The organism is Arthrobacter sp. LAPM80, assembly GCF_046736435.1.
Classification (GTDB): domain Bacteria; phylum Actinomycetota; class Actinomycetes; order Actinomycetales; family Micrococcaceae; genus Specibacter.
Map to the genome: position 1 here is coordinate 57,672 of NZ_JBCHVD010000011.1, position 50,448 is coordinate 108,119.

Genomic DNA, 50,448 nt, shown 5'->3' on the forward strand with positions numbered 1-50,448 from the left:
AAGGCCAGGGGCCCCAGGTCCTTTTCAATGTGGCGGATCAGCGCCGCCCGGATGGTCTCCCTGTACAGCACGCGCCCCGACACGAAGGTGCGCACCATGGAGCCCTCCTCGTCGGCCTGCAGGAGAAGCCCCACCTCGTTGACATAGCCGAGGGAATCAAGGCGCACGGGAACCGCTTCAACATAGACCATCGGAAGCCGGTTGCGGGCCTCGTACAAGTCCACGTCGGACAGCCAGCCGGGATAAGGATCAGGTGTGCGAACGCTCATATCTAAGTTCTACCCCATCCCCGCCCCGCACGCCGCCTCCGGCACCAGAAAACCGCTACGAATCCAACCAGTCGGCGACAGTGAGCGTTCCCCCGTCGGGCATGGGGACGCGCAGAGTCGCCGCGGCAAGCTCGGAATCGATTCCCACCGCTGCGAGTTTGTCGGCCAGGAACGCCAGCCCGCCGCCATACCTGACACTAAGTTCGACGCCGGTCACCGCACCCGCCGCCGTGCCCACCTGCCCGCCGTTCTTGGTGCGGAACAAAGCGCCCCCATCCGGGCTGTCCATGACATGCAGTGCGCCAATGTCAGCCAGGACCTTGCTGGCGACTTCCGGGTTGGGCGTGCGCCAGAGCACCGCAACGCCGAGCCGTGCGCCTGCGGTGGGGAGGCTGAGGTCGCTCGACTCCGTGGCGAGGAAGTTGAAGCCGCCGGGTGCGGTGACGCGGGCGGCCTGGCACTGCCCGGAATTGACAAGTTCGGCGTGCGTACCCTCGGCCAGGGTGCGCCTGACAAAGACTTCGGCGTCGCGCAGCTCAAATCCCAGTTCCGTGGTGCCGCACTGTTCTCCGGCCGGCACGTCGAGCACGCCCACCTTGCCGTTGCCGGAATCGAACACCTTCAACTCGCCGTCGTCGTGCACGCAGCGCAAGCCCAAAGCAGTCAGCAGGGTCGCGTGGGTGTCGGGGGCGGCAGTGGAAATGATCGGGCGGACGCGCAACATGGATTCTCCTATGGACGGTGTCACTTCAAATTATCAACTGCGGCGGGCCCTCGTGGCGATAGTGTGGAGAAATGGCAGACTGTCCAGAACTCCTCGTACCTGATGCTCCCGCGTGGCGGGCCTGGCTGGAGGAAAATCACGCCAGCAGCCCCGGCGTCCTGCTTGTCCTGCACAAGAAGGGCGGCAATGTCACCGAGCTTGCGTATGCGGCGGCGCTGGATGAGGCCCTGGGCTTTGGCTGGATCGACGGGGTTGTGGGAAAGCGCGACGCCGACACTTACCTGCAGCGGTTCACGCCCCGCACCAGAACAAGCAAGTGGTCAAAGATCAATACCGGGCATTACGAGCGGTTGCTTGCCGAGGGCTTGATGCGGGCCGCAGGCACCGCCGCTGCCGATGCCGCAAAGGCCGACGGGCGGTGGGAAATCGCCTATTCGGGACAGGGCACAGCCGAGGTCCCTGACGACCTGGCCGATGCCATTGCCGCCAGCCCCCGGGCGCAGGCCATGTTTGAGGTGCTCACCGCAGTCAATCGCTACTCGCTGATTTATCGCACAAACTCGGTCAAGACCCCGTCGGTGCGGGCCGCCAAAATTGCAGGATTCGTGCGGATGCTTGAGGCGGGGCAGGCCCCGTACCCGCAGAAGCGCCGGCCCTGAATTCCTGGCGCGTGCGCCCTACCCGGCGGCGGCCGACAGCACGCTCCAGCGCTGCACGGCCGCGGAAAGGAGCACCGGTGCCTGCCCGGCGAGCACCGTGGCCGTCCCGGCGACAAGGTTCGACGCCGTTTCCCTTGTGTGCTCCGGCAGCCTTTCGTCGTGCGCGGCAATGGCGAGGTAGCGGCACAGGATGCCGGTGAACAGGCTGCCGTCCCCGCCAGGTTCAAGGCGCAGGCCCAGGCCGGGCGTGCCGAGGTGGCGGTTGACGGCGTCGACCAGGTCGGCGGCATCGTCAAGGTCCCGCCTGCTGCCGAGTTCAAGGAGCGCGGCCAGGATGGGGCCCTGGTTGTAGGTGTAGATGGTGTTTTCGACGTCGCGCCCCGTGGCCGACGGGTGGATGCCGTCAACGTACAGGCCGGTTTCGGGGTCGAAGAGTTCGGTGCGAAGCCAGTCGACGATGGCCCGCGCCGTGCCGGGATCGCCGGTGCGGGCACAGTGGAGCGCGGCGGGGCCGTTGGCCGGCGTGTTCTTGAAGTCGCGCTTGCGGGACCAGTAAATGCCGCCGCCGAGGACCATGTCGTAGGCGCCGTGCAGCTGCCGCGTCAGTGATGCGATGGCCAGCCCGGCCAGCCATGCGGGCCGTGCCGTGAGCCGTAGGGACAGTCCGTTGAGCCTTGCTGCTGCGAGCGCGAGCCACGCCATGTCGTCGTAAAAGCTGTTTGGGAAGCGGCCAAAATTGCGGGCCATGATGCCGCGCAGCAGCTCTTTGGCGCGGCGCAGTTCGGCGTGGGCGGCCGTCCGCCGGCCCCTGGCCAGGGCCAAAAAGCCCGCATCAACGATGGCGTCGAGGTAGTGCGCCTGCCACCAATAGTGCCACTCGGACCATGGCAGCTGCAGGGGCCTCGGTTCCGGGCCGCCGGCTTCAATCGATCCGATCCATGTTCCCGGCAGGCCAGCCAGCCTGTGCCCGAACCGGGTGTTCACGGCTGCGGCAGCCTGTTCCGCAAGTGCGGGCCAAGTGCCGTCCGGGTTCGGCGCTCCTGCGTTGCCTGGGTGGGCTGTCATGGACCCAGCCTACTGTTTCGGCCCGGTGGACCGGTCCTGCCGTCTGAGGATGATCCGTATGAAAATTCACGCTAAGAGGATCAAGCTGTACGGATCAACGATGCTCTGAATGTAGCCGTTCCCGTAAGGGGAACGGCATGCGGGACGTATTCAGGGTCAGCCGAGTTTTACCTGGGAACTCTTGCCTGTTAGTACTCCATCTAGAGTGAAATTGAGTGAGAGGAGACGAGCATTCTTGGGAGAAGCCGGAACATACACCCTAGAGCCGTCCTTGCTCGGTACCGGTTCCGGCGACCTGCCAGGCAACCGATCGGTATGAAGTCCCCACATCATCAGAGAATTCGGCCATTGTCGAGCTGAGAACCAACTGTTGGGCGTCGCTTTGTCTGGTGATGGACGGTCATGCTGGGTGACAATGGCGCCGTCGCGGTTCAGGGTTCATCGGCGGCTCCAGCATGACGACCACGCTGACTGCCTTGATCACCGCTCAAGAATCTCGCTCGCCCTGTTGGCGCCGTGGATTTGTACGTCCAGTCGATGCCGGGGCGACTTCTCCGCGCCGGGGCGGTGCCGATCCACACGAAGTGGCCCCTTCCCGCTGAAGGGCATGATAGGCAAGAGTCATAGACATGATCGGCACTGCCAACAATGAATAGTTGGCAAGCCCTTTACGGACCGGAGTCGCGGCACGTACTCTGACACTTATCGCGGCCGCGCTGGCCGTGGCGAGGGTATCGCAGCGCTGGGGTGTGCTAGAGGAGTAATTCCTACCCCCGCCATTTCATTGGAATGGCAGGAGAACAAAATGTTCGACCAGAAATTCATCACCAACGCAATGACTCAGAGCGCAGAAAACACCCTCGACCGCCGTCGGCTGTTCAGGGCGGCCAGTGCAGCCGGCATCGGAGGCACGGTCGCGTTGCTGTCCGCCACCTCCGCATCAGCCCATGAAGAGGAGGACAGTGCTGGACCCAGTGATTCTGCGATCTTGAACTTCGCGTTGAACTTGGAATACCTGGAGGCCGAATTTTACCTTCGTGCAGTAACTGGAATGGGTTTGGACGACAGCCTCACTAACGGCAGAGGGAAAAAGGGCGGAGTCACAGGCGGCAGCAAGGTACCGTTTACGCCCGGCAGCTTGGTCCAGAAGTACGCAATCGAGATCGCAGCAGATGAAGAGGCTCATGTCAGGTTCCTTCGCAGCGCTCTGGGAAAAGCCGCCGTCGCCCGGCCGCCGATCGACCTTGATGCAAGCTTCACCGCAGCCGCCCTCGCCGCCGGACTCATCACCAAGGGCCAGACTTTCAGCCCCTTCGAGGATGAAACCAGCTTCCTGCTCGGAGCGTTCATTTTTGAAGACGTCGGCGTCACAGCCTACAAGGGGGCCGCTCCGTTCATCGACAATAAGACTTATCTCGAGGCGGCTGCCGGCATCCTCGCTGTCGAGGCATACCACGCAGGCATCATCAGAACCACCATGTACGCCCGCGATCTGCAAGCTCCCGCCCAAGCCATCTCCGACGCCCGGGATAGCCTGGACGGTCCAACAGACCTCGACCAAGGCATCGGAACCAGCGAGGTAGCCAACCTTGTGCCCACCGACGCCAACGCCTTGGCTTTTAGCCGCACCCCTGCGCAGGTCCTGAACATTGCCTACCTGAACCCAAAATCGGTCAAATCCGGGGGTTTTTTCCCCAAAGGCGTCAACGGAAAACTCAATACAAGCGGTGGCAGCTAGGGACTTCATGCCAAGACGGTATGCCCTGGCCCACCCCAACGGGGCCGGCCAAGGCATACCGCCTACCGGGCATCCGGGTTTAGGACCCTGAGACCCGCACCGAGTTGGCGCAGCCGCCTGCGTTCAAGAGATGCCCCTGCGATATAACCTCGGGACGATGACCCATACAGGCCCCTTAACTTTCCACGCTGTCCTCAGCACTATCAGAGACTCAATTCGAAACTGAGACAGCCCGGGAGTTTCCAGAAACACGAAAACCGCTGATTCGCAAAAACTTCATGTCCGCCCGTCCTCCCAAAGGGGTGAAAAGCCAAATATCCGACGATGTCGCTGCTCTGAGTAGATTGACCCACTTGATCGCAACTGGTGCGTAGAAACCAGTCAAGCCTGTCCGTGGTGGGGGAACCTCCTGCGGGACGCTTCGACTTGCGGGCTCACTTTGCGGTGACCGATCCATTCATTCTGAATGCGCGGCTCCGACTACTGCCGAACCACTACGCTCCTGAGAAATGTGCAGTCGACCTCTGACGGAGCCCACCCATCACGATGCCAGACTAAGCATCGGCGGCGCCGTCCGCGATCCCACGGATCCCGACGGCCAGTTCCACCGCGCAAAGCCCGAATCAGCATCGACACAGCCTAAACGTGACTTTCCGTACCGATCCTCCTCAGGCCCCGTCCTGCCGGCCGGAAATTTTGGTTAGTATGCATTAACGCAAGTACTTTTGGTCCGAACACGGGCCGAACCTCAACGAGGAGGAACCATGGATATTTCCAACAACGGCACAGTCGCGCTCATCACCGGCGGTGCATCCGGTCTGGGCGCAGCAACGGCGAGGCGACTTCATGCGGGCGGAGCCGCCGTCGTGCTTGTTGATTTGCCAGGCTCACACGGCGCGGAACTTGCCGCGGAACTCGGCGATCGGGCCGTGTTTTCCCCTGCCGACGTCACAAACGAGGACCAGGTGCGTGCCGCAATTGCCGTCGCCGCGGAACTCGGGACGCTACGGATTGTTGTCAACTGCGCAGGGGTCGGCACGCCGGGCAAGGTTCTGGGGCGCGAGGGCGTGCTGCCGCTTGAGCAGTTCAGCCGGGTCGTCCAGATCAACCTGATCGGCACGTTCAACGTGGTCCGGCTCTGCGCCGAGGCCATGGCTGCCGCCGAACCGCTCGCGGGGGAGTTTGGCCCGGAGCGCGGTGTCATTGTGAACACCGCATCCGTGGCTGCCTTTGACGGGCAGATCGGCCAGCCCGCCTACGCCGCCTCGAAGGGTGCCGTAGCGGCCATGACCCTGCCGATTGCGCGCGAGCTCGCACGCTCGCTGATCCGCGTCATGACCATCGCGCCGGGCATTTTTGAGACGCCCATGCTGGCCGGGCTGCCGCAGGCCGCACAGGATTCACTGGGGGAGCAGGTCCCGCACCCGTCCCGTCTGGGCAAGCCTGCAGAATACGCAGCACTCGTGGAGCACATTGCCGCCAACGCCATGCTTAACGGCGAGACCATCCGCCTTGACGGCGCCATTCGGATGGCCCCGAGGTGACAACCAGGTCCGGGGCGCTCCCGGCCGCCGACTTTTATGACTTTCAGGCGCTGCTTGGCGGCGCGGAAAAGGCCAAGCTGGCGCAGCTGCGTGAATTCCTGGCGCAGGAGGTCCTGCCCCACGCCACCGATTGGTGGAACGACGCCGACTTCCCGGGGCACATCCTGCCCAAGATCGCTGCCCTGGACCTTGCCGCCCCGGACCGCCGCCAGTTCAGCCACCTCTTCACGGGGATCGTGGTGGCCGAAATGACCCGAGCCGACACATCGCTGGCCACGTTCTTCCTTGTCCACCACGACCTTTTCGTCCAGGCCCTCATCGACTTCGGCTCCGATGAGCAGCGCAAACGCCTGCTCCCGGATGCGCTGGCCCTGCGCACAACGGGCGCCTTTGCTCTGACGGAGCCTGACCACGGCAGTGACGTGGCAGGGGGCATGGCCACCATGGTCCGGCAGGTGAACGGCCCCGACGGCACCCACTGGGTACTCAACGGCGCCAAGCGCTGGATTGGCAACGGCACGTTCTGCGACAGGATGCTGCTCTGGGCCAGGGACGCCGACACCGGCCAGGTGCGTGGCTTCTTTCTGGATGCCTCGCTGCCGGGGGTTGTGCGGACGAAGATTGAGCACAAGATCGCCCTGCGGACGGTCCAGAACGCGCACATCACCCTCGAGGATGTGCGGGTGGAGGAGGGGGACAGGATTGCCTCCGTCAACTCCTTTGAGGACACCAACAAACTGCTGCTGGGCTCACGCGTATCGGTTGCCTGGCAGGCGGTGGGGCAGCAGCTCGCAGCCTTCGACGTTGCCAGGGCATATGCGGTGGAACGGCAACAGTTTGGCCGCCCCCTTGCAGCCTTCCAGATGGTCCAGGACCAGTTGGTGAGGATGCTGGGAAACGCCACGTCGTCGTTTGCCATGATGGTGCGCGTCGCAGGATTGCAGGACCGAGGGGACGCCACCATGGCTCAGGTGGCGCTTGCCAAGGCGCACACCACGGCGGCCATGCGGGAGACGGTTGCCCTGGGACGGTCCATCCTTGGCGGCAACGGCATTGTCAGCGACTACCGCATGGCCAAGATTTTTGCCGACGCCGAGGCCATCTACACATACGAGGGTTCCCACGAGATCAACACCCTCATCGCAGGCCGCGCCATCACGGGCGTTTCGGCGATCGTCTAGGAAAGGCGTTACTGCTTGCGGGGGTTGCTCTCGCCCGCTTCGACTGCCACGGGCAGCTTGTTCGCGGCAACCGGGGCGGGGCACGTGCCAAAGTCCGTGAAAGCGCTGGGGAAGTTGATGGCCCGGTTGAAATCAACCACCACAGTGCCGTCGGGGCGCGGCCTGGCCAGTTCAACCTTGCGCCAGTGCGACGTGGTGACCCCGTTGCTGGCGTCGTGGAAGGTGAGCACAAGCGAACCGAGTGCGCCCTCCTCGGCGGCAAGGCTGTAGCCTGTGCCCTCGAGCTCAAATGACACTTCGCCGACCAGCACGGCGGCGCCGGGAATTTCAGGGTTCGAGGTCTCGATGGCCACAGTGCGCGGCTCGGCATAGCGTTCAAAGGTCCCTGTCACGGCAAGGTCCGGGGCGTAGTCAAAAACCGGTGCGGCGGTGAAGGAGGCCAACGTGGGGGCCTGTGAATCACGGGTGCGGATCATGTAGCGGTTGGCCCGCATGCCCAGCTCGACGACGACCGAACCGGTTGACACCCACAGGCGGGATTCCTCATCGGAAAGCTCCGCGGTGATGGTTCCCACCACCGGCTCGCCGCTTTCCACCAGCGTCAGGTGGTCATCGGCCGTGGCGGTCAGTGACGCCGTCGTGCCATCAGCACTCCACCGGCCAGGGACCCCGGACAGGGGTGAAGGGACCGGCGAAAGCCACTGGAAGGAGGTCAGCGTGAGCCAGCCGTGGGCGTTTGCCAACGATGTGTTGCGGCCCGCGCGGAAGCGTTCCCACCTCTGCGTGAGGCGGTCAAGTTCTTGTGTGTGCGTGCTCATGGGGCTCCTGTCGGACTGTGCGGTTGATCCGCAGTAGTCACAACGGCCTGGCCCGGGCGCATATTCCGGGTTGGGCCCGGCGCCGGGGGTGAGCAAGTGAAAGAATGGAACCATGGCAACAAACGCAACCCTGAACAAGGACATGGCCCGCTTCCCGCTCGGCACGGCCGCACCCGTTGACGACGAGCGCACGGAACTGACCTTCACCCGGCACTACGACGCCGCACCCGAGGTGCTGTGGGCCATGCTGACCCAGCCCGACAAGACCGAAATGTGGTGGGCCAAAATCCGCGGCCAAGCCAAGACCGGTTCCTCCTTCGATCTGAAATGGCTGAACATGAAGGACGAGGGCGACGGCATCGAAAGCGACTGGTGGAACGGGCGCGTCATTGAAGCCGCTGCTCCGAACGTCCTTGAAATCTCCAACGCCATGCACGGGCGGATCCGCATCGAACTGAGCCCCGCCGGCAACGGCACACAGCTGGTGTTCAGCAACGTCATCGCCGTGCCGGCCGAGGTGGTGCTGATGTCCCTCGCTGGATGGCACGTGCACCTGGACCATCTGCAGGAGGCCCTTGACGGAAAAAGTGTCGACTGGCAGCACTGGTGGGAGGACTTTTACCCCTGTTGGGAGCGCGCCCGCGCCCTCTACGCCGCGGGGTGACGCGGCGGCCTGACGGCGTCGGGGTTGCCGCCGTCGCCCGTCATTATTTGAGACGGATTGGCACGGGCCAAGGAACCCCACGTAGTATCCAAACGGCCCTGACTTGGGCCCCACCGTATTCAACGCCGCATACGAGCACCCCAGATTCACAGACCGTAAGGACGCCGACTCATGAGCTCAGACTTGCAACCCAACCCGCAGGGCGCCGCACAGGACCCGGAGCAGGACACCGATCTACGCCGCGATGTACGCCGCGTCAGCACCTTGCTGGGCGAGTCGCTCGTCCGCCAGCACGGCCCGGACCTGCTGGCCAAGGTTGAGCAGGTCCGCCTGCTGACAAAGGAATCCAAGGAAGCCGCCCGCGGCGAGACCGGCACCGGCCCGTGGAGCGCGAACGACGTCGCCGAGCAGGTCCGCGAGGTCCTCTCCTCCCTGCCGCTCGAGCAGGCCACAGACCTGGTGCGCGCCTTTGCGTTCTACTTCCACCTTGCGAACGCCGCCGAGCAGGTGCACCGCGTCCGCAGCCTGCGCTCACGGTCCGAAAAGGACGGCTGGCTGGCCAAGGCCGTCGCCGAAATCGCCGAAAAGGCCGGTACCGAGGCCCTGCAGAAGGTCGCGAACGAACTCGATGTCCGCCCCATCTTCACGGCGCACCCCACCGAGGCATCACGCCGTTCGGTGTTGGACAAGATCCGCAAGCTCTCGGACATCCTCGCCACCCCGACGGAGGAGGGCAGCAGCGCCCACGCCCGCCAGGACCGCAAGCTTGCGGAGATCATCGACCAGATGTGGCAGACGGATGAGCTGCGCAAGGTCCGCCCCACCCCCATCGATGAGGCACGCAACGCCATCTACTACCTGCGCAACATCCTCACCGATGCCATGCCGGAGGTCCTGACAGAGCTCAGTGACCTGCTGGCCGAGCACGGCGTTTCGCTGCCTGCCGACGCTGCCCCGCTGCGCTTCGGCTCCTGGATAGGTGGCGACCGCGACGGAAACCCGAACGTCACCTCCGATGTCACCCGCGAGGTCCTGGTCCTGCAGAACCAGAACGCCGTGAAGATCTCCCTGGTGCTGATCGATGAGCTGCTAAGCGTCCTCTCCAACTCAAGCTCCCTGTACGGCGCCGATGCCGCGCTGACTGACTCCATCGCCGCCGACCTGGCAAACCTGCCCCACATTGATGCGCGCGTACTCGAGCTCAACGCCGATGAGCCTTACCGCCTCAAGCTCACCTGCATCAAGGCCAAGCTCATCAACACCCAGAAGCGCGTCGCCGCTGATGCCTACCACGAGGCCGGGCGCGACTACAGCGCCACCTCCGAACTCATCGCCGACCTTGAGCTGCTGGAAGCTTCCCTGCGCAACAACTCCGCCGCGCTGGTTGCGGACGGCGCCCTTGCCTCGGTGCGTCGGGCGATTTCCTCCTTCGGCCTGCACCTGGCAACCCTGGACATCCGCGAGCACGCCGACTACCACCACGACGCCGTCGGCCAGCTGGTTGACCGCGTTGGCGAGCTGGGCAAGCCCTACGCCGAGCTCGACCGTGCCGAACGCATGGCCGTCCTGAGCGCCGAGCTTGCAAGCCACCGTCCGCTGTCGGGCCACCCGATCAAGCTCGACGGCATCGCCGACGGCACGTACGACGTCTTCCGCGTGGTCCGCCGCGCCCTGCGCAGCTTCGGCCCCGACGTCATCGAGACGTACATCATCTCGATGACCCGCGGCGCCGACGACGTCCTTGCGGCCGCCGTGCTTGCCCGCGAGGCGGGCCTCATCTCGCTCGCGGGTGAGAACCGCTATGCCAAGATCGGCTTCGCGCCGCTGTTGGAAACCGTTGACGAACTGCGCGCCTCCGCCGAAATCGTTGACCAGCTGCTGTCCGACCCCGGCTACCGCGAACTCGTGCGCCTGCGCGGGAACGTGCAGGAAATTATGCTTGGCTACTCGGACTCCAACAAGGAATCCGGCGTGCTCACCTCGCAGTGGGAGATCCATAAGACCCAGCGCAAGCTGCGCGACGTTGCGCTCAAGCACGGCGTGAACGTGCGCATGTTCCACGGCCGCGGCGGTTCAGTGGGACGCGGTGGCGGACCCACCTACGACGCCATCATGGCCCAGCCCAACGGCGTCCTCGAAGGTGCCATCAAGTTCACCGAACAGGGCGAGGTCATCTCCGACAAGTACTCGCTGCCCGAACTTGCCCGCGAAAACCTTGAACTTTCGCTGGCTGCAGTCATGCAGGGCTCCGCGCTGCACCAGGCACCGCGCCACTCCGAGGACGACCTCGACCGCTTCGGCGAGATCATGGAAGTCATGTCGGATGCCGCGTTCGGCACCTACCGAACCCTGATCGACCACGAGGACCTGCCCGCGTACTTCCTGGCGTCCACACCGGTTGCGCAGTTGGGCAGCCTGAACATTGGCTCGCGCCCGTCCAAGCGCCCCGACTCGGGTTCGGGCCTGGGCGGCCTGCGCGCCATCCCGTGGGTGTTTGGCTGGACCCAGTCGCGCCAGATCGTGCCGGGCTGGTTCGGCGTCGGCTCCGGCCTGAAGGCTGCCCGCGAGACCGGCCGTGAGAGTGAACTGAAGGAAATGCTGGCGAACTGGCACTTCTTCTCCTCCACCATCTCCAACGTCGAAATGACGCTGGCGAAGACCGACATGGACATCGCAGCCCACTACGTGCGCACCCTGGTGCCCTCCAAGCTGCAGCACCTGTTCGCCACCATCCGGGCCGAATATGACCTCACTGTCGCCGAAATCCAGCTGCTGACAGGCGAGGCCGAGCTGCTGGACAACCAGCCGCTGCTCAAGCGCTCACTGAACGTCCGTGACCAGTACCTCGACCCGATCTCCTACCTTCAGGTTGAACTGCTGCGCCGTGTCCGCGAAGCCGACATCACCAAGGCGGACGTTGACGAGCGCCTGCAGCGCGCCATGTTGATCACGATCAACGGTGTGGCAGCCGGTTTGCGCAACACGGGCTAAATCCTTCCGCTGAAAAATGCGCCCGTCCCCCGTTTCCGCGCCTCGTATACCGGGCGCGGAAACGGGGGACGGGCGCATTTTTGCGTCAGGGTCGCCGCCGATAGGCTTGAACCATGCCTTCCTTCCGCGCAACCATCCAAATCACGGGCCTGCGAGCCGGCCATGCCCCCGAAGAAGTCATGGACATGGCAGTGGCCGCCGTCGGATCGGTCCATGTCGTGGAGGCGAACCAGCTGGACATCATTGCCGGGACCCCGCGCATCACCGTCCGCTTCATGGTTGAGGCCAGCGAGTACGACGCCGAGAACCAGTTTGCGCGCAACGCTGCCGTCGCGATGGCCCACGGGGTCAACGAGGTGGCCACCACGGGAGCTCTGCGCAGCTACCGGCGTTCCGCCGGGAAGTGGCTCACCCTCTAACACCCCGCCCGGTACGTGATGGGGATCACATGTAATTGACCGTGACGATGGCCACGTTCACTGCGCCTTATCTGTATAGGCGCCAAACGGCACCGAGCTTGAAGAAATATCGACACGAAGACATTCGGGAGTGATTCTTTTGACTACTCAGCCTCAGATCAAGAGCCAGACCGGCGCAAACGTTGCACCGGCACGGGCGCATTCCACCAGCCGCGGCACCACCACAGTGGCGGACGGCGTGGTCGCCAAGGTTGCCGGCATCGCAGCCCAGGACATCCCCGGCGTGTACGCACTCGGCGGCGGAGCGGCCCGGGCGCTGGGGAGCCTCCGCGAGGCGGTCGGCCAGAAGGACCTCACCCAGGGCGTCAGCGTTGAAGTGGGCCAGACCCAGGTCGCCGTTGACATTACAGTGGTGGTTGAATACCCGCACCCGCTGCAAAAGGTTGCAGACAATGTTCGTGACGCCATCTACGCAGCCGTCGAGGACATCGTGGGCATGGAAGTGACCGAGGTCAACGTCTCCATCACCGACATCCACATCGCCTCCGACGACGCGGATGACAAGGCGGCCCAGAACAGGCGCACCGACGGGGACGACCAGAGCGGCCAGCACGAAGCCCGCGTCTCATGAATGCCACCCTTGCGGGGACCGCAGTAGGTGCGGTCCTGGCGCTGACGGCCGTGGCCTTTGGCTTGTGGGCCATGCTGCTCGTGGCGCTGTTTATGGTCATTGGGGCCGTGATTGGCAGGAGCATGGACGGCAGGCTGGACCTGCGGGGCGTCTTTGATGCCTTCCGAGGCAAGCGCACCTCGTCATGACGGCCGGGTACACCCGCATCTCCACGGGCACCATGCACAAACTGGTCGAAGCCGTTGCGGCCGAGGCCTTCAATGTCCCGATGCGGGATGTGCGTGCCGGCGTGCACGACGAGCAGGGTCAAATCAACCTCTCACTCGCCGTTCCACTGCTCCTGTCCTTGAACAAGGCAGGGGAGCGGGTGGGGCACGACGGCGGCACCGTGTTTGGCCGGGCGGCCTCGGCCCGGGCGGTGGTTGCCGGCCGCATCCATTCCCTTGCCGGGGCAGCTGTTGGCAGGGTTGATGTCAGGTTCACAGGAATCCATGACGGGCAACATGTAAAGGCGGGGAGGGTCCAGTGAAAAGCAGGCAGGCCATTGAGCCGGCGTTGATTCGAAGGATCAACCTGCGCGAAACACGTTCCAGCCGTGCAGCCTTGTCCATCACGGCAGCCGCGGTGCTGCTGGTGACAGTGCTCTGGCTGGCTGTGGAATTGGTACTCTCGGCAACCGGACAGGCAGCCCTGCTGATTTCCCCGGCGGAATTGGCCCGCAGCACGGCATCGCTGGCAACGGCCACCGTTCCCGGAGTGCTCATGGGCGCAGGTGCTGTCCTGGTACTCATGGGAATTGCATTGCTTGCGGCATCCCTGTTGCCAGGGAACAAACAACGGCACATCGTAGATGATCCGCGCGCCGCAATCGTCGTTGACAGCGAGGTGTTGGCGGCATCAGCGTCCCGGACGGCCCGCACGGCCGCCGGGCTGGCACCCGAGCAGGTCTCCAGCACCGTTGGGCGCAAGCGCATTGACGTTGTGGTCATTCCCAGCGCGGGCCGGGCAGTGGATGCGGATGGCATCAAGGCCGCAGTGGAGAGCGAAATATCAGGGTACGGGCTGCGCCGGCCTTTGGCTGTGGGCGTCTCCACAAGCACCAGGGCGGCGGTGGGAGCATGAACGGCACACGTCGCGGGCTCAACCGCACGCTGCTGGGGCTCATGGGGCTTGTGCTCATCGGGGCCGGGGCCATGGCAATCCTGGCCGGGACCAGCAGCAGATTCGCGCAGGGTTGGACCTCGGCCGGGACAAGCATGTGGGCCCGCGTCCAGGAAAATCTGGCTGCGGCCCGGATTCCCGGAACCTCGAGCAGCTGGTGGAGTGTTGGCATCCTTGCCTTCCTCATCGTCAGTGCCGTGCTGCTTGTGTGGTGGATGGCTTCTCAGGGCACCGGGCGCAGCAACCAACTGGCACGGCAGGACAGTGAAACGGGAAACACCACCGTGGACACCGCAGTGGCCAGCCAGGCAGTCAAGGCGGCACTGCAGGGAAATAACCAGATCCTGGCAACGTCGGTGCAGTCCTGGAAAACCAGAGGCTACACCGATGGTGCCGGGCTGAAAATCAGTGTCCAGGCGCGGAAAGGCGCCTCGCCCACCGAGGTGGGGGCCGCCGTCGGGCAAGTGGTGGATGACTTGGATGAACTGCTGGGAAGGCAACTGCCCGTGCTGGTCCGCATCAAGGCCGGCACGCGGACCAAATTTGCCCGCACCGAACGCGTGGCATGAGCAGCCAAGACAAGAAGGCCAAACGCCGTGGGTGAGCAGACGCATCGAAGCCTGCCGGGGCGTTGGTGCATGTAGGCTCAGCCCAAGTGCGGGGAACCAAAGGGAATCCAGAAAGGGTGCAAGCCGGTGAAACGACTGCAGGACCTGCCACACAAGATGGCCGACGCCCCCGATGCGGTGTTGGCCGAACGGGCCGGCGACGGGGACGTGGCCGCCTTTGAAGCACTTGCCCGCAGGCATGCCCCACTCATGCGTGCGTACGCCCGACGCCTGGCGCGTTCCCTTGACGAGGCCGACGACGTTGTTCAGGATGCGCTGATCACGGCATGGAAGGATATTGGCACCCTGAATGACGGGGCTGCCGTGAAGGCCTGGCTCATGCGGATCGTGGCGCACAGGGCTGTCGACGCCGGGCGCCGCCGAAAAACACACGAGAACGTGGCGGACCAGCCGGAGCCGGCGGACAGGAAGCCCACCCCGGAGGAAGCCGCTGTTGTTGGGTCGGCGCGTCGTGCCTTGGACAAGGCCCTGGGCCGACTGCCCGAGGAACAGCGAAGATGCTGGGTCCTGAAGGAATTTGGCGGCCAGTCTTATGAGGACATTGCCGAGACGCTGGGCATCAGCGTCACCAGCGTGCGCGGCAGGTTGGCACGGGCACGGACAACGCTTGTGAAGGAAATGGAGGATTGGCGATGAACCCCACGCATGACTGCGGCCGGCGCATCGAGGACCTCAGCGACTATCTGGACACCGGATCCTCCCCCGACGCGGAGCACATTGGCCACTGCCCGCAGTGCCAGGCGCGCCTTGCCGGGCTGCGCAGCCTCAGCGCCGCCGCACGGGACCTTCTGGATGAGGACCTCACGGCGACAACCGCCGACGATTCGGGCTGGCTCGACGGCATCCTGGAAAACCTCCGCCTGGAAACCCGGGCCGGGCGCTCACTTCCCCTTGAGGGCGAAGGGCTCGACGAGCTCACAGAAACCGAAGGGGCCGTCATTTCCCTGGTTCGTTCCGTGGGCGACGGACTGGGCGGGGTGCTCATCGGCCGCTGCCGTCTGGAGGGAGAGGTTGATGTTGCGGGGGCTCCGGTGGAAGTGAGGATCAACGTTTCCGCACGCTATGGATATCCGCTGCCGACGCTGGCCGAGGAATTGCGCGCGGCCGTCTTTGCCGAGCTTTTGGTGCAGACTGAACTCAATGTGACTGCCGTGCATGTGGCATTCACCGACATGCGGCCACCGTTCACGGCCGGCCGGGATTGAGCGGGGGAATGACCGCAATGAGCCTTGAAGAAGACCTCCACCAGCTGGTCCTTGGCATGGACGGCGTGGCAACTGTCTACGCCGCGGACCCCCTGTGGCTGACCATGCTCAAACAGGTGGGTGGACTCCTTGGACAAGGGGACGACGCCGCACCGGTGCCCTTTGTTGTGTGCTCCGAGGACGGGGCCGGGGACGGGGCCGGGGACGGGGCGGAGGACGGGACCCACGACGGGATCGTGACTGTGCGGGTGCGGATCGGCACCGACGGGGCGCAGCCGGCACCGGCCGTGGCCCGGAATGTTGCAGAGGGGATCCGGGCCCACGTTTCCCTGCAGCGCCCGGGAACTTTGGTCAGGGCCGTGGTGGAAGTTTCCGCGATCGGCCTGTGAATTCCGGGAGCCTACTTGTGGTTCGGGAACTCCGATAGTTCACGCTGTGAGAAGTACTTCACGGGCTCTCGCGTCACCGGGTCCTGGAAGGCAATGCTGTGGGCCAGCAACTGCAGCGGTTTCGTGTAGTCATCGGGGGCCTGTTCATGCAGCACGGGGTAGAACGGGTCATTCAGGATTCCAATGCCCGCGGACGCCAGGTGCACACGTAATTGGTGGGTCTTGCCCGTGTGCGGCTGGAGGTGGTACAGGCCAAGCGTCTGCCCATCAGCACTAGCGCGGGTGTCCATCAGCTCGATCCGGGTTTCCGCATTGGGCTCGCCCTCAATTTCTTGGGCCAGCAGGTACGTGCGCGACTTGATCATGCGGCTGCGCACCACCAAGGGGAATTCGAGGTCGTCGCTGACGGGAGCCACCGCGCGGTAGGTCTTTTCAATGCGCCGCTTTTCAAACAGCATTTGGTACTTGCCGCGGGTTTCGGGATTGGCCGAGAACAACAGCACCCCTGCCGTCATGCGGTCCAAACGGTGGATCGGCACCAGGTCAGGCAGGTCAAGGAGCACGCGCAGGCGCACCAGTGATGATTCCTGTACGTACATGCCGCCGGGCGTGGTGGGCAGGAAGTGCGGCTTGTCCACAACAACAAGATGCTCGTCCTGGTGCAGGATGGACAGCTCCACCGGCAGGCGCTTTTCCACCGGCAGTTCGCGGTAGTACCAAATGAACATGTGCTCGTTCAGCGGGGTGGAGGGTGTGACGATTTCCCCCTCCAAGGACCTGACCTCGCCGCGCTCAAAACGCTCCACGATTCCCGCCGGGTCAACATGGTTGAACTTGTCCAGGACGTAGTCCATGGCGGTGGCCCAGGGGCCTGCTGCGGGCATGCGCATGCGGGTGGCATTGACGCCGTCGCGCACGGGAAGGGGAGATTTCATCACCTTTCAAGGGTACCGATGCCGCCGGGGTGTCTTGACCGCGGTGTTGGCGGGCCGCTCAGGGCGCCGGCTGGCAGCGCGGGCAAAAGTAAATGTCACGGGCCGCCCGTTCCGGGTGGGCCGGATCGGCCAGGGTGGCATGGCGGATCAGCGACCCGCACCGCTTGCACGGTTTCCCCGCCCGGCCGTAGACCCACGAGGCTGCATCGCCCCGGGCAGGCCCGCCGGTGGTTGAGCGGGCGGACCTGTTCTTGTTGGCCTCAAGCAGCCGCTTGGCCATCTCGAGGATCCGTGGCAGCCCGGCCACCTCCGCCACAGGTACGGCGGGGTGCACGCCGCCCAGAAAACATAGCTCGTTGCGGTAGACGTTGCCAATCCCTGCAAGGTTGCGCTGGTCCAGCAGCGCCAGGCCCACAGCCCTGCCCGGATCGCCCAGCAGCCGCCGCAGTGCCTGATCCGCATCCCAATCCGCTCCCAGCAGGTCCGGCCCCAGATGTCCGACGGCGTTCCCCACCATTGCTTCAGGCAGGACGTCCAGCGTGGCAAGGGAGAACCCCACTGCCGTTGCCGATGCTGTTGCCAGGACCGCCCTTGCGGTGAAGGCGGGCCTTCTCCAGCGAGCTGTCCGCCCGTTGGCGTCCACCGGGTAAATGTCCCAGTGGCCCTCCATGGAGAGGTGCGAATGGATCACCAGGCCGCCAACAAACATGAGCAGGTGCTTGCCCCGGGACTGCACCGAGCAGACCGTTTGGCCCGATAAATCAAGGGTGGCGTGGGCCGGCACCCTGAAGTCACTGGAGACCAGCTCGTGCCCCTCCAGAACGGCACGCAGGTCCCTGGCCTGCCGCCAGACGGTGTCCCCCTCAGGCACGGATCCGCACCCCGCGCGGGGAACTGTAAGCACCCGCGCCCAGCAGGGCCGCGGCCAGCGGTGTGGAAAGCACCTCAACACCGTTGACCTTTTCAATGGCCATCTTGTCGATGGCGCCACGCTTGACCACCTGCACCAGGGCAGCGGCCGCAAAGGATACATAGGTGGAGTCGTCGCTGAAGCACAACAGCGTGCGGCCGCCTCGCTCAACATACAGGACCAGGACGCCGTCGACCATCACCACAAGCGCGCCCGCCTTGCGCCCGGGCCGGTGCCCGGAATCAAGCGGTGGCCACGCCAACGCGGCACCATAAGGGTTGGCTGGGTCGGTGGCGGCAAGAGCCAGCGCCTTCGGGGCCCGCACGGCCAGGGCCGCGTCCTCGCTGAACGTGCGCAGCCTGTCGACAGTGGCAGGGATGGCGAATTGTGCGGCGCCCAGATGCTCGATGAAGTAGCCGCGGCGGCACTTTCCGGCTTCCTCGAGCCGGGCCAGCACCTTGTACATCAGCCCGAACCCGCCGGGAATGCCCTGGTTCATGACAGAACCGCGCGTCACCACCCCGTACCTGTCCAGAAACAGCTCGGCGAGGGCGTGGCCGCGCAGGGTCGCCTGGGTGCTCGGGGTGGCGGCGTCGTCGGCCTGGACCGCCGGCAGCAGGCTCCACCGGCCGGCGCCCAGGGGCGGTGCTCCGCGCTGCACGCCGGGAGCGCGGCCCGGCAGCCGGCCATAGCGTCCGGCCCCGGCAGGGCGCAGCCGCGACGGGGGAGCCTTTTGCTTGTGCGCCGTGTGCCCGCCCGCCAGCAGCGCCCGCACGGGTGCGAACGTGTCGTTGCTGATCCGCCCTGCCCACAGCAAATCCCACAGGGCGGCTGTCAGTTCGTCGTCGGAGACGGTGGGATCGGGTCCGGCAGCGCTCATTTCCCGCAGTTGGTGAAAGAAGTACGCGCCACCGTTTGCCAGGGCCGCCAAGACCCGGCAGTGGAGTTCGCCGGGCGTGAAGTCGGGCGCGGCGGACAGCGTCAGCTCAGCCGATTCGGCCATGTGCAGGCTCAGCCAGCCGTCGTTGGAGCCAAGGGATCCGGCGCCGGAGACGAGCACCTCGCCCGTGGCCGTCAGCTCGTCAAGCATGGCGGGGGAGTAGTCTCCAACCCTGGCGGCCAGCACCAGGGGCTCCCACGCCGAGGCCGGAATCGGCACGCCCGCCAACTGGTCGACCACCGTCAGCACGCCGTCAAGGCCGCGCAGCGCCGGGGCGTTTGATGCGGCGGTCACGTGCTGCCAGGCAGGCAGGAAACGCCCAAAAGTGCCCGCATCGACAGGCTCCACCTCGGCCCGCAGGGCAGCCAGGGACCGGCTGCGCAACTGCCGCAGCACGGCGACGTCGCACCACTCCGAGGCGCCGTTTTCGGCCCGCTGCGGCAGAAACTCGCCTTCCGTGACGCGCTTGTCCGCCGCAAGCCTCGCCAGCCCCGAATGCACGACGGCGACACCCAGTCCCAGCCTCGATGCGGCCTGCGCCGCGGTGAAGGGTCCATGGGTGCGGGCGTAGCGGCCCAGTAGGTCCCCGAGAGGATCGGCCACGGGCTCGATGAAGGCCAGCGGGACACCCATGGGCAGCGGGGTGCCGAGTGCGTCGCGGAGCCGGGCGGCATCCTCTATGGCCGCGAAGCGTTCCTGGCCGGCCATGTTGACGCGCAGCGCCCGGTTGGCGGTGACAAGTTCTCCAAGGTGGGCGGCCGCCGTGGCCAGGTGTCCGGCGTCGTCCGCTCCTGACGGGGGAAAGTCCGGGACAAGCCTGGCGGCAACTTCCTCCGCCGTGAGCGGGCCGAGCAGGCGCAGCAAATCTGCCACGCCTTCCATGCCTCGGGCACGCCTGTCGTTATCCTTTCCGCTGCCGGCGAGGCGCTGCAGCTGCGCCTCGGTCGTGGCGATGACCGTGGGGTCAAGGAGTTCACGCAACTCGGCGCGTCCCAGCAGCTCATCCAGCAGGGCGGGGTCCAGGGAGAGGGCTGCCGCGCGCCGCTCGGCGAGCGGGGAGTCACCCTCGTACAGGAAGCTGGCCACGTAGCCAAAGAGCAGCGAACGGGCGAACGGGGACGGCTCGTTCGTGGTGGTTTCCACGATCCGCAGCTCGCGCCGCTCGATTGAGGCTGCAATGTCCTTCAGGGCGGGGAGGTCGTACACGTCCTGCAGGCATTCGCGCACGGTTTCCAGCACGATCGGGAACTGCGGGTACTTCCGGGCCACGTCCAACAGCTGGGCCGAGCGCTGGCGCTGCTGCCACAGGGGTGAGCGCTTGCCGGGATTTTGCCGGGGCAGGAGCAAGGCGCGGGCGGCGCATTCGCGGAAGCGGCTGGCAAACAGCGCGGAGCCGCCCACCTCGGCCGTCACGATCCCGTCGAGCTCCTCCGGGTCAAAGAGGAACAGCTCCGCACCCGGCGGTTCGTCGTCCATGAGGGGCACGCGCAACACGATGCCGTCGTCGGAGGCCATGGCGGAGCCATCAAGGCCGTAGCGTTCGTGCAGGCGTGCGGCGACGGCGAGGGCCCATGGTGCGTGGACCGGCATGCCAAAGGGGCTGTGCAGCACCACCCGCCAGTCGCCGAGCTCGTCATGGAAGCGTTCAACCATGAGCGTTTTGTCGTCGGGAACCTGCGTGGTGGCGGCCTTTTGCTCATCAAGGTAGCCGAGCAGGTTGTTCGCCGCCCAACCGTCCAGGCCCGTGGCTTCGCAGCGGGCCAGGGCCTTCTTGCGCGGGGCGGCGCTGACTTCCCTGATGAACGCGCCCAGGGCGCGGCCGAGGTCAACGGGACGGCCCAGGGAGTCTCCTTTCCAAAACGGCAGCTTGCCCGGCTGGCCAAACGCGGGGGAGACAAGGACCCGGTCAAAGGTGATGTCCTCGATCTTCCAGCTCGTGGCGCCGAGGGCGAAGACGTCACCCACCCGGGATTCGTACACCATTTCCTCGTCGAGCTCGCCGACGCGCCGCCCGCCCTTGGCGGCCCTGCCCGCGGAACCGGGGGACCCGGCGTCGTCCGAGCCGACGATGAACACGCCAAACAGGCCACGGTCGGGAATGGTGCCGCCGGAGGTGACTGCCAGCCGCTGGGCGCCGGGACGGCCGGTGATGGTTCCGGCCGTCCGGTCCCAAATGATGCGCGGGCGCAGCTCGGCAAACTCATCCGAGGGGTACCGGCCCGCGAGCAGGTCCAAGGTGGCGTCAAAGGCGGAGCGCGGGAGGGCCAAAAACGGGGCGCTGCGCCGCACTGTCTCAAACCACGCGTCGACGTCCAGTGGCTCAAGCGCGGTGGCCGCGACGGTTTGCTGGGCAAGGATGTCAAGGGGGTTCGCCGGGATGGACAGCGGCTCAATCTCCCCGGCCAGCATGCGCTCAACCGTGACGGCAGAATGCAGCAGGTCCGCGCGGTGCTTGGGGAACAGCAGGCCCTGCGAAATCTCGCCCACCTGGTGCCCGGCGCGCCCCACCCGCTGCAGCCCGCTGGCTACCGACGGAGGCGACTCCACCTGGATTACCAGATCCACGGCGCCCATGTCGATGCCGAGCTCAAGGCTCGACGTCGCCACAACCGCCCGCAGCCGGCCCGACTTGAGGTCGTCCTCAATGAGCGCACGCTGTTCCTTGGACACCGATCCGTGGTGCGCCTTGGCGAGCACGTTCGGGGCCCCGGACACCGAACCGGCCTGCGCCATCATCTCCGCCGGCAGCCTGGGCGGGGCTTGTGCCGGTGCGACCTCGGCCCCCGCCTCCCCGGGGATGGCAAGCCGTTCCACGTAGATCTCGTTCAGCCTGCTGGTGAGCCGCTCGGCCAGGCGCCGGGAGTTGGCGAAAATGATGGTTGACTTCTTGGCCAGCACCGCGTCCACGATCTTTTCCTCCACATGCGGCCAGATGGAGGCGTTGGGCTGGAGTCCGGAGGCGGGGCCAAGATCGTGGGCGGCGGCCAGGGCGGGCAGGTCAGTCATGTCGGCAACGGGGACTGTGACGGCAAGGTTCCAGGTCTTGGTGCTCGCCGGGGCCACGATGGTGACGGGTGCGGTGCCGCCAAGGAAGCGGGCCACGGTGGAATGCGGTTCCACGGTGGCGGAGAGGCCAATTCGCTGGGCAGGGGATGCCAGCAGGGCGTCGAGGCGTTCAAGGGAGAGGGCCAGGTGGGCGCCGCGCTTGGTGCCGGCCACGGCGTGGACCTCATCGATGATGATGGTGTCGACCCCGGCCAGGGTTTCGCGGGCCTTCGAGGTCAGCATCAGGTAAAGCGATTCGGGGGTGGTGATCAGGATGTCGGGCGGGTGGCTGAGCAGCCTTCGACGCTCATTGGCAGGGGTGTCGCCCGAGCGCACACCGACACTGAGCGCCGGCGTGGCCAGGCCAAGACGGGCGGCCGTCTGCGTGATGCCAATCAGCGGTGCGCGAAGGTTGCGTTCGACGTCCACGCCAAGGGCCTTCAACGGAGAGATGTAGAGGACGCGGGTGCCGTTCGCGCCGGTGCCCTCCGCGCCGGCGTCGGCTGCACCGGCCTTGGTTGCACCGGCCTTGGCGATGAGCCCGTCAATGGACCATAGGAAGGCTGCCAGGGTTTTTCCAGACCCTGTCGGCGCCACGACCAGTGAATGTGCGCCGCCGGCAATGGCCTCCCAGGCACCTGCTTGCGCCGGGGTGGGGGAGCCGAACGCGCCGAGAAACCATTCGCGCGTTGGTGCTGCGAATTGTTTCATGACGGCTGCCGGCGATGTTCCTTGCACGGCTCCATCATGCCGCATGCCGGTGACATTTTCGTGCTGGCGGGACCGGGCGCCGTAGCCGATGCGTGAGTGTCGGTGGCACGCGGTAATCTTGGGTTGGGAGCGGCAATGGTTGCCGGGGCCGGTCCGTCACAGTTGTTGTGTCCGGAACGGAGCTCCCGCCACTGGATTGTTTGGAGGGCAGAGACGGTGAAGACGCGGCATATTGGAAACAATTGGGTTCCGCTGCTGGGCTTGTCGTTCCTGTTTTTGGTCTCCGGCGCGATCAGCATGGTGGCCGAGCGCGGAAACGGTGCCGACGCACGATTCCTTGTGCTGGGTTCCCTCGTGGTTGGTGCGGTGAGCGCAGCGTGGCTGTGGCGGAATCCGTCGTGGTGGCTCGCCCCGCGGAACCACTATTTGTATCTTGCCGGCGGCACTGCCCTTGGCATCATTTTGACTGCCCTAATGCCTTTCCTCCACGGCGCGGGACCCTGGCTGGTCATTGGCGCCGCAATCATTGTGTACGGCCGTTTTGAACAGTTGCGCCTGCTCATGACAGTGGGCGGCGCCGTGGCATTCGCCGGATTCCTGGCCATCCTCATCCACGCCGACGTCTGGGGCGGGGCACTGCACCTGCTGACGACGGGCGTGCTGGCCTTCGGCGCGAACAGGCTTTACGTCTTGCGCCACGGCCGGCGCCGCGAATCCCAGGACAGCGACCCCGGTTTCATCGGCTCCTTTGAAGAATTTGACCCGGAAGAGGCCCTGCGGCCGTAGCCCGGCTCAAACGTTACGGCTGGAACGCGCCAATGGTGAGCAGCTTAATGTCGGCATTGCTGCAGGCAGTCAAGGGGTGCGCGATCTCCAGGCTGTCGGTTGCACTTGGCGGGTACACAAGGATTGAATCAGCCGGGACCTGCTGGCAGTCCTGGTAGTTGCCCGCCTGCGTGTAGCGCAGGGTTGCCGACGCGCTGGCTCCGGGTGCAAGGGTGATCGGGCCCATGGACGGTGCAGCCGGATCGCGGTCCGCCGGCGCCCCGATGGGCGTGGTGCTGCCGGCCTTGACCATTGACACTCCCGGGTAGCCGTCGAGGATGCAGGTGGCCGGCGAGCTGTTTTTCAGCACAAGGCTCATGTAAATGTGCCCTGCCGCCCCTCCGCCTGCATCATCCAGGGATCCCGTCAGTGATGCTGCCGGGCACAGAGGCGTTCCCGCGGACGACGGCGACGCCTCCGTCGGGCTCTGCGCCGCACTCGCGCTGGGGCTGGCCTCGGCGGAGGAAGACGGGGACGGACTGGATGTGCCCGAGGTAGTGGACGCGCTGGACGGCTGCGGGGACGCCGGCGAACCACAGGCAGCCAGTGACGCGCCCAAGCCGATCAGGGCCGCCAACGTGAGGATTCTTGCCGGTGTCGGTCGTTTGGCAGGGGTGCGGTGTGCAATAGTCATGCACCCACTTTTGCGTCCATGGGTGTCACAGTCAACTCACCACCCTTGCGCGCTTGGAGGGTCGGTGACCCTCCAAGCGCGCAAGAACCGTTACTCCTTGCGGCCGCTGCGAAGGAACGCCAGGCCGCCAAGAACCAAACCGGCCAGCCCCGCACCCAGGCCAAGCCATGCAGGCCAGGAGGTGCCGCCGTCGTTCTTCACGTCAGAATCGGTTGAATCAACGGCATCGGCCAGGTTCGTGCCATGGCCGCCATGGGCATCACCGGTGACTGCGGCCGTGATGGTGAGCTCGGGGGCGGGGGCCTTCACGGAGTCGTGGTCGGCGCCGGCGGCCGGGATTTCGCTCCAATCGGTCTGGCCCTTTTCGCACTTCTGCAGGGTGGGGAAGTGCAGCGTGGTTCCGGCGGAGTCGGGCAGCTGCAGGGAGAGTGTGAAGGCGTCGCGCTCGTGGGGGTCCAGCGGTGTCTTGGCCGTGTAGGTGATGGACGCGGTACGCTCGCTGATCTTGCTGCCATTGGCCAGCGTTCGCGGGGTGTCAAGCTTGTGCACCGACTTCGTGATGGTCCAGTTCGGGTTGACAGTGGGGGTGGCATCGTTGAGCTCATCTGGAAGGGTGATGGTCAGTGCCGTGGTGGGTGAGCCGTCGCAGCCGTGGCTCACGGCGAACGTGACAAGCGAGTAGGCGCCGGCTGCCGTTTCGGTCGGTGTGGCGTCGACGTGGGCGGATGCGGCGCCCAGGCCGAGCATCATCAGGCCGGCTGTGGTGCCGAGGGCTGCGGTGGTCTTGAGGGTGCGGGAAAAACGCATGGGGAAACCTTTCGAACGCGCAATGGCGCAGATTATGAGTTGCAGGGAAGGCACCCTGCGACTGATTCGAAGGGTGCTAGACGAAAACTGCTGCCCCTGCGGGCGGCCCGCGGCGCGTGTTGGGGCGCAGGTTGCGCCAGGGCAGGCGGGGCAGGGGGCGCGGAATGACGCCCGGGCGGGCCTGTTTCGCCGGCAGTTCAAGCACGACGGCGGCACGCCTGTACAGGGGCCGCAGCCAGTGGGCGAGGGACCAGAGGGCGTTTTCGCCATAGGCGAGCAGGGCTGCGGCGGCCAGCGTTGCCACAACGTGTCCGGCCAGCATCCAGCCAGACATTTCCACGGCATGGCCCGCGGCATCAACGCCCGGGACGGTCTGGGCCATCATGGCCGAGGCGTAGGCGTCAGTGGACATGGCGTGGTGGCCCAGATGAGTGTTTTCCGGGCCTACTGTTCCCGCCACGGTGCCGATGTGGTTGCCGTTTGAGAGAAGTTCAAAGCCCTTGTGCAGGACAAGCTGGCTGCTGGCCAGCAGAGCAACCATGGTGGGCAGGGTCAGCCGGAAATTTGTGGCAATGCTCGAGCACATGATGTGCAGGGCAAGGATGGCCGCCATGATGGGCAGTGCCGGCAGCGTGCCGCCTGCCAAGATGTGCGCCCCGGCGGCGAGGCCGAAAACGGTGGAACCAACCAAGGCGGTTCGGAGCAGTCTGAAAGGAGCGTGCGGCACACTGCTCCCTTCGATCGAACCAACCCTGTCAGCTTACCGAGGAAATGCCGTGTTTTCCCCGACGCGCCGAACTGTGGCCGCCGTATTCTCCGGCAGGTGGGGGCGGCGGCGGTGCCGTCCCCTGTACCGCCGCTGGTGCGGCTTCGGCCATAAGGGCCGGTTCGGGGCCGGGCAGCAGCACTGTGAATGTGGTTTTTCCGGGGACGCTGGCCACACTCACCGTGCCGCCGTGGGCGTGCACGATGCCCTGCACAATGCTCAGTCCCAACCCTGTGCTTCCCGTGGTTCCTGTGCGGGCCTGGTCGGCGCGTGAGAATCTGTCAAAGACGATCTTTTGGAAGGCGGGGTCGATTCCTGGGCCGTTGTCGCTGACCTCGAGCAGGCAGGACCCGTCGGCGGCCTTTGAGAGCGAGGCCAAAACGGTGGTTCCCGCAGGGGTGTGCTTGGCGGCATTGCCCAGCAGGTTGACCAAAACCTGCCGCAGGGCTGTTTCCTCGCCCAAGGCCTCGGCGGGCTCATCGGGCACCGCAAAGCTCCATTGGTGGTCGGGGGTGGCCACCTGGAGGTCGCGCACGGCTTCCATGACCAGCGGGCTCACATTCACGGGAACGATGATCCCCGGGCCCATGGCCGCGGGGTGCGCGGCGCCGCCGACCTTGTCCGTGTTCCCCTTCCCTGTCCCCCACTGTTGGGCCTCATCCAGGCGTGCAAGCGTCAGCAGGTCCTCAACGAGGCGGCTCATCCGCACCGACTGGTCCTGGACACGGCCCAAGGCAGTCTGCCCGTCGTCGCTGAGCGGTTCGGTCATGGAGAGCAGTTCGGCGTAGCCGCGGATTGCCGTCAGGGGAGTGCGCAGTTCGTGGCTGGCATCGGCCACAAAGCGGCGCAGCTTGGTCTCGCTGTGCTGCCTGACTTCAAGGGCGTGGGAGACGTTCTCGAGCATGGCGTTGAAGGCGTTGCCAACATTGCCCACTTCGGTGCCGGGGCGCGCCGCGCTGTCCGGGACACGGACGCCCAGGGCGACCTCTCCGGCGTCGAGCCTTAGCGTGGAAACCTGGGTGGCGGTGTCCGAAAGTTGCGCGAGGGGGCGCAGGCTGCGGCGGATGATGGCGCTGCCGGCCCAGCCAAGCGCCAGGAGCCCCGCCAGTGAAACGAGCACAATGGAGACCACGAGGGTGGACAGCGTCTGCTGGGTGGCGGCGAGGGGGAGGCCGGTGATGAGAATGTCACCGTTCGCGATGGCCTGCGCCTGCAGACGGTACTTGCCGATGGACAGCGTCTTGCTGCTGAGCGTTCCGTTGGTGGCGAGCCCGGCGAGGACGTCGGCGTCGGCGGTTGTCAGCTGCTGGCGCGTGCCCTGGCTGGAGAGGATCCCTGCGTAATGCACCACGCCGTTGCTCAGGACGGCGCTCAACTGGCCTGCGCTTGTGGCCCGGGCGTTGAGGGGGTCCGGCAGCGGGTCGCCGGTGGAGCGGCCGCCGTAAAACGCGATGGTGCGCACGGTTGCCTGTTGGAGGGAGGAGTCAAGCTGCTTGTTCACGGTCATGCTCAGGGCCGTGTAGCTGACCATGCCAACCAACGCGCAAATGACTGTGAGCAGGGCAAGCATGATCACCACGAGGCGGGTGCTCAGGGGCCAGCCGCCGGGGTGCAGAAGTTTCCTGGCGTGGGCGGGCTTGGCTCCTTTGTTGGCGGCGCTGGTGGTTACGGGCATGGCTTGATCACGTAGCCGGAGCCCCTGACGGTGTGGATCATGGGCGGGTTGTCAGCATCGATTTTCTTGCGCAGGTAGGAAATATAGAGCTCCACGATGTTGCTTTCCCCGCCAAAGTCGTAGTTCCAGACGCGGTCAAGGATGCGCGACTTGCTCAGTACGTGGCGGGGGTTTTCCATCAGGAACTTCAGCAGCTCAAACTCGGTGGTGGTCAATGCGATGTCGGCACCGGCACGCTGGACGGACTTGGTGTCCTTGTTCAGGGTCAGGTCACCGACGCTCAGAAGTGCGAACTGCGGGGCGGTGATGCCTGAGCGCTGGACGATCCTGTGGAGTCGCAGCAGGACTTCCTTCATGCTGAAGGGCTTGCTGACGTAGTCGTCGCCGCCTGCCTGCAGGCCTGTGACCTTGTCCAATACGCCGTCCTTTGCCGTCAGGAACAGGGCGGGCACCTCGGGGTAGATGGTACGGATTTTTTGCAGCAGTTCCACCCCGTCCATGCCCGGCATCATGACGTCCAGAACCAGGACATCCGGGACAAATTCACGGGCGATCTTCAGGGCCTCAAAGCCGTCGAGCGCCGTTGCCACTTCCCAGCCTGTGAGCTCAAGGCCGCGGCGCATGAGGTCCGCCAATTCGGGTTCGTCGTCGACCACGAGGGCGCGAATGGGTGCGCCGTCGGCCCGTGTGAGCTTCGGTAGTGCTGATGCAGGAGTTGCGGGTGCCATGACCCCATTCTCTGGCACACAACCGGTTGATTGCTGAAGGCTTCCCGAGTGTTCTCTGTGTCTTGGACTGTGCCAAGTGCGACGAGGTGAATCCGGCAGGTTTGGCCACCCGAATCTTTTGTTGAGGAACATCATGACCAAAAACTTTTCTGGGGGGACCAGCAAGTCTGTGGGGACCAGCAAGGCATCCGGGCGCCCAACACAACCATTCTGGATTACAGCCGGGATCTGGATCCTGCTGCTGATCATTCTCCTGCCCTCCGGCGGGATTGGCGGCGTCGGCGTACAGACGACTGTCGCCAGCCCGTTTCCCAGCCCCAGTCCCACGCAAGCGATAGTTGATCTGGGTGACTGACCTATCGATGGGAAATCCACCATCGACCTGGGCGACAACTATGTTTACACGCCCGACGACGAAGGTGCATTGGTGTGGATGCTGGAGAAGAATTCCAAGGCTCTTGTCGCAGAGCGGGCGCAGACCAAGGCAGATGATGCCACCAACAACTGTGTACACCCCGATAACGGTTCCGGCGAGGTTGGCGCCCTTCTGGTCATGCGCGTCTGCCTCGGAATGGTTTACTTCTGTACTCACGGGTTTCCTTTGTTCGTACGCCCAAGGGGCATGGGCAGGGATCATCGGTGTGGTGCGCCAGTTCGTGTGCGCGCACCAAAAAATGGCCCGCCGACAATGCCGGCCGGGGAATCTCCCGCGCCGTGAAGTTGGAGTTCGCGACGAAGCAGCTGCAATTCCTCACGCAGCGCTTCGACTTGTTCGGCGGTGATGGCCTGGGCCTTGGATTCCTGATCCGACACCTTCTCCACCAGCCAGCTGGCCAGTGTTGCCGTGACAACGCCAAGAAGCGCGATGCCGCTGATCATCAGGCCGACGGCGATTGTGCGTCCGAGGGTTGTTGTCGGCGTCAGGTCGCCGTATCCAACCGTGGTGATGGTGACGATCGCCCACCAAATGGCGTCCCCGAAGGACTTGATGGAAGCGTCAGGCGACGTCCGCTCGGCGTCGAACATGGCCAGGGCGCCAACCAAAACCAGTAGGCAGGACGATACGATCACGTAGATGGCAACGCGGCCGCGAAGTGCATTTCCGGCGACCCGTTGGAGGACACTGAGCAGCGTCACCAGCCGCAGGATTCGCAGGGGCCTGAGCATGGGCAGGGCAACGATCGCCAACATGTGGAGATTGCGCAGGAACCAGCTGCCCCTGTCAGGTGCGAGAACCAGGGAAACGATGTAGTCGATGAGAAACAGGCCCCAGGTCGCCGTGAGAAACCATCCGGCAATCTCGGGTATCGGCCCTGTCATGAGAACGTGATGCCGCATCAGGTCGAATGGAAGGGGCCGTACGGATTCCGGCAGGAGGTCGAGGTCGATCTCACCGCGCTCATGCGCGCGTTGAAAGATTGCGTCCGACCAGCGCTGACGGTCCCCGAGCAGCTGCGTCCTTATTTCGTCCGGCGTCGGCCCGCAGGCCGGCGAAAACGGAGGTAATGACGGTTGTAAAGACCACGCGCCCTTCGTTGACGCCACGCATCAGGGTCAGAAGGTCGCCTCGGAGGCTCCCGGTGTCGAGGATCTCGGCCGGATGAGTTGCGCCGTAGTGCGCGATGGTGGCCAGTACCATCGCATCCTTTCCCGCCCAGCGGCGATAAAGCACGGGAACACTGGTTTCACCACGCTTCGCGACCGACTGCATGGTGAGTTTCGGCAAGTCGGCGTCGACCAGTTCCTGCCATGCGGCATTCAGGATCGCGGCCATCATGGCGGCAACACAAGGACAAGATTGACCCGAAGGTCATCAAGACAGCGATCATCAAGGTCGTCGTCTTTGACACCACCATCGTGAGCGTGGCGCTACATACGCTGGCGCAGGATTGGAACACCACCGTGGCAACCATTCAGTGGGTGAGCACGGGCTACCTGCCGGCGTTAGGTGTCGCCGTCCCGCTGAGCACGTGGGCGCTGGGCCCTTTTGGCGGCAAATGGGTGTGGATGTTCGCGCTGGTCGTTTTTCTGGTCGGCTCGCCCGGTTCGCGCATGGCGTGGAATGTTTCCTGCTTATCCGTAGTTGAGGACCAGCATCAGCTGTTTGCGCAGGTCGGTCACTTGCTGACGCGTCCTTATACGTTTGGTTTTTGAGATGCGGGAGCCTCAGTTTGTCGATGTAGTGCAGGAGCTTCGGTGGTGCGTTGCAGCAGTAGGACGGAAAGTACTGACGCGATAGCTATGAGGAGCGCGAGGGTTCCAAGTCCTGCAGCGATGCTGGCTGTGGTGGCGATGGCCCCGACGATGAGCGGCCCGGCCGCGTCGCCGAGCTCGCGGCCGATTTCTGCTGTTCCCATGGTGCGGCCCATTCGTTCTGGCGGGGTGGTTGAAGCGAGGCGCGCGAAGCCAAGGGGCGTGGTGATCCCGATGCCGCACCCGATGACCAGCGCGGCCAGGTAAAGCATTACGGGCTGCGGGGCGACGGCGAGGGGGATGATCCCTGCCGCGATGAGGGCCAGGCCTAAGCTCATGCCGATCCGGGCACTGATGCGCCCTTGGTCACGCCAGCGGCCTACCAGGGGTTGGGTGAGGGTGGAGGAGAGTGCTAGGACGGCGACCATGGCCATGCTCGCGATCAGGGGAAGGTGGAGTGTGGTGCCTAGAAGTGGCAGAAATCCGACGGCGACACCGAGGGCGCCGGTGGCGCCGGCCAGGGCCACGGTGGGGATCAGGAAGGACCGCCTGGTGCTTTGATGCACCAGGTCCTTGATGGTGTACCTGGGGCGCGGAAGGACCGGGAGGGCGGGCATGGAGATCCCGACCCAGAGGGCGGCTGCAGCCGAAATGATGGCCATGGCCATGAAGAGGGTCGGGAACCCTCCGACCCAGATTAGGCCTGCCCCCAGTAGTGGGCCGAGCATGTAGCCCAGTCCCTTCCAGGACCCGTATTTGCCGAAGTAGCTGCCGGCGGCGCCCGGGCCGGCCAGCCTGGCCACGGCCGCGGAGGAGGCGGGCGAAAACGCTGAGGCGGCCGCTCCTTGGCCAAGGCGGGCCAGACCGAGGATGAGCGGGGTGGTTCCCATGGTGCCGAGGAGGGACGCCAGGGCGAACCCGAGAAGTCCGGCGATGATGACGGGTTTGGTGCCGATCCGGTCGCTGAGGGATCCAAAGACGGGTTTAAGGATGACCTCGGCCACGTCGTAAAGGGCCAGGAGCACCCCGAAGGTGAGCAGTCCGAGCCCGATGCCGCCACTTTCCGCGCCCAGGCCGGCGGCGATGCTGTGGGCCCCGAACGCGGTGGTGAATCCTGCGGCATAGAGCGGTGCCAGTGCCCGGCCGGGCGGTCCGGGTGTGACGGTGGCTACAGCCTTAGTCGGAGTTTCGGGGGTTCGGTGGCTTGGCGGGTTCATGTGGCCGGTTCCTCCGGGGCGGTGCCAGTGTCGTCGGATCCTCCATGGACGGCCTGGTATACCTGTTCGGCGTAGCCGTCCAGGAGCGTCGTGCAGGCACGCATCCGCGCTTCGGCGGCCTTGGCCTCGGGCAGTTCCAGAACGTCACGCTTCTTCAGATCCCGGTACCAGCGTCGCAACCGGTCCAGGCTTTGCTCTTCTTCTTCCAACTCGGCGAACGTGAACTTCCGCTTCTGGATCTCCTTGGCAATCTCCACCTCGAACTTGCCACAGTCCGCCATGAACTCCGCCCATTCATCCACACGTACCGCCGTAAATGCATCTCGAATCATGGCGGCCGAGGCAGCATCGCGGGGGGACGCATCAATGACGACAAGACTCCCGCCGCCGTTGCGACACAGCTCCCCGGTCCGGTCCAGATCGGCCTGGAACCTGGGTCCCGCGGGTAGTGCCCACGCGCCGGTAGAGACGGGAACGGCACCGGCCTTGCGCAATTGACGCCAGACGGCCACTCGGTGGCGGGAAGGTTCGGACGGGATTTGCGGGAGGACGAGCACCCATTCAATATTTAGTGTCACACTTAGGATTGTAACAGTTGTTACATGACGGAGGAATGATGGCTAAGTCAGATGCTGGAAGCACGCTATTGGGCAAGACCTTCAAGGTCAGTCTGATTCTCAAGGGCCTGGACGGGGTGCTCGAACTAATCGGGGGAATCCTCCTCCTGCTGGTCTCACCCGCGCAGGTGGGCTTCTTAGTCGAGGTCCTTACTCAGCATGAGCTTTCCGAAGATCCACATGACCTCATCGCCACGGTGCTGGTGCACCTGGCCGGGACCATGACCGTCTCGGCAACCCTGTTCGGGGCCATCTACCTGTTGCTGCACGGACTCGTGAAGATCGTCCTGGTCTGGGCGGTACTCGAAGACAAACTCTGGGCCTACCCGTGGATGATTGTCTTCCTCGGCGTTTTCATCCTTTACCAAAGCTACGAACTAGTGGTTGCTTTTACCTGGGGTATGGTCCTGCTGACCGCCTTTGACATCTTCATCGTCTGGCTCACTGCGCATGAATACCGGGCCCATCGTTCAAGAACGAAAAACGCGAGCCTGCAAGGGCAAGCGGCCCCTGAGGGTGTGACGCAACAGGAGAAAGGACGATAGTGACTCAGGAAGTAGTAGCCGCACGGTGGGATGAATGGTCGAACATCAAAGCGATGAAGGTCCCTTGCGTGGTTGCCCTCCCTGTGAGCCTGAGCGTCGTTATCGCCGTGGTGATGATCGGTTTCACCCTCCTCACGTTACGCCGCGCTCGGCGTCGTGGCGCACTGCCGGCAAAGGTCTCCCCTCTACGGGCCCGATGGGCCGATCCGCAAGCTCACCGCACACCGAAGGGTCATGGCGGAGACGACGAACGACCACTTGACTAGGCGGCACTCAAGGGCTTTGGCGAGTCCCGTCGGCGATCGGCCCAAAGCCTGACCCGTCAGGGTTAATGCGACACATGCAGACACTTAATGAGATTATGTGCGTATGAATGCAGATAAGAAGTCTTGCACATTGGATGTGGACAGCCAATACGTGGAGCTGGCGGTGGAGATCTTTGCCATGTTGGCCGATGCCACCCGGGTGCGGATCGTCCTGGCCCTGCGCGAGGGCGAGATGGCGGTTGGTGCGCTGGCCGAAGTGGTGGGCAAATCCCCTGCCGCCGTGTCGCAGCACCTGGCCAAGATGCGCCTGGCCCGCATCGTGTCCACCCGCCAGGACGGGACGAAGGTCATGTACCGGTTGGAGAATGAACACGCACGCCAACTGGTGGCCGACGCCATTTACCAGGCCGAGCACGCTCTGGGCGGGATGCCCGCACACCACCGCGCAGATCAGAGGACGGCATGAACCTCACTGGACAGGCGGGTCACCGCCACCACGATGACAGCGGTCACGACCACCCATAAAGCCACGGGCATGACGATGGACACGACCATGACCACGACCATGACCATGATGGACATTCCCACAAGCACCACGCCGGTATCTAGGGGTGGCTGTTCGAGTTGTTCGTTCCCCACACCCACGACGCCGTCGACTCCATTGATGACGCCCTGGAATCGAGCGTCCAGGGTGTCCGGGCCCTGAAGATCAGCCTGTTCATCATGCTGGGCACCACGGTCCTGCAGTTCCTGGTGGTCCTCATTAGCGGCTCGGTGGCCCTGCTGGCTGACACAATCCACAACTTCTCCGATGCCCTGACCGCGGTCCCGTTGTGGATTGCGTTCATCTTGGGCCGCCGCGCTGCCACCCGTCGCTACACCTTTGGGTACGGGCGGGCCGAGGACCTCGCGGGCCTGTTCATTGTCGCCGTCGTAGCCCTCTCGGCCGTTGTTGCGGCCTGGCAGTCAGTGGATCGCCTGTTCCAGCCGCAACCCTTGCACAATCTGTGGTGGGTATTGGCAGCCGGCGTAATCGGCTTCGCAGGCAACGAAGCCGTGGCCGTCTACCGGATCAGGGTGGGTCGGCAAATCGGTTCCGCCGCACTGGTTGCCGACGGCGTCCACGCCCGGATCGACGGATTCACCTCCCTAGCCGTGGTGCTGGGAGCCGGCGGGGTCATGCTGGGCTTCCCACTGGCAGACCCGATCGTGGGCCTGCTCATTTCCGCAGCCATCATCGCCCTGCTGTGGGGAACGGTCAAGAGCATCGGCCGTCGCTTGATGGACGGGATCGAACCCGAGCTGGTGGACCGGGCGGAGGTAGCCCTGGCCGGGACCCCTGGCGTCCTGGCTGTCAACAACCTTCAGTTGCGGTGGGTGGGGCACCGACTCCAAGGAGCCGCCACGGTGGTGGTGGCCGACACCATGTTGTCCAAGGTAGCGGAAACCATCCATGCCGCCGAACACCGGTTAGTTCATGCCCTGCCAAAGCTTGATGCCTTTGGCGTCAAACCGATGGCCACACCGGAGGGGACCTATCTTGCCAATATCCACCAGCCACATGGGCATTAGATCGCACCAAGAGGAAAATACGTCAGCTCACGGGTCAGAGGCGTGCGCCCAGATCCCCGGTTACGGCACGTTCACCGTAACCGGGGGGGCCCTGGTCATGGTCGGGGCGTTCGGTGGAGCCCTGCACTGTTACGTGGGAGGTGGCGGCTGTCGCAAACAGGGACTGTACTTCTCGCGAACGGAACCAAAGAAGCTCCTTCGCTGCGTACTCATCGGTCCGGATATTACCGGACGCAGCGGCCGGGAAACGCTCACCCTGCCTCGACGACCAAGGTATGGGTCTCAGTGATCTCTAAACCGCGGGAGATTTTCTCTACATCAAGCACCCGCCTTGACTCTCATACCCCTAGGGGGTATCTTTGGGAGTGTTGTCAGTGAACTAGCTTGTCGCCACCGTCGAGTCATCCGGCCGCCACTGCCGTTCAACCCCAACGCACACAACCACCCTCTATTTAAAGGAAAGTGACCACCATGTGCGTCCCTGAAGCCCCCACCGATCTGATCCTGACACCAAAAACACAGAGCTCCTGCGGCTGCTGCTCCACTGCCGCAAAGACCGTTCAATCAGCCGATGCCTTCTACACGACCTACGCCGTGGAGGGGCTGACCTGCGGGCATTGCGTCCAAACAGTGGAGACAGCGGTTCGGGCCGTTGCCGGTGTCGACTCTGCCAGCATCACCCTGGTAGCCGGCGGCGCCTCCGCCATGGCCGTCTCCGGCCAAGCCACCGAAGAGGATATCCGAGCCGCCGTCGCAGCAGCGGGTTACACGGTCACCGAAAGCTGAGTATTTCCCGCAAACAAATTAGGGAGAGTCATGGATAGTCACGAAACAGGCCGTCTCCACGGGGCGGCGCCAACCGGCACCGTGCCACGCTCGATGTCCGGCATGGATCACGCGGCCATGGATCACGACGACCACGCCGTCCACACTGCCGGCCAGCATGCCGGACACAGCACCGCCATGTTCAAGAACCGCTTCTGGCTGACCCTGGCGCTCTCGATCCCAGTGGTGTTCTTCAGCCCCATGTTCGGGCATCTGCTCGGCTACTCCCCGCCACAGTTTCCCGGAGCAGCGTGGATTCCGCCACTGCTGGGCACCTTCATTTTCTTCTACGGCGGGCAACCGTTCCTCAAGGGCGGCTGGCAGGAAATCAAGTCCCGGCAACCGGGCATGATGCTACTGATTTCCATGGCCATCACGGTCGCGTTCGTTGCCTCCTGGGTGACGAGCCTGGGACTGGGCGGTTTCGATCTGGATTTTTGGTGGGAATTGGCCCTGCTGGTGGCCATCATGCTGCTGGGGCACTGGATTGAAATGCGGGCTCTGGGCTCGGCCCGCGGCGCCCTGGATGCCCTGGCCGCCCTGCTGCCGGATGAGGCCGAACGGGTCATCGACGGTGGCACGGAGACCATCAGCGTTGCCGAGCTGCAGGCCGGCGATATTGTCCTGGTCCGCTCCGGTGCCCGCATGCCGGCCGACGGCGTCATCACCGACGGGTCTGCCGAGGTGGACGAGTCGATGATCACCGGGGAATCCAGGACCGTCCCGCGCACCGTGGATGATCCTGTGGTGGCTGGCACCGTCGCGACCGACAACTCCCTGCGAATGCAGGTCACCGCCGTCGGTGATGACACCGCCCTGGCCGGGATACAGCGCCTCGTCGCCGAGGCGCAGGCCTCGACCTCCCGCGCCCAGGCGCTGGCCGACCGAGCTGCGGCGTTCCTGTTTTACTTTGCCGCGGGCTCCGGTGTCATCACCTTCATCGTCTGGTCGCTGCTGGGTAGTGTCCCGGATGCCGTGACCCGCACCGTGACGGTGCTGGTGATTGCCTGCCCGCATGCCCTGGGCCTTGCCATCCCCTTGGTCATCGCCATTTCCACGGAGCGGGCCGCCCGTGCCGGGGTGTTGATCAAGAATCGAATGGCCTTGGAGCGGATGCGCACCATCGACGTCGTGCTCTTCGACAAGACCGGCACCCTAACCAAGGGCGAACCAGCCGTCACCAACGTTGTTGCCGCCGACGGCGTGACAACCGATGAGCTATTGTCCCTTGCCGGAGCCGTTGAATCCGACAGCGAACACCCCGTGGCCCGCGCAATCGTCGCAGCCGCCCGGCAGAGGGGCGCACCTACACCCACCGCCAGCAACTTCCAGTCGATGACCGGCCGGGGCGTCCAAGCCATCGTAGGCAACGCAACTGTCGCCGTCGGCGGCCCCGCCCTCCTGGCAGCGCTCGCACTAACGGAGCCGGACACCATTCGCGCGGCCACCTCGGCGTGGATGGGCCGGGGAGCGGCCGTGCTGCATGTCATGCGTGACGGGGCAGTGATTGGTGCACTGGCGTTGGAGGATGAAATTCGCGAGGAATCCCGGCAGGCCGTCGGCGCCCTGCAGAACCGTGGGATCAAGGTGGCCATGATCACCGGCGACGCCCGCCAGGTTGCCGCCGCGGTGGCCGCCGAACTGCACATCGATGAGGTTTTCGCCGAAGTTCTCCCGCGGGACAAGGACCAGAAAGTAGCCGAACTCCAGGCTCGCGGGCTAAAGGTGGCCATGGTGGGTGACGGCGTCAACGACGCCCCCGCCCTAGCACGTGCCGAGGTGGGCATTGCCATCGGCGCCGGCACCGACGTCGCCATGGAATCGGCCGGCGTGGTCCTGGCAGGCAACGACCCCCGTGCCGTGCTGTCCATGGTGGATCTCTCCCATGCCAGCTACCGCAAGATGTGGCAAAACCTCATCTGGGCCACCGGATACAACATTATTTCCGTGCCGCTGGCCGCCGGCGTGTTGGCGTTTGCCGGGATCGTACTCTCACCGGCAGCCGGTGCTGTATTGATGTCCCTGTCCACCATCGTGGTGGCCCTGAACGCCCAACTACTACGCCGGCTCAAACTCAACCCGGCTAACGCCAGTTGATCATGCACCAAGTGTTTAGCCAGTCCGCCCCCGTACAATAATCAACGAACCGATATCAGCCCCGAGACCCAGAGAGGATCCCATGCGCTCGTGCCACGACGTCTCGACGACGGGATCCCTGCTGCGCTGGGGCGGGTTGCTCTCGGTTGTTCTGGCCATTGTCACCGGCCTCTTGGGCATGCATATGATCGGAGGCGCACAGGCGGCGCCGGTGATAGCTGTCAGTATGAGCGTCCCCGCCTTGCCACCAGCTCTCACGGCCCAGTCAGCCGCTGAGTCCGCTCACGCCATGCCGTCCGGGTGTGAGGCCACCATGGCCATGCATGGGGCGTGCGTTCCCTCTATCGGGCCTGCTGTGCTAAGTGTTCCCCCACCCGTGATCAGCACTCAACTGGCCGCACCTGCGGTCTTTGCGCCCGCCCCGGGGCACAAGTCCGGCGACCGGGCCCCCGACCCTCCCTCACTGAACCAGCTCTCGATCAGCAGAACGTAAACCGATGACCAGACTTGCCAATTTTTTTGGCAGGTCCTCATCGTTGTGTCCTTCCATAAGGGCGCCGCTGCACACTCTTGAGACTTGTATTACTGAAGGATTGTTCCCTTGAAGAAATTTCTGACAATTTCCGCCACCGTTGCTGCAGCCTTGATCGCCCTGGCCGGATGCTCAACCGGTGCCAGCGATGGTTCAATGCAGGGCATGAACCACGGCAGTGCGACCACCTCCACCATGCAGGCGGCCGTCGCAGTCGGGGAGCGCAACGCCGCCGACACGATGTCCGCCCAAATGATGCCCCCCACCACGTCCAAGCGGTGGAGATGAGCAACATTATGCTCGCCAAGACCGGTCTGAATCCGAAGGTTACGGCTCTGGCTACACAGATCAAGGCAGCTCAGGGAAATGATGCGAGCAAGCTGTTCCTGACCCAGATGATCGCTCACCAGCAAGGCGCCGTCGCGATGGCCAAGTCCGAGGTCACCGGCGGCAAAAACGCTGATGCTGTGGCGCTGGCCAAGAGCATCACCGCCTCACAGGAAACCGAAATCAATGACCTGCTCGCCGCCCTGTAACCCACGGTAAGCCAGCACGTCCGGCGGTGGCCCGCCATGGTTTGTGGCCGACCACCACCGCCCTTCCTTTCTCATCTTTTGGAGGTCCCTGTGAAACCCTGCACCACCTTTTTACGCTTCCACCGTTCCCTTGCCGCCATACTTCTTCTTGTGCCACTGGCCTTGACGGCGTGCTCCCCTCCAACCCCGCCGTCCAGTCCCACACCGGCAGCAGCCGTGAGCCATATTCATGGCATCAGCGTGGACCCGGTCTCCACCAGGATCCTGCTCGCCACCCATGACGGCCTTTTTGACGCGACCACCAAGACCCCGGTGAAGCTCAGTGAGGCCACCATCGACCTGATGGGATTCACGGCAACGGGTGAGCCGAACGTCTTCTACGCCTCCGGCCACCCGGGCCCCGGGTCTTCCCTGCCCAACCCAGTCGGTCTCATCCGCTCCACGGATGCCGGCAAGACCTGGCAACCAGTCTCCCGCGGTGGACAATCCGACTTCCACGCCCTGACCGTCAGCAGCGGCGCCCTGGTCGCATTCGATGGACAACTGCGTACCAGCACCGACGGGACATCCTGGACGAACTCTGATGCGAACTTTGTGCCGGCCGTCCTGGCCGGCAGCCCCACCTCCACGGTCGTTTTAGCCACCACCCAGGAGGGGCCGCAGCGTTCCACGGATCACGGGAAGACCTGGCAGCCCGTCCCCGGCGGACCGGTTATCCAGTTCGTCACCTTTGCCACGCCGGTGGAGAAAGCTCCCACGGAGGCCGTCGGTGTTGCCCCCGACGGGAGCGTCTACGTCTCCACCGATGCAGGATTGACCTGGAAAGCGACCGGAAGGATTGCCGGCCAGGTCGAGGCGGTGACCGCAAGGGAAGGCAGTCCGGGCAAGCCTTGGATTTGGGCGGCCACCACCGAGGGTGTCCAGGTCTCCACCGACGGCGGGGCAACGTTCTCCCTGGCAGCGTCCTGATGGGGACCGGGGGTGCAGTGAATCTACCAGCTGCAAAACCTCTCCGGCACTTTCCTGACCGTCGTCCAACCACACCTTCTTCAAAGGAATATCCAATGAGCTACACACTGAACAGGCGCTCCTTCATGGGGCTCTCCGTCGCGGCCACCGCAGCGGCAGCCCTGGCCGCCTGCACACCCACCCCGGGTCCGACCGCGACCGGGCAGACAAACCGCATCCTGCCCAGCAATCCGCTCATCGCCGAGTATGAAACCCGGAGGGCATCCACTGGAAAGACCGTTACGAAGACCCTCACCCCCGAGCCCTTCTCCACCACGTTGGCGGGAAAGAAGATCACCACCTGGGGGTATGGCGGCGCCCTTCTCGCCCCCACCCTGCGCGGCACGGCCGGAGACCAGCTCACCGTCACACTGAACAACAAGCTCACCGAGCCCACCAGCATCCACTGGCACGGGCTGGCCCTGCGCAATAACGCCGATGGCGTCCCGGGTCTCACCCAAGACGCCATCGCCGCCGGCAAGGACTACCCCTACAGTTTCAAGCTCCCGCACCCGGGCACGTACTGGTACCACTCGCACGTGGAGATGCAGCGGGAACGTGCCCTCTACGGTGCCCTGATCATTGAGGACCCCCAGGAAATCCTGAAATACGACAAGGACTGGGTGATTGTCCTGGAGGACTGGCTCGATGGTGTCACCGGAACCCCGGATGAGGTCCTGAAGGAAGTCTCCCAGGGCATGGGCTCCATGGGCGGCATGAGCCACGGCGGCGGGGGCGGTGGGATGGTGATGGGGCACATGCTCATGGGTGCCACCAGTGACTTCTTGGGCGGGGACGCAGGCGACATCGCCTACCCGCTCCACCTCTTCAACGGCCGCGACCCCGGGAACCCTGAGACCTTCACAGCGAATCCAGGTGAACGTGTCCGGCTGCGGATCATCAATGCCGCCGGGGACACCGCCTACCGGGTCGGGGTCCCCGGCCAGAAACTAACCCTGACCCACACCGACGGCTTCCCCGTCCAACACACCGACGTCGACGCCGTCGTCCTGGGCATGGGCGAGCGCATCGACGCGATCCTGACCGTCCGCGACGGCTACACCCCCGTGCTCGCACTGGCCGAGGGCAAAGCCCAGATGACCTACGGCCTGGTCACCACACGGACCGGGAAAGCACCGGCATTGTCCAGCCTGCCAAAAAAGTTGGAGGGCAAGGTTGTTGACGGCGGCCAGCTCACCGCAGATCCGGCCGTGAACTTGCCCGCCAAGGCAGTGGACCGCACCCATGAGGTGCGCCTGACAGGTGGCATGTCCAACTACGACTGGGGCATCAACGGCCAACGCTTCAACATGGCCAAACCCTTCCAGAATCCTTTCGACATCAAGGCTGGGGAACGGGTGGAAGTAAAGTTCATCAACGACACCGATATGTGGCACCCCATGCACATCCACGGCCACACTTTTCAAATCGGAACGGTGGGTGCTCGCAAGGATACTGTCATCGTGCGGCCCAAGCAGATCGTCACAATCTACTTCGATGCGGACAATCCGGGCCAGTGGCTCTTCCACTGCCACAACGCTTACCATGCCGAACGCGGCATGATGGGAGTCTTCTCCTACCTCAAATAGTGAGAGGCCACCACATATCCAGCAGCACAGCGCGCATGGATCCCGCTGCATGAAAACGACCCATCAGCGTGTTTTGAGGTCAAAGGGCCCTACACAGACGATCACGAGCAGGTGACACTTCACCCATAGGCAAATGAGTGAGAAGGGAGAATATCGCATGATGTATGAATGGGACTATGGCATGGGTGCCTGGGCATGGGTGTGAATGGACCACGACCACATGGCCCCTACGGTACGCCCTATGACGAGGCCGAACGAATCATTAACGAACGATTTGCCCACGGGGAAATCGACGAAACGGAGTTGGCCGCGCGCCCGGCGGCTCTCAGACGTAAAGAATGACGTCACGGCCCTGAAACCAGCGACTGGTCCGTAAAAAGGCCACGCCAGGCGGCTGCGTCGAAGCCCTCGCACGGCTGGATGAGAAGCAGGAATTCGGTGCCGGGATTCTCCGCTAGCTGCGATGCCCCACGACGGCGCCAGCACGCCCGTCTGGGCCCCCACGGAAGCCCCGACACCTACGCAGGCCTCCGTTGAGCCGGCGGAACAAACATTCACGACGCCGGGCGGTTCCCTGAGCTTTACACACCCGGTCGCCTGGACCGTGACCCCTGTTGCAGATCAGCCCAATACGTACGTCATTACCGACGCCACCGGTGGCGAGCGCGCGACCTTGCGTGACAAGGTCGAAAGTCTGCCGTTCATGAGTGCGTCGATCGGCACGGACACCACCGAAAAAGCCGCCGTCATGGCGTCATTGACGCTCCATCCGGATAAAGTCCAGGCCGTGGGCTGTCTCGGAGCCAAGTACAAGTATCTGAAGCTAAACGGCATCCGCCCGCAAAACATATCCGCTCGGACATGACAAAGGCCCCTGCTTTCCTTCAAACAAAGGGAAGCAGGGGCCTTGCACATTGGCGGTGACGGTGGGATTTGAACCCACGTCAGGCTCTCACCTGAACAACATTTCGAGTGTTGCACCTTCGGCCGCTCGGACACGTCACCAACGCGTCAACCCTACCGGGTCAAACGCCACAACAAAAATCCGCGGTACCCATGGTGCAAGATAAGCATATGGACAACGCAGCACAACGTGCCTGGACCTGGCACAAACAAGGCCTTGACGGGTCACTTGCCGGCAGTAGTGCGGCTGATGTGTTGAGCCGGGCGGGCTGGGCCCGGTCGGTCGGCGGCGCCAATCCCTACCTGACGCTGTTCGCCCGCGCGGGCATCCGCAGGGAGCAGGCCGACGCCGATGTCGCTGCCCTGCGCATCCACGAACTTCCGACGGCGCGCGGCTGCACCTATGTGCTGGGCGAAGCGGACTACGCGTGGGCGTTGACGCTTGGCCAGGGCGCGGCGGAGGTGACGCTGAAGGTCCTGGACAAGCTCGACGTCGACCGGGCGGAAGTTGCGTCGTTGGAGGCGCAAACGTTGCAACTTCTCCAGGACGCCAAGGGCCCGCTTGACCCGAAGCAGCTCAAGGAGCAGCTGGGGGAAGCTGTCCGCAACCTGGGCGAGGAGGGCAAGAAGAAGGGCGCCTCCACAACACTTCCCACGGTGCTGGGCCTATTACAGGCCGACGGGCGCATCCGACGGGTTCCCGTCAACGGCCGGCTCGACCAGCAGCGCTACTCCTACACTGCGTGGGGCCTGCCGCCCGCCACTGAATCGGGGGAGGATGCCCGCTCAAGGCTTATGGCGAACTACCTGGCCTGGACAGGCGGGGCCACGCTCAAGCAGACGCAGTGGTTCACTGCCTTCACCGTGGCGCAAACCAAGGCCGCGCTGGGAGCCGCGGGCGCCGTCGAACATGACGGCCTGTGGATGCTGGCGGCCGACGTTGCCGAAGCGGAGGATTTCAGCTCCCCCCAGGACGAGCAAATCCAGCTGCTCGCAGGAACCGACGCCCTGTTCCTGCTGCGACGCAACGCCGCGGACCACTTTGCCGAAGACGATCGGGATCGCCAGCTGCTCAGTTCCAAGCTTGCCCTGCAGGCCGACCTGCCCGACCACCCCATCGTGGACCGCGGGCGGATCATCGGCCTGTGGCAGTACGATCCCGGCGAGGAACGCATCGCCCATTGGCTTTTCAACAAGGCCAGCGACGCCGTGAAGCAAAGAATCCAGGACGTCGAGGCCTTCATTCGCGAGGACCTGGGCGACTTCCGCTCCTTCAGCCTGGATTCGCCGTCGAGCAGGCAAAAGCGGATCGACGCCCTCAACGCCGCATCGAGGGAATAACCGGCCGGATTACTGCTCCGTTGCGCGCCAGAGGATCGGTTCGCCCATGCTGACTGTCATCTCGCCCCACTCGGGCCCGCCGTCGCCGAGCGTGTACGGCTGCAGGATGCTCAGGGCGATCCCATCTGCGTGTTCCGCGGCGAAATGGACGGCGTCGGTGTGCTGGTTGCTGAGCGAAACGTCCGAAACCACGATAGCGTCATCTTCGTCCGGCTCCGCCATGAGGTAGATCGGCTCGCCATCGGTGCCGATCGCGGCGGCAAAGGGGAAGAATTCGCCGTACTTTTCAAGGCATTGTTCCGCAAAGGGCATGGCGATGTTCAGCAATGCACCCAAGTCTTCCTGGGCCGCCTCGGATGTGGTGTCGCGCCATGATGCCATTTTTTCCCCTGAGATTGGTCGGAGCCCTGTCAACGGGTTCGTCAGAAGACGTTACAGCAGGGAATCTTCGCTGCGGCGGCCGGCTAGCGGCGGTGTCCGCCAAAGAAGTCGGTCAGCAGCACGGCGCACTCGTCCTCGCGCACGCCGGGGAACACCTCAACCCAGTGATTTAGCCGACGCTCGCGCAACACGTCAAAAACCGATCCCGCAGCGCCCGCCTTCTCATCCCACGCCCCAAAAACGACGCGCGGAATCCTCGCCAGCACGATCGCCCCGGCACACATGGTGCAGGGCTCAAGCGTGACCACGAGGGTGCAATCGGCCAGCCGCCACGAACCCAATTTCGCCGCGGCTTCGCGGATCGCGACCACCTCGGCATGGGCCGTCGGATCCCCGTGCGCCTCACGTTCGTTGCGTCCCAAACCCAGGACCTCGCCGTCGGGTCCAAGCACGACGGCGCCGATCGGCACATCGTCGGTCGTCAAGGCGCGCCGGGCTTGCGCAAGGGCAAGGCCCATCCATTGGGCATGCAAAGCCGTGGTGGTTGTCTCCATGGGGGGGAAATCATGTGTGTTGGGCACGGCTCAATGGTAGCTTTTATTCATGCGCGTACTGGTTGCGGATCATCCGCTGATTGCCCACAAGTTGACTGTCCTGCGGGACAAGACCACCCCGTCACCGATTTTTCGGCAGCTGACAGAGGAACTTGTCACCCTCTTGGCGTACGAAGCGACACGTGAAGTCCGTGTTGAGCCCGTCAATATCGAGACACCCGTGACCTCCACCATTGGCACCGGCCTGGTCAAGCCCACCCCCCTGGTCGTGCCGATCCTGCGCGCCGGACTGGGCATGCTCGAAGGCATGACCCGCCTGCTGCCCACCGCAGAGGTTGGCTTTCTTGGCATGGCTCGCAACGAGGAAACCCTCGAGGCCATCACCTATGCCGAGCGTCTCCCCGAGGACCTCACAGGCCGCCAGGTCTACGTCCTTGACCCTATGCTGGCCACCGGGGGAACCCTGATCGAGGCGTTCAACTTCCTCTTTGCCCGCGGCGCTGCGGACATCACCTGCATCTGCCTCCTGGCAGCCCCGGAAGGCCTGGCCAGGCTCGAGGCCGCCCATGGCGGGCGGGACAACGTCCACGTTGTCCTTGCCTCCATTGACGAAGGCCTCGACGAAAACTCCTACATCGTGCCGGGCCTCGGCGACGCCGGCGACCGTCTCTACGGCGTCGTGGACTGATCCCCAATAGCTCCCACCGCTGGCAAGCTCGCGGCGGGTCCCGACGGCTCCCCGGGCCGCCTTGAAACCCACATCCTCCAGCACGGCGTCGGGGGCGCTGACGCGGCGTAGCGGGCCGTGTCCGCGTAGTCCCAGCACCCTTCCCAGACATTGCAGATCACATCAAACAAGCCGTACCCATTGGGTTCCTTACCGGCAACGGGATGCGGTCCCTCAACCGCATCGGCCGCCGTCCATTGCGGTGCGCCACGCATCGTGATGGTGCCGCCGGGGGCCCAGCAGGGTCGGCGATTCGCCACCGGTCATGCCCAGCCGCTTGGAAAGGTTTTAGTACCAGCCCACGGATTCGGAGTGTCCCCAGGCGCCGCAGGGCGAACCGTAGCGGCCCTCGATGTAGCTCAGGCCCCAGCGAATCTGGGTCTTGTAGTTGGTGGCCCAGTCGCTGCCGGTGCTGTCCATCTTGTTGGCAGGCAGTGACTGTGCGATGCCATAGGCGCCGCTGGAGGCATTTTCGGCCGACGTGAGCCAGCTGGATTCGCGCTCCCAGAGCCGGGTCAGGCAGCTCATCTGGTCGGCACCCCAGCCAAAGGAAGCCAGTTGGCTTGAGGCGTAAGCCTGGGCTCCAGCGGGATCGTCAACCGCAACGGGGGCCGGGGCGGGAGCCGCGGACGGTTTCGGGGCAGTCTCGGGCTTGACGTCGTTGGACTGGACCTTGACGGGGGCATTGGTGGGTGACGGGTTCGATGAGACAGAGAGCCCCGGGAAGCTGATGGCTGCATTGGCCGGAGCCGTGACTGCAGAGGCTGCCGAATCGTTGCCGACAGAGGAAACAAGGCTCGTCATGCTCGGATCACCGGAAGCGCCCACCTGCTGGGCCACGGCCCCGGCGCCCACAAGCGCGCCGACGACGGCCACAGCCGCCATGCATTTTGCCGTAGCCGAGACCGTGGAACTGGCTCCGGCAATCCCGGCGGCGTGGCTTCCGGGACGGGCGGATGCGAGTCCAAAAATGGACGGGCGGCGGACTGGTTCTGCGCGGCGGCGGCCGCGCTGGGGTGCATTGGACATGAAGGAGCCTCTCTACGCCTGCGAGGTGAGCTGTCGGGAACGGACTAGAGAATCCGGTCGGCACCACCGCGGGCAGCAATGATCGCTGCTGTCGGTGTGCCGGCTTAACCCCAAGGGCTTCCATTGTGGAAGGGCCCGCAAAGATTGGGTCCCCCGTCTCTGCCATGGATGTGGAGGGAGATGGGCGGCGGCAGAGCTCGGCGATCCGTCCATCGGTGCCAAGAACCGTAGTTGGTTCGGTCGGCACTTTTGCCAGCGTAACTGAAACGACATAGGATGTCACATTTTGGTAACGCTGTTTGTATCAAGGGTGCGCGACCTTCGGTTTACTTAGCATTGCTAACGATCTAGAATGGTGATTCGAAGATACCAAACTTCTGACCTAGGCAGCTGAGCGGCGATGACTGAAACCTCCCCAACCGAATCCTCCCCGCAATGTACGACGGCGGGCCCCGCGCAGGCCGCCACCGTCACCCCTGCGGAGGGTGGCGGTAGGCGAAAGCCCGCGAAGACGATCGGCTCCGGACCGCTTGCGGCGGAACTGCGGGTGGCTGTCATGCGCACCTCCCGGCGGCTGCGTGCCGAAGCGGCGTCAAGGGAGATCAGCCCCGGCCAGTATTCAGTCCTGGCCTCCATCATGGAAGGGCCCCGGACAGTGGGAGGGCTTGCCGCGGCGGAACAGATCCAGGCCCCGTCCATGACGCGGATAGTCAACGCCCTCGCGGCGGCCGGCTTTGTCAGCCGTGAAGAGAATCCGGAAGACAAGCGCCAGGTACTGGTGCGAATTACGGATACAGGGGCAGCAGCCCTGCTGCGGGCTCGCTCCAAGCGAACGGCCTGGCTGGCAAAGCGGGTGGCTTCACTCACCCCGGAGGAACGGGCCACCCTCCATGACGCGGCCCTGATCCTGCAGGCGATGAGCGTCTAAATGAATTCAATGTTCCGTGCCCTGAAAGTATTCAACTACCGGCTCTGGGTGGCCGGGGCATTTGTGTCCAATATTGGCACGTGGATGCAGCGCGTTGCCCAGGATTGGCTGGTGCTGACGGTCCTGACCCACAACTCGGGCACGGCGGCCGGCATTACCACGGGCCTGCAATTCCTGCCGATTATCTTCCTTGGACCGTATGCGGGGGTACTGGGGGACCGGGTCAACAAACGCAAGCTGCTGCTCGTGACCCAGATGGGAATGGGTTTTTGTGCGCTTTTGTTAGGAATTTTGGTCGTCACGGGGACTGTACAACTGTGGCATGTTTATGTATTGGCGTTCCTGTTGGGGGTTGCCAGTGCCTTCGACGCCCCGTCACGGCAGGCGTTTGTCTCCGAAGTCGTCGCGAAGGAGGACGTGCCCAACGCCGTCGCGCTTAATAGTGCCTCCTTCAACCTGGCCCGTCTCGCAGGCCCTGGCATTGCGGGCCTCGTGATTGCACTGGTGGGTACAGGGCCGGCATTCCTGCTCAACGCTGCCAGCTTTGCGGCGGTGATTTTTTCACTGTGGAGAATGCGCGTCAGCGAGCTGGCCCCGGTTGTGCGCGTGCCGCGGGCGAAGGGGCAGATCCGCGAGGGGCTTGTTTATATCCGGCAGCGGCCGGACCTGTTGATGATCATGGTGCTGGTGTTCATGGTGGGTACGTTTGGGATGAATTTTCAGATCACCAACGCCCTGATGGCCACGACCGTGTTCCACCTCGGGCCGGGGGAGTACGGGCTGCTGGGCTCGGTCATGGCGATTGGCACGCTGGCCGCCGCCCTGCTGGCCGCACGGCGCAAGAACATGCGGATGCTGTACATCGTCGGAGGTGCCCTGGCATTCGGCGTGACAGTTGGCATTGCGGCCTTGATGCCCAGCTACTTTTGGTACGCCGTGGCGCTGGTGCCCGTGGGCCTTGCCTCGCTGACGTTTATGAATGCCTGTAACACCACGGTGCAGCTGACCACGGATTCGGCCATGCGGGGGCGGGTGCTTGCCGTGTACATGGTGGTTCTGCAGGGCGGCACACCTATTGGTGCGCCGCTTGTTGGCTGGATGGCCACCGAGTTTGGTGCCCGCTGGTCGCTCTGGTTGGGCGCCATAGTTGCCATCGGCTCCGGGTTGGTCGCCCTGGCGATGATGAACAGGCGCAACAATGTCCGCTTGCGCGACCAGATCAGGGATCTGCACCCGCTCTCAATGTTGCCGGGGATTCGCCGGAGCGGAGGCTAGGGATGTGCCGGGACACGGAGCGCTCCCGGCCTCGATGGAACCGTTCTCACTTCGATGGGACCGCTTTGAACGTCAAGCGCATGACGTAAACGTCTGTTTCCCTAGCGGCATATTCTGACAGAACGCTGAGCGTCGCCGTGAACTTGCGACGGACGGCTTCGGCATGCTTTCTGTGGAAATGAATGAATTTCCCCAATAGGCCATTTGGATAGAATTTATGGCACCAGAACTGTCTCTAGAATTGATTAAGTTTGACGTAAATCGTCATTCACCCATCAAATGAGAGCAATTCAACACTATGTGTTTCATCACAAAATAGTACACAATCTCACATACTGGACATTTAGAGCCTTTGTTACTTGCGGGTTTGCTTTGTTACGTAGCACACTGGCTTACGTGAACACCCACCCAGTGAATCCTGCAGCCGCAGCAACTGTCCGCCTCGGAACGACCGGACGGTTTATGTGTGGTTGTCGAATGCAGGTCTAACGCACACCCCAGGACGCCACGCAATAAACGGTGGCAGATGCCAGCCCTGGCCCATGGGCCCGCCCTCATTGCAGGGCACAGAGAGTCCCCCGGGCAAGGGAACTCATGGAAAGCATTCGCGCCGTGGATCACGGCCATACAGCTAGGTAGTTCAATGTCAGTAGCATCCGGATACGTCCATATCTCTGTTCGTAACGCCGCCAGGGCGGGGGCACGCAATGCCGGCCCCGGCCAGTTGGCCCGACCCTCCCAGCTGGATGGGCCCGGGTACGGCAATGGTTACCGTTCGGAGCCTGTCAGTGCAGCGCTCCGCCTGCGTACGCCCCCCACAACGGACAGCAATCCCATGACTGCGCCCACACCCGTCATCGCCGGCGTGGACAAGCTGCGCGGCGTCACTGCCGACAACGTGGCCCGCGGTTTCGTCCTCTATGTTGGCGTTGACGAGGACACGGCTGCCGCTGCCGGCACGTCGTTGGCAAAGCTGGCCCAGGACATCCGGGCCTACGCCCAAACCCTTGTCCCGCAGGCCCAGAGCTACGCCGCGGTGGCCATTGCGCCGTCGGACGCTGTCGGAACGCCGTTGGATGTGGTTCGTTCAACGTTCGGCGACCCCACTGTTGCCACCCGCCAGCGCCAGGAGACAGTCCGTGCGGCGGTGGCAGACCAGCGCCCCTCGGGCGTACTGATCGACCTGGCCCGCCGCGAAGTCCACCTGGACGGCGACACCCTGAACCTGACGTTCAAGGAGTTCGAACTGCTGAACTACCTTGTGGAAAACGGCACCCGCACAGTGGGTCGAGATGAACTCCTCGAGGGTCTCTGGAGCAACGCCGACGAAGTCCCGAACGAGCGCACCATTGACGTTCATATTCGCCGGCTGCGCTCCAAGCTGGGCCGCTTGGCCAACACGGTCCGCACCGTCCGCGGCGAGGGCTACCGGTTCTACGAGCACCCCGAAGTGGTCGTCTGGGCCGCCCCCGAATACTCAATTTGAGATAAAGTACGACGGCGGATCGCCCCTTGTGTGGGGGATCCGCCGTCGTACTGCTTTAACAGTCACTAAGCTGGAGGAATGAGCGAACACCACATTAAACGCCTGATCCTGATGCGCCATGCCAAGGCTGCCTTCCCGCTGGGCGTTGAGGATCACGACAGGCCGCTGGCCCAGCGTGGGCACAACGAGGCGCCGCTGGCCGGCAAATGGTTTGTGGAAAACGCCGTGGTGCCTGACTTCATCCTGTGTTCCTCGGCGCTGCGCACCCGCCAGACGTGCACCTGGGTGTGCCAGCAATTGGGTGAGAAGGCCCCGACTCCCAAGCTGGAAGACGGGCTTTATGCCGTCGGGGCCACCTCGATGCTTTCGGTCATCAACCACGTACCTGAAACCGTCAATACGCTCATGGTCATCAGCCACATGCCCGGCGTCCAAGGGCTGGCACTGAGGCTGGCTTCACGCGAATCGGACCAGGATGCGTACATGGATCTGGCCTCGGGATTCCCCACGAGTGCGTTTGCAGTGCTGGAACACAGCGGCGACTGGGCGACGCTCGACGGGCAGGATGCGACACTGACCAATTTTGTGGTTCCGCGGTAACAACCGCTCGGGTATGCGTGTGACGCCTGTGGCTTGAATCCTGGTGTCATGCTCATGCTGATTAGGGGTGGTTGGTGTGGAAGTCTGCGATGGCTTGTTCGGTCAGGATGGTGTTGTCTTCGGCGTTGGGGATGGCCCAGGCGGGTTCTTCGGGGAGGTTTTCG

At 64.3% G+C, this 50,448-nt stretch carries 55 protein-coding genes, 1 tRNA gene, 1 pseudogene and 1 riboswitch (1 of these 58 cut by a window edge); of the genes and pseudogenes, 34 read left to right on the forward strand and 23 right to left on the reverse strand.

The annotated features are described in order from the left end of the window. Window positions 1-269 carry the start of an NUDIX hydrolase family protein gene (locus AAGW05_RS12470; protein WP_411804856.1) on the reverse strand. Its footprint begins 271 nt before the window's first position, so the window shows 269 of its 540 coding nt (coding positions 1-269); it begins with the start codon at window positions 267-269; its stop codon lies off the left edge, out of view. A gap of 55 nt (window positions 270-324) precedes the next feature. After that, a complete protein-coding gene (locus tag AAGW05_RS12475) occupies window positions 325-993 on the reverse strand; it encodes a VOC family protein (RefSeq protein WP_411804857.1) in 669 nt (222 codons plus the stop codon). 71 nt (window positions 994-1,064) lie between these two features. On the opposite strand from AAGW05_RS12475, the gene AAGW05_RS12480 reads away from it, so the two are divergent. Then, entirely contained in the window at window positions 1,065-1,652 is a 588-nt protein-coding gene (locus tag AAGW05_RS12480; RefSeq protein WP_411804858.1) for a YdeI/OmpD-associated family protein, read from the forward strand. 18 nt (window positions 1,653-1,670) lie between these two features. On the opposite strand, the gene AAGW05_RS12485 is transcribed toward AAGW05_RS12480, so the two are convergent. Next, window positions 1,671-2,717, reverse strand: coding sequence for a glycoside hydrolase family 76 protein (locus AAGW05_RS12485; RefSeq protein ID WP_411804859.1), 1,047 nt, complete (start codon window positions 2,715-2,717; stop codon window positions 1,671-1,673). A gap of 805 nt (window positions 2,718-3,522) precedes the next feature. Here AAGW05_RS12485 and AAGW05_RS12490 point away from each other — a divergent pair. The 3 genes from AAGW05_RS12490 to AAGW05_RS12500 all read left to right on the forward strand — a co-directional run bounded on the left by AAGW05_RS12490 (window position 3,523) and on the right by AAGW05_RS12500 (window position 7,180). After that, the gene (locus AAGW05_RS12490; protein WP_411804860.1) at window positions 3,523-4,455 is read left to right on the forward strand and encodes a ferritin-like domain-containing protein; all 933 of its coding nucleotides are present in this window, start codon (window positions 3,523-3,525) and stop codon (window positions 4,453-4,455) included. Between the two features lie 764 nt (window positions 4,456-5,219). Then, window positions 5,220-5,999, forward strand: a complete 780-nt coding sequence (locus tag AAGW05_RS12495; RefSeq protein ID WP_411804861.1) for a 3-hydroxyacyl-CoA dehydrogenase — start codon at window positions 5,220-5,222, stop codon at window positions 5,997-5,999. After that, the gene (locus AAGW05_RS12500) at window positions 5,996-7,180 is read left to right on the forward strand and encodes an acyl-CoA dehydrogenase family protein (RefSeq protein WP_411804862.1); all 1,185 of its coding nucleotides are present in this window, start codon (window positions 5,996-5,998) and stop codon (window positions 7,178-7,180) included. Before AAGW05_RS12495 ends, AAGW05_RS12500 begins: the two co-directional genes overlap by 4 nt. 8 nt (window positions 7,181-7,188) lie before the next feature. Here the strand turns inward: AAGW05_RS12500 and AAGW05_RS12505 are convergent, their stop codons facing one another. Next, window positions 7,189-7,998, reverse strand: coding sequence for a DUF1684 domain-containing protein (locus AAGW05_RS12505; RefSeq protein ID WP_411804863.1), 810 nt, complete (start codon window positions 7,996-7,998; stop codon window positions 7,189-7,191). Between the two features lie 112 nt (window positions 7,999-8,110). Between AAGW05_RS12505 and AAGW05_RS12510 the strand changes: the two genes are divergently transcribed. The 11 genes from AAGW05_RS12510 to AAGW05_RS12560 all read left to right on the forward strand — a co-directional run bounded on the left by AAGW05_RS12510 (window position 8,111) and on the right by AAGW05_RS12560 (window position 16,087). Beyond that, window positions 8,111-8,662 (forward strand): SRPBCC domain-containing protein, encoded by a 552-nt coding sequence (locus AAGW05_RS12510; RefSeq protein ID WP_411804864.1) that lies wholly within the window; start codon window positions 8,111-8,113, stop codon window positions 8,660-8,662. Between the two features lie 171 nt (window positions 8,663-8,833). Then, a complete protein-coding gene (ppc, locus tag AAGW05_RS12515) occupies window positions 8,834-11,653 on the forward strand; it encodes a phosphoenolpyruvate carboxylase (protein WP_411804865.1) in 2,820 nt (939 codons plus the stop codon). Window positions 11,654-11,766: 113 nt separating this feature from the next. Further along, on the forward strand, window positions 11,767-12,072 hold the full coding sequence (locus AAGW05_RS12520) for a hypothetical protein (protein WP_411804866.1): 306 nt from the start codon (window positions 11,767-11,769) through the stop codon (window positions 12,070-12,072). A gap of 157 nt (window positions 12,073-12,229) precedes the next feature. Next, window positions 12,230-12,703: an Asp23/Gls24 family envelope stress response protein gene (locus tag AAGW05_RS12525; RefSeq protein ID WP_411804911.1), complete on the forward strand. Its 474-nt coding sequence runs from the start codon at window positions 12,230-12,232 to the stop codon at window positions 12,701-12,703. Next, entirely contained in the window at window positions 12,700-12,891 is a 192-nt protein-coding gene (locus AAGW05_RS12530; RefSeq protein WP_411804867.1) for a DUF2273 domain-containing protein, read from the forward strand. The genes AAGW05_RS12525 and AAGW05_RS12530 overlap by 4 nt, the downstream gene beginning before the upstream one ends. Next, the gene (locus tag AAGW05_RS12535; protein WP_411804868.1) at window positions 12,888-13,232 is read left to right on the forward strand and encodes a hypothetical protein; all 345 of its coding nucleotides are present in this window, start codon (window positions 12,888-12,890) and stop codon (window positions 13,230-13,232) included. Before AAGW05_RS12530 ends, AAGW05_RS12535 begins: the two co-directional genes overlap by 4 nt. Further along, the gene (locus tag AAGW05_RS12540; RefSeq protein WP_411804869.1) at window positions 13,229-13,825 is read left to right on the forward strand and encodes a hypothetical protein; all 597 of its coding nucleotides are present in this window, start codon (window positions 13,229-13,231) and stop codon (window positions 13,823-13,825) included. Before AAGW05_RS12535 ends, AAGW05_RS12540 begins: the two co-directional genes overlap by 4 nt. Beyond that, entirely contained in the window at window positions 13,822-14,433 is a 612-nt protein-coding gene (locus tag AAGW05_RS12545) for a hypothetical protein (RefSeq protein ID WP_411804870.1), read from the forward strand. Before AAGW05_RS12540 ends, AAGW05_RS12545 begins: the two co-directional genes overlap by 4 nt. Before the next feature lie 156 nt (window positions 14,434-14,589). Then, on the forward strand, window positions 14,590-15,129 hold the full coding sequence (locus tag AAGW05_RS12550) for an RNA polymerase sigma factor (RefSeq protein WP_411804912.1): 540 nt from the start codon (window positions 14,590-14,592) through the stop codon (window positions 15,127-15,129). Further along, window positions 15,126-15,698, forward strand: a complete 573-nt coding sequence (locus AAGW05_RS12555) for a hypothetical protein (RefSeq protein ID WP_411804871.1) — start codon at window positions 15,126-15,128, stop codon at window positions 15,696-15,698. The genes AAGW05_RS12550 and AAGW05_RS12555 overlap by 4 nt, the downstream gene beginning before the upstream one ends. Window positions 15,699-15,715: 17 nt before the next feature. After that, window positions 15,716-16,087 carry a hypothetical protein gene (locus AAGW05_RS12560; protein WP_411804872.1) on the forward strand — a complete coding sequence of 124 codons (372 nt, stop codon included), beginning with the start codon at window positions 15,716-15,718 and terminating at the stop codon, window positions 16,085-16,087. A gap of 11 nt (window positions 16,088-16,098) precedes the next feature. Here AAGW05_RS12560 and AAGW05_RS12565 read toward each other — a convergent pair whose 3' ends face one another. From AAGW05_RS12565 to AAGW05_RS12575, 3 genes are read right to left on the reverse strand one after another with little or no spacing between them, the layout of a single operon-like run. Further along, complete coding sequence (locus AAGW05_RS12565; protein ID WP_411804913.1) at window positions 16,099-17,022, reverse strand: pseudouridine synthase; 924 nt, start codon at window positions 17,020-17,022, stop codon at window positions 16,099-16,101. A 58-nt stretch (window positions 17,023-17,080) separates the two neighbouring features. Continuing rightward, window positions 17,081-17,893, reverse strand: coding sequence for a DNA-formamidopyrimidine glycosylase family protein (locus tag AAGW05_RS12570; protein ID WP_411804873.1), 813 nt, complete (start codon window positions 17,891-17,893; stop codon window positions 17,081-17,083). Further along, entirely contained in the window at window positions 17,886-22,673 is a 4,788-nt protein-coding gene (locus tag AAGW05_RS12575) for an ATP-dependent helicase (RefSeq protein WP_411804874.1), read from the reverse strand. Before AAGW05_RS12575 ends, AAGW05_RS12570 begins: the two co-directional genes overlap by 8 nt. A 171-nt stretch (window positions 22,674-22,844) precedes the next feature. On the opposite strand from AAGW05_RS12575, the gene AAGW05_RS12580 reads away from it, so the two are divergent. Next, window positions 22,845-23,414, forward strand: a complete 570-nt coding sequence (locus AAGW05_RS12580; protein ID WP_411804875.1) for a hypothetical protein — start codon at window positions 22,845-22,847, stop codon at window positions 23,412-23,414. 13 nt (window positions 23,415-23,427) lie between these two features. Here AAGW05_RS12580 and AAGW05_RS12585 read toward each other — a convergent pair whose 3' ends face one another. From AAGW05_RS12585 to AAGW05_RS12620, 8 genes and pseudogenes are all read right to left on the reverse strand, one after another. Beyond that, window positions 23,428-24,087 carry a DUF4232 domain-containing protein gene (locus AAGW05_RS12585; RefSeq protein WP_411804876.1) on the reverse strand — a complete coding sequence of 220 codons (660 nt, stop codon included), beginning with the start codon at window positions 24,085-24,087 and terminating at the stop codon, window positions 23,428-23,430. A gap of 90 nt (window positions 24,088-24,177) precedes the next feature. Then, a complete protein-coding gene (locus AAGW05_RS12590; RefSeq protein ID WP_411804877.1) occupies window positions 24,178-24,894 on the reverse strand; it encodes a YcnI family protein in 717 nt (238 codons plus the stop codon). Between the two features lie 76 nt (window positions 24,895-24,970). Continuing rightward, entirely contained in the window at window positions 24,971-25,621 is a 651-nt protein-coding gene (locus tag AAGW05_RS12595; protein WP_411804878.1) for a hypothetical protein, read from the reverse strand. A gap of 28 nt (window positions 25,622-25,649) precedes the next feature. Continuing rightward, window positions 25,650-27,335: a sensor histidine kinase gene (locus AAGW05_RS12600; RefSeq protein ID WP_411804879.1), complete on the reverse strand. Its 1,686-nt coding sequence runs from the start codon at window positions 27,333-27,335 to the stop codon at window positions 25,650-25,652. Further along, complete coding sequence (locus AAGW05_RS12605) at window positions 27,326-28,063, reverse strand: response regulator transcription factor (RefSeq protein ID WP_411804880.1); 738 nt, start codon at window positions 28,061-28,063, stop codon at window positions 27,326-27,328. The genes AAGW05_RS12600 and AAGW05_RS12605 overlap by 10 nt, the downstream gene beginning before the upstream one ends. 633 nt (window positions 28,064-28,696) lie before the next feature. Beyond that, the gene (locus tag AAGW05_RS12610) at window positions 28,697-29,383 is read right to left on the reverse strand and encodes a potassium channel family protein (RefSeq protein ID WP_411804914.1); all 687 of its coding nucleotides are present in this window, start codon (window positions 29,381-29,383) and stop codon (window positions 28,697-28,699) included. Window positions 29,384-29,428: 45 nt separating this feature from the next. Then, window positions 29,429-29,482: pseudogene (locus AAGW05_RS12615) on the reverse strand (hypothetical protein); the annotation flags it as partial. Further along, entirely contained in the window at window positions 29,463-29,840 is a 378-nt protein-coding gene (locus AAGW05_RS12620; protein ID WP_411804881.1) for a TetR/AcrR family transcriptional regulator, read from the reverse strand. The gene AAGW05_RS12620 and the pseudogene AAGW05_RS12615, both read right to left, overlap by 20 nt. On the opposite strand from AAGW05_RS12620, the gene AAGW05_RS12625 reads away from it, so the two are divergent. Further along, window positions 29,813-30,217 (forward strand): hypothetical protein, encoded by a 405-nt coding sequence (locus AAGW05_RS12625; protein WP_411804882.1) that lies wholly within the window; start codon window positions 29,813-29,815, stop codon window positions 30,215-30,217. The genes AAGW05_RS12620 and AAGW05_RS12625 overlap by 28 nt on opposite strands. Here the strand turns inward: AAGW05_RS12625 and AAGW05_RS12630 are convergent. Beyond that, window positions 30,199-31,473, reverse strand: coding sequence for an MFS transporter (locus AAGW05_RS12630; protein WP_411804883.1), 1,275 nt, complete (start codon window positions 31,471-31,473; stop codon window positions 30,199-30,201). The genes AAGW05_RS12625 and AAGW05_RS12630 overlap by 19 nt on opposite strands. After that, window positions 31,470-32,051, reverse strand: a complete 582-nt coding sequence (locus AAGW05_RS12635; protein ID WP_411804884.1) for a Chromate resistance protein ChrB — start codon at window positions 32,049-32,051, stop codon at window positions 31,470-31,472. Before AAGW05_RS12635 ends, AAGW05_RS12630 begins: the two co-directional genes overlap by 4 nt. A gap of 38 nt (window positions 32,052-32,089) precedes the next feature. Between AAGW05_RS12635 and AAGW05_RS12640 the strand changes: the two genes are divergently transcribed. Next, window positions 32,090-32,635: a DUF2127 domain-containing protein gene (locus AAGW05_RS12640; protein WP_411804885.1), complete on the forward strand. Its 546-nt coding sequence runs from the start codon at window positions 32,090-32,092 to the stop codon at window positions 32,633-32,635. 369 nt (window positions 32,636-33,004) lie between these two features. Further along, entirely contained in the window at window positions 33,005-33,367 is a 363-nt protein-coding gene (locus AAGW05_RS12645) for an ArsR/SmtB family transcription factor (protein ID WP_411804886.1), read from the forward strand. Here the strand turns inward: AAGW05_RS12645 and AAGW05_RS12650 are convergent. After that, window positions 33,352-33,546, reverse strand: a complete 195-nt coding sequence (locus AAGW05_RS12650) for a hypothetical protein (protein WP_411804887.1) — start codon at window positions 33,544-33,546, stop codon at window positions 33,352-33,354. The two genes, AAGW05_RS12645 and AAGW05_RS12650, sit on opposite strands and share 16 nt — an antisense overlap. Between AAGW05_RS12650 and AAGW05_RS12655 the strand changes: the two genes are divergently transcribed. The 9 genes from AAGW05_RS12655 (at window position 33,517) to AAGW05_RS12695 (ending at window position 41,925) form a co-directional block, all read left to right on the forward strand. Then, complete coding sequence (locus AAGW05_RS12655; RefSeq protein WP_411804915.1) at window positions 33,517-34,473, forward strand: cation diffusion facilitator family transporter; 957 nt, start codon at window positions 33,517-33,519, stop codon at window positions 34,471-34,473. The two genes, AAGW05_RS12650 and AAGW05_RS12655, sit on opposite strands and share 30 nt — an antisense overlap. A gap of 471 nt (window positions 34,474-34,944) precedes the next feature. After that, on the forward strand, window positions 34,945-35,259 hold the full coding sequence (locus tag AAGW05_RS12660; protein ID WP_411804889.1) for a heavy-metal-associated domain-containing protein: 315 nt from the start codon (window positions 34,945-34,947) through the stop codon (window positions 35,257-35,259). Between the two features lie 30 nt (window positions 35,260-35,289). Continuing rightward, window positions 35,290-37,395: a copper-translocating P-type ATPase gene (locus tag AAGW05_RS12665; RefSeq protein WP_411804890.1), complete on the forward strand. Its 2,106-nt coding sequence runs from the start codon at window positions 35,290-35,292 to the stop codon at window positions 37,393-37,395. A gap of 82 nt (window positions 37,396-37,477) precedes the next feature. Continuing rightward, window positions 37,478-37,888 (forward strand): DUF6153 family protein, encoded by a 411-nt coding sequence (locus tag AAGW05_RS12670; protein ID WP_411804891.1) that lies wholly within the window; start codon window positions 37,478-37,480, stop codon window positions 37,886-37,888. Between the two features lie 108 nt (window positions 37,889-37,996). Continuing rightward, window positions 37,997-38,215 carry a hypothetical protein gene (locus AAGW05_RS12675; RefSeq protein WP_411804892.1) on the forward strand — a complete coding sequence of 73 codons (219 nt, stop codon included), beginning with the start codon at window positions 37,997-37,999 and terminating at the stop codon, window positions 38,213-38,215. Continuing rightward, window positions 38,212-38,463 carry a DUF305 domain-containing protein gene (locus AAGW05_RS12680; RefSeq protein ID WP_411804893.1) on the forward strand — a complete coding sequence of 84 codons (252 nt, stop codon included), beginning with the start codon at window positions 38,212-38,214 and terminating at the stop codon, window positions 38,461-38,463. The genes AAGW05_RS12675 and AAGW05_RS12680 overlap by 4 nt, the downstream gene beginning before the upstream one ends. 216 nt (window positions 38,464-38,679) lie before the next feature. Continuing rightward, window positions 38,680-39,432 (forward strand): F510_1955 family glycosylhydrolase, encoded by a 753-nt coding sequence (locus AAGW05_RS12685; protein ID WP_411804894.1) that lies wholly within the window; start codon window positions 38,680-38,682, stop codon window positions 39,430-39,432. Between the two features lie 95 nt (window positions 39,433-39,527). Continuing rightward, window positions 39,528-41,060 (forward strand): multicopper oxidase family protein, encoded by a 1,533-nt coding sequence (locus AAGW05_RS12690; RefSeq protein ID WP_411804895.1) that lies wholly within the window; start codon window positions 39,528-39,530, stop codon window positions 41,058-41,060. 463 nt (window positions 41,061-41,523) lie between these two features. Continuing rightward, on the forward strand, window positions 41,524-41,925 hold the full coding sequence (locus tag AAGW05_RS12695) for a hypothetical protein (protein ID WP_411804897.1): 402 nt from the start codon (window positions 41,524-41,526) through the stop codon (window positions 41,923-41,925). 50 nt (window positions 41,926-41,975) lie between these two features. On the opposite strand, the gene AAGW05_RS12700 is transcribed toward AAGW05_RS12695, so the two are convergent. After that, a tRNA-Ser gene (locus AAGW05_RS12700) sits at window positions 41,976-42,065 on the reverse strand. A 69-nt stretch (window positions 42,066-42,134) separates the two neighbouring features. On the opposite strand from AAGW05_RS12700, the gene AAGW05_RS12705 reads away from it, so the two are divergent. Beyond that, a complete protein-coding gene (locus AAGW05_RS12705; protein ID WP_411804899.1) occupies window positions 42,135-43,304 on the forward strand; it encodes a DNA glycosylase AlkZ-like family protein in 1,170 nt (389 codons plus the stop codon). A 9-nt stretch (window positions 43,305-43,313) separates the two neighbouring features. Here AAGW05_RS12705 and AAGW05_RS12710 read toward each other — a convergent pair whose 3' ends face one another. Together AAGW05_RS12710 and tadA are read right to left on the reverse strand one after the other, a co-directional pair. After that, window positions 43,314-43,685: a hypothetical protein gene (locus AAGW05_RS12710; RefSeq protein WP_411804900.1), complete on the reverse strand. Its 372-nt coding sequence runs from the start codon at window positions 43,683-43,685 to the stop codon at window positions 43,314-43,316. Window positions 43,686-43,768: 83 nt separating this feature from the next. Next, window positions 43,769-44,239 carry a tRNA adenosine(34) deaminase TadA gene (gene tadA / locus AAGW05_RS12715; protein WP_411804916.1) on the reverse strand — a complete coding sequence of 157 codons (471 nt, stop codon included), beginning with the start codon at window positions 44,237-44,239 and terminating at the stop codon, window positions 43,769-43,771. A gap of 49 nt (window positions 44,240-44,288) precedes the next feature. On the opposite strand from tadA, the gene upp reads away from it, so the two are divergent. Beyond that, window positions 44,289-44,927, forward strand: a complete 639-nt coding sequence (gene upp, locus AAGW05_RS12720; RefSeq protein WP_411804901.1) for a uracil phosphoribosyltransferase — start codon at window positions 44,289-44,291, stop codon at window positions 44,925-44,927. Here upp and AAGW05_RS12725 read toward each other — a convergent pair. Together AAGW05_RS12725 and AAGW05_RS12730 are read right to left on the reverse strand one after the other, a co-directional pair. Further along, the gene (locus tag AAGW05_RS12725) at window positions 44,909-45,181 is read right to left on the reverse strand and encodes an SUMF1/EgtB/PvdO family nonheme iron enzyme (protein ID WP_411804917.1); all 273 of its coding nucleotides are present in this window, start codon (window positions 45,179-45,181) and stop codon (window positions 44,909-44,911) included. The genes upp and AAGW05_RS12725 overlap by 19 nt on opposite strands. Before the next feature lie 73 nt (window positions 45,182-45,254). Beyond that, entirely contained in the window at window positions 45,255-45,995 is a 741-nt protein-coding gene (locus tag AAGW05_RS12730; protein ID WP_411804902.1) for a hypothetical protein, read from the reverse strand. A 3-nt stretch (window positions 45,996-45,998) separates the two neighbouring features. Then, window positions 45,999-46,192, reverse strand: a riboswitch (cyclic di-AMP (ydaO/yuaA leader). A gap of 203 nt (window positions 46,193-46,395) precedes the next feature. Between AAGW05_RS12730 and AAGW05_RS12735 the strand changes: the two genes are divergently transcribed. The 4 genes from AAGW05_RS12735 to AAGW05_RS12750 all read left to right on the forward strand — a co-directional run bounded on the left by AAGW05_RS12735 (window position 46,396) and on the right by AAGW05_RS12750 (window position 50,284). Further along, window positions 46,396-46,923, forward strand: a complete 528-nt coding sequence (locus AAGW05_RS12735) for a MarR family winged helix-turn-helix transcriptional regulator (protein ID WP_411804903.1) — start codon at window positions 46,396-46,398, stop codon at window positions 46,921-46,923. Then, window positions 46,924-48,198 carry an MFS transporter gene (locus tag AAGW05_RS12740; RefSeq protein ID WP_411804904.1) on the forward strand — a complete coding sequence of 425 codons (1,275 nt, stop codon included), beginning with the start codon at window positions 46,924-46,926 and terminating at the stop codon, window positions 48,196-48,198. A 643-nt stretch (window positions 48,199-48,841) separates the two neighbouring features. After that, window positions 48,842-49,684 carry a winged helix-turn-helix domain-containing protein gene (locus AAGW05_RS12745; protein WP_411804906.1) on the forward strand — a complete coding sequence of 281 codons (843 nt, stop codon included), beginning with the start codon at window positions 48,842-48,844 and terminating at the stop codon, window positions 49,682-49,684. A 78-nt stretch (window positions 49,685-49,762) separates the two neighbouring features. Beyond that, complete coding sequence (locus tag AAGW05_RS12750) at window positions 49,763-50,284, forward strand: SixA phosphatase family protein (RefSeq protein ID WP_411804907.1); 522 nt, start codon at window positions 49,763-49,765, stop codon at window positions 50,282-50,284. Window positions 50,285-50,448 lie beyond the last annotated feature (164 nt).

Coding starts and splice junctions, on each gene's coding strand:
- AAGW05_RS12475 (WP_411804857.1), bottom strand. CDS start 993: ATGTTGCGCGTCCGCCCGATCATTTCCACTGCCGCCCCCGACACCCAC.
- AAGW05_RS12480 (WP_411804858.1), top strand. CDS start 1,065: ATGGCAGACTGTCCAGAACTCCTCGTACCTGATGCTCCCGCGTGGCGG.
- AAGW05_RS12485 (WP_411804859.1), bottom strand. CDS start 2,717: ATGACAGCCCACCCAGGCAACGCAGGAGCGCCGAACCCGGACGGCACT.
- AAGW05_RS12490 (WP_411804860.1), top strand. CDS start 3,523: ATGTTCGACCAGAAATTCATCACCAACGCAATGACTCAGAGCGCAGAA.
- AAGW05_RS12495 (WP_411804861.1), top strand. CDS start 5,220: ATGGATATTTCCAACAACGGCACAGTCGCGCTCATCACCGGCGGTGCA.
- AAGW05_RS12505 (WP_411804863.1), bottom strand. CDS start 7,998: ATGAGCACGCACACACAAGAACTTGACCGCCTCACGCAGAGGTGGGAA.
- AAGW05_RS12510 (WP_411804864.1), top strand. CDS start 8,111: ATGGCAACAAACGCAACCCTGAACAAGGACATGGCCCGCTTCCCGCTC.
- ppc (WP_411804865.1), top strand. CDS start 8,834: ATGAGCTCAGACTTGCAACCCAACCCGCAGGGCGCCGCACAGGACCCG.
- AAGW05_RS12520 (WP_411804866.1), top strand. CDS start 11,767: ATGCCTTCCTTCCGCGCAACCATCCAAATCACGGGCCTGCGAGCCGGC.
- AAGW05_RS12530 (WP_411804867.1), top strand. CDS start 12,700: ATGAATGCCACCCTTGCGGGGACCGCAGTAGGTGCGGTCCTGGCGCTG.
- AAGW05_RS12535 (WP_411804868.1), top strand. CDS start 12,888: ATGACGGCCGGGTACACCCGCATCTCCACGGGCACCATGCACAAACTG.
- AAGW05_RS12545 (WP_411804870.1), top strand. CDS start 13,822: ATGAACGGCACACGTCGCGGGCTCAACCGCACGCTGCTGGGGCTCATG.
- AAGW05_RS12550 (WP_411804912.1), top strand. CDS start 14,590: ATGGCCGACGCCCCCGATGCGGTGTTGGCCGAACGGGCCGGCGACGGG.
- AAGW05_RS12555 (WP_411804871.1), top strand. CDS start 15,126: ATGAACCCCACGCATGACTGCGGCCGGCGCATCGAGGACCTCAGCGAC.
- AAGW05_RS12560 (WP_411804872.1), top strand. CDS start 15,716: ATGAGCCTTGAAGAAGACCTCCACCAGCTGGTCCTTGGCATGGACGGC.
- AAGW05_RS12565 (WP_411804913.1), bottom strand. CDS start 17,022: ATGAAATCTCCCCTTCCCGTGCGCGACGGCGTCAATGCCACCCGCATG.
- AAGW05_RS12575 (WP_411804874.1), bottom strand. CDS start 22,673: ATGCGGCATGATGGAGCCGTGCAAGGAACATCGCCGGCAGCCGTCATG.
- AAGW05_RS12585 (WP_411804876.1), bottom strand. CDS start 24,087: ATGACTATTGCACACCGCACCCCTGCCAAACGACCGACACCGGCAAGA.
- AAGW05_RS12590 (WP_411804877.1), bottom strand. CDS start 24,894: ATGCGTTTTTCCCGCACCCTCAAGACCACCGCAGCCCTCGGCACCACA.
- AAGW05_RS12600 (WP_411804879.1), bottom strand. CDS start 27,335: ATGCCCGTAACCACCAGCGCCGCCAACAAAGGAGCCAAGCCCGCCCAC.
- AAGW05_RS12605 (WP_411804880.1), bottom strand. CDS start 28,063: ATGGCACCCGCAACTCCTGCATCAGCACTACCGAAGCTCACACGGGCC.
- AAGW05_RS12610 (WP_411804914.1), bottom strand. CDS start 29,383: ATGACAGGGCCGATACCCGAGATTGCCGGATGGTTTCTCACGGCGACC.
- AAGW05_RS12625 (WP_411804882.1), top strand. CDS start 29,813: ATGCGGCATTCAGGATCGCGGCCATCATGGCGGCAACACAAGGACAAG.
- AAGW05_RS12620 (WP_411804881.1), bottom strand. CDS start 29,840: ATGATGGCCGCGATCCTGAATGCCGCATGGCAGGAACTGGTCGACGCC.
- AAGW05_RS12630 (WP_411804883.1), bottom strand. CDS start 31,473: ATGAACCCGCCAAGCCACCGAACCCCCGAAACTCCGACTAAGGCTGTA.
- AAGW05_RS12640 (WP_411804885.1), top strand. CDS start 32,090: ATGGCTAAGTCAGATGCTGGAAGCACGCTATTGGGCAAGACCTTCAAG.
- AAGW05_RS12645 (WP_411804886.1), top strand. CDS start 33,005: ATGAATGCAGATAAGAAGTCTTGCACATTGGATGTGGACAGCCAATAC.
- AAGW05_RS12660 (WP_411804889.1), top strand. CDS start 34,945: ATGTGCGTCCCTGAAGCCCCCACCGATCTGATCCTGACACCAAAAACA.
- AAGW05_RS12665 (WP_411804890.1), top strand. CDS start 35,290: ATGGATAGTCACGAAACAGGCCGTCTCCACGGGGCGGCGCCAACCGGC.
- AAGW05_RS12670 (WP_411804891.1), top strand. CDS start 37,478: ATGCGCTCGTGCCACGACGTCTCGACGACGGGATCCCTGCTGCGCTGG.
- AAGW05_RS12680 (WP_411804893.1), top strand. CDS start 38,212: ATGAGCAACATTATGCTCGCCAAGACCGGTCTGAATCCGAAGGTTACG.
- AAGW05_RS12690 (WP_411804895.1), top strand. CDS start 39,528: ATGAGCTACACACTGAACAGGCGCTCCTTCATGGGGCTCTCCGTCGCG.
- AAGW05_RS12695 (WP_411804897.1), top strand. CDS start 41,524: ATGCCCCACGACGGCGCCAGCACGCCCGTCTGGGCCCCCACGGAAGCC.
- AAGW05_RS12705 (WP_411804899.1), top strand. CDS start 42,135: ATGGACAACGCAGCACAACGTGCCTGGACCTGGCACAAACAAGGCCTT.
- AAGW05_RS12710 (WP_411804900.1), bottom strand. CDS start 43,685: ATGGCATCATGGCGCGACACCACATCCGAGGCGGCCCAGGAAGACTTG.
- tadA (WP_411804916.1), bottom strand. CDS start 44,239: ATGGAGACAACCACCACGGCTTTGCATGCCCAATGGATGGGCCTTGCC.
- upp (WP_411804901.1), top strand. CDS start 44,289: ATGCGCGTACTGGTTGCGGATCATCCGCTGATTGCCCACAAGTTGACT.
- AAGW05_RS12725 (WP_411804917.1), bottom strand. CDS start 45,181: ATGCGTGGCGCACCGCAATGGACGGCGGCCGATGCGGTTGAGGGACCG.
- AAGW05_RS12730 (WP_411804902.1), bottom strand. CDS start 45,995: ATGTCCAATGCACCCCAGCGCGGCCGCCGCCGCGCAGAACCAGTCCGC.
- AAGW05_RS12735 (WP_411804903.1), top strand. CDS start 46,396: ATGACTGAAACCTCCCCAACCGAATCCTCCCCGCAATGTACGACGGCG.
- AAGW05_RS12740 (WP_411804904.1), top strand. CDS start 46,924: ATGAATTCAATGTTCCGTGCCCTGAAAGTATTCAACTACCGGCTCTGG.
- AAGW05_RS12745 (WP_411804906.1), top strand. CDS start 48,842: ATGTCAGTAGCATCCGGATACGTCCATATCTCTGTTCGTAACGCCGCC.
- AAGW05_RS12750 (WP_411804907.1), top strand. CDS start 49,763: ATGAGCGAACACCACATTAAACGCCTGATCCTGATGCGCCATGCCAAG.